This window comes from Undibacterium sp. Di26W, from assembly GCF_049340265.1.
In the GTDB taxonomy this organism is placed as follows: Bacteria; Pseudomonadota; Gammaproteobacteria; order Burkholderiales; family Burkholderiaceae_D; genus Undibacterium.
Map to the genome: position 1 here is coordinate 230687 of NZ_JBMPOR010000003.1, position 57671 is coordinate 288357.

At 52.8% G+C, this 57671-nt stretch carries 49 protein-coding genes, 1 pseudogene and 1 riboswitch (1 of these 51 cut by a window edge); of the genes and pseudogenes, 27 read left to right on the top strand and 23 right to left on the bottom strand.

Going from position 1 to position 57671, the window contains the following annotated elements; all coding sequences use genetic code 11:
* Positions 1–319 precede the first annotated feature (319 nt).
* On the bottom strand, positions 320–775 hold the full coding sequence (locus tag ACO0LM_RS05390) for an OsmC family protein (RefSeq protein WP_423034998.1): 456 nt from the start codon (positions 773–775) through the stop codon (positions 320–322).
* 407 nt (positions 776–1182) lie between these two features.
* On the opposite strand from ACO0LM_RS05390, the gene rplM reads away from it, so the two are divergent.
* The 10 genes from rplM (at position 1183) to ACO0LM_RS05440 (ending at position 9479) form a co-directional block, all read left to right on the top strand.
* The gene (rplM, locus tag ACO0LM_RS05395) at positions 1183–1611 is read left to right on the top strand and encodes a 50S ribosomal protein L13 (RefSeq protein ID WP_110255178.1); all 429 of its coding nucleotides are present in this window, start codon (positions 1183–1185) and stop codon (positions 1609–1611) included.
* A gap of 9 nt (positions 1612–1620) precedes the next feature.
* A complete protein-coding gene (gene rpsI / locus ACO0LM_RS05400) occupies positions 1621–2013 on the top strand; it encodes a 30S ribosomal protein S9 (RefSeq protein WP_422983071.1) in 393 nt (130 codons plus the stop codon).
* 154 nt (positions 2014–2167) lie between these two features.
* Positions 2168–3205 (top strand): N-acetyl-gamma-glutamyl-phosphate reductase, encoded by a 1038-nt coding sequence (gene argC / locus ACO0LM_RS05405; RefSeq protein WP_422983073.1) that lies wholly within the window; start codon positions 2168–2170, stop codon positions 3203–3205.
* 20 nt (positions 3206–3225) lie between these two features.
* Entirely contained in the window at positions 3226–3951 is a 726-nt protein-coding gene (locus ACO0LM_RS05410; protein ID WP_423035000.1) for a DUF6776 family protein, read from the top strand.
* A gap of 87 nt (positions 3952–4038) precedes the next feature.
* The gene (locus ACO0LM_RS05415; RefSeq protein WP_422983077.1) at positions 4039–4428 is read left to right on the top strand and encodes a bactofilin family protein; all 390 of its coding nucleotides are present in this window, start codon (positions 4039–4041) and stop codon (positions 4426–4428) included.
* 49 nt (positions 4429–4477) lie between these two features.
* Positions 4478–4828, top strand: coding sequence for an iron-sulfur cluster insertion protein ErpA (erpA, locus tag ACO0LM_RS05420; protein ID WP_110255173.1), 351 nt, complete (start codon positions 4478–4480; stop codon positions 4826–4828).
* A 229-nt stretch (positions 4829–5057) separates the two neighbouring features.
* A complete protein-coding gene (locus ACO0LM_RS05425) occupies positions 5058–6539 on the top strand; it encodes an FAD-linked oxidase C-terminal domain-containing protein (protein ID WP_423035002.1) in 1482 nt (493 codons plus the stop codon).
* Positions 6540–6578: 39 nt separating this feature from the next.
* Entirely contained in the window at positions 6579–7643 is a 1065-nt protein-coding gene (gene glcE / locus ACO0LM_RS05430) for a glycolate oxidase subunit GlcE (protein WP_423035004.1), read from the top strand.
* A gap of 6 nt (positions 7644–7649) precedes the next feature.
* Complete coding sequence (glcF, locus tag ACO0LM_RS05435; protein WP_423035006.1) at positions 7650–8939, top strand: glycolate oxidase subunit GlcF; 1290 nt, start codon at positions 7650–7652, stop codon at positions 8937–8939.
* A gap of 3 nt (positions 8940–8942) precedes the next feature.
* Positions 8943–9479 (top strand): DUF2867 domain-containing protein, encoded by a 537-nt coding sequence (locus ACO0LM_RS05440; protein WP_423035008.1) that lies wholly within the window; start codon positions 8943–8945, stop codon positions 9477–9479.
* A gap of 29 nt (positions 9480–9508) precedes the next feature.
* Here the strand turns inward: ACO0LM_RS05440 and ACO0LM_RS05445 are convergent, their stop codons facing one another.
* Genes ACO0LM_RS05445 through ACO0LM_RS05455 form a run of 3 tightly spaced genes read right to left on the bottom strand, consistent with a single transcriptional unit; the run spans position 9509 to position 12190 of the window.
* Entirely contained in the window at positions 9509–9991 is a 483-nt protein-coding gene (locus ACO0LM_RS05445; RefSeq protein ID WP_423035010.1) for a glutathione peroxidase, read from the bottom strand.
* Positions 9988–11124 (bottom strand): PilT/PilU family type 4a pilus ATPase, encoded by a 1137-nt coding sequence (locus ACO0LM_RS05450; RefSeq protein WP_423035012.1) that lies wholly within the window; start codon positions 11122–11124, stop codon positions 9988–9990. Before ACO0LM_RS05450 ends, ACO0LM_RS05445 begins: the two co-directional genes overlap by 4 nt.
* A gap of 22 nt (positions 11125–11146) precedes the next feature.
* Positions 11147–12190 (bottom strand): type IV pilus twitching motility protein PilT, encoded by a 1044-nt coding sequence (locus ACO0LM_RS05455; RefSeq protein WP_423035014.1) that lies wholly within the window; start codon positions 12188–12190, stop codon positions 11147–11149.
* Between the two features lie 160 nt (positions 12191–12350).
* Here ACO0LM_RS05455 and ACO0LM_RS05460 point away from each other — a divergent pair, with 160 nt between their 5' ends.
* The 3 genes from ACO0LM_RS05460 to ACO0LM_RS05470 all read left to right on the top strand — a co-directional run bounded on the left by ACO0LM_RS05460 (position 12351) and on the right by ACO0LM_RS05470 (position 15216).
* Complete coding sequence (locus tag ACO0LM_RS05460) at positions 12351–13055, top strand: YggS family pyridoxal phosphate-dependent enzyme (protein WP_423035016.1); 705 nt, start codon at positions 12351–12353, stop codon at positions 13053–13055.
* Positions 13045–13872, top strand: a complete 828-nt coding sequence (gene proC, locus ACO0LM_RS05465; RefSeq protein WP_423035018.1) for a pyrroline-5-carboxylate reductase — start codon at positions 13045–13047, stop codon at positions 13870–13872. Before ACO0LM_RS05460 ends, proC begins: the two co-directional genes overlap by 11 nt.
* Positions 13873–13974: 102 nt before the next feature.
* Positions 13975–15216 carry a DUF3592 domain-containing protein gene (locus tag ACO0LM_RS05470; RefSeq protein WP_423035020.1) on the top strand — a complete coding sequence of 414 codons (1242 nt, stop codon included), beginning with the start codon at positions 13975–13977 and terminating at the stop codon, positions 15214–15216.
* A 96-nt stretch (positions 15217–15312) separates the two neighbouring features.
* Here the strand turns inward: ACO0LM_RS05470 and ACO0LM_RS05475 are convergent, their stop codons facing one another.
* Together ACO0LM_RS05475 and ACO0LM_RS05480 are read right to left on the bottom strand one after the other, a co-directional pair.
* Positions 15313–15870: an exonuclease gene (locus tag ACO0LM_RS05475; protein ID WP_423035022.1), complete on the bottom strand. Its 558-nt coding sequence runs from the start codon at positions 15868–15870 to the stop codon at positions 15313–15315.
* Positions 15871–16008: 138 nt separating this feature from the next.
* Positions 16009–16332: a hypothetical protein gene (locus ACO0LM_RS05480; RefSeq protein WP_423035024.1), complete on the bottom strand. Its 324-nt coding sequence runs from the start codon at positions 16330–16332 to the stop codon at positions 16009–16011.
* Positions 16333–16815: 483 nt separating this feature from the next.
* Between ACO0LM_RS05480 and ACO0LM_RS05485 the strand changes: the two genes are divergently transcribed.
* From ACO0LM_RS05485 to ACO0LM_RS05495, 3 genes are all read left to right on the top strand, one after another.
* Positions 16816–17781 (top strand): hypothetical protein, encoded by a 966-nt coding sequence (locus ACO0LM_RS05485; protein ID WP_423035026.1) that lies wholly within the window; start codon positions 16816–16818, stop codon positions 17779–17781.
* Positions 17762–18805: a hypothetical protein gene (locus tag ACO0LM_RS05490; RefSeq protein WP_423035028.1), complete on the top strand. Its 1044-nt coding sequence runs from the start codon at positions 17762–17764 to the stop codon at positions 18803–18805. Before ACO0LM_RS05485 ends, ACO0LM_RS05490 begins: the two co-directional genes overlap by 20 nt.
* Positions 18806–19142: 337 nt before the next feature.
* The gene (locus ACO0LM_RS05495; RefSeq protein WP_423035030.1) at positions 19143–21875 is read left to right on the top strand and encodes a diguanylate cyclase domain-containing protein; all 2733 of its coding nucleotides are present in this window, start codon (positions 19143–19145) and stop codon (positions 21873–21875) included.
* A gap of 99 nt (positions 21876–21974) precedes the next feature.
* Here ACO0LM_RS05495 and mmsB read toward each other — a convergent pair whose 3' ends face one another.
* The 5 genes from mmsB to ACO0LM_RS05520 form a co-directional block, all read right to left on the bottom strand.
* Positions 21975–22874 carry a 3-hydroxyisobutyrate dehydrogenase gene (gene mmsB, locus ACO0LM_RS05500; protein ID WP_423035032.1) on the bottom strand — a complete coding sequence of 300 codons (900 nt, stop codon included), beginning with the start codon at positions 22872–22874 and terminating at the stop codon, positions 21975–21977.
* 220 nt (positions 22875–23094) lie between these two features.
* Positions 23095–24279: an enoyl-CoA hydratase/isomerase family protein gene (locus ACO0LM_RS05505; protein ID WP_423035034.1), complete on the bottom strand. Its 1185-nt coding sequence runs from the start codon at positions 24277–24279 to the stop codon at positions 23095–23097.
* Positions 24276–25067, bottom strand: coding sequence for an enoyl-CoA hydratase (locus ACO0LM_RS05510; RefSeq protein WP_423035036.1), 792 nt, complete (start codon positions 25065–25067; stop codon positions 24276–24278). Before ACO0LM_RS05510 ends, ACO0LM_RS05505 begins: the two co-directional genes overlap by 4 nt.
* Positions 25064–26224, bottom strand: a complete 1161-nt coding sequence (locus ACO0LM_RS05515) for an acyl-CoA dehydrogenase family protein (protein WP_423035038.1) — start codon at positions 26222–26224, stop codon at positions 25064–25066. Before ACO0LM_RS05515 ends, ACO0LM_RS05510 begins: the two co-directional genes overlap by 4 nt.
* A gap of 10 nt (positions 26225–26234) precedes the next feature.
* Complete coding sequence (locus ACO0LM_RS05520; RefSeq protein WP_423035040.1) at positions 26235–27746, bottom strand: CoA-acylating methylmalonate-semialdehyde dehydrogenase; 1512 nt, start codon at positions 27744–27746, stop codon at positions 26235–26237.
* A 285-nt stretch (positions 27747–28031) separates the two neighbouring features.
* Positions 28032–28252, bottom strand: a riboswitch (cobalamin riboswitch).
* A 251-nt stretch (positions 28253–28503) separates the two neighbouring features.
* Here ACO0LM_RS05520 and fumC point away from each other — a divergent pair.
* The gene (gene fumC, locus ACO0LM_RS05525; protein ID WP_423035042.1) at positions 28504–29910 is read left to right on the top strand and encodes a class II fumarate hydratase; all 1407 of its coding nucleotides are present in this window, start codon (positions 28504–28506) and stop codon (positions 29908–29910) included.
* 19 nt (positions 29911–29929) lie between these two features.
* On the opposite strand, the gene ACO0LM_RS05530 is transcribed toward fumC, so the two are convergent.
* From ACO0LM_RS05530 to metE, 5 genes are all read right to left on the bottom strand, one after another.
* Positions 29930–30577 carry a PqiC family protein gene (locus ACO0LM_RS05530; RefSeq protein WP_423035044.1) on the bottom strand — a complete coding sequence of 216 codons (648 nt, stop codon included), beginning with the start codon at positions 30575–30577 and terminating at the stop codon, positions 29930–29932.
* Positions 30574–32292 carry an intermembrane transport protein PqiB gene (locus ACO0LM_RS05535; protein WP_423035046.1) on the bottom strand — a complete coding sequence of 573 codons (1719 nt, stop codon included), beginning with the start codon at positions 32290–32292 and terminating at the stop codon, positions 30574–30576. Before ACO0LM_RS05535 ends, ACO0LM_RS05530 begins: the two co-directional genes overlap by 4 nt.
* The gene (locus tag ACO0LM_RS05540; RefSeq protein WP_422983125.1) at positions 32285–32941 is read right to left on the bottom strand and encodes a paraquat-inducible protein A; all 657 of its coding nucleotides are present in this window, start codon (positions 32939–32941) and stop codon (positions 32285–32287) included. The genes ACO0LM_RS05535 and ACO0LM_RS05540 overlap by 8 nt, the downstream gene beginning before the upstream one ends.
* Positions 32934–33527, bottom strand: a complete 594-nt coding sequence (locus ACO0LM_RS05545) for a paraquat-inducible protein A (protein WP_423035048.1) — start codon at positions 33525–33527, stop codon at positions 32934–32936. The genes ACO0LM_RS05540 and ACO0LM_RS05545 overlap by 8 nt, the downstream gene beginning before the upstream one ends.
* A 290-nt stretch (positions 33528–33817) precedes the next feature.
* Positions 33818–36118, bottom strand: coding sequence for a 5-methyltetrahydropteroyltriglutamate--homocysteine S-methyltransferase (gene metE, locus ACO0LM_RS05550; RefSeq protein WP_423035049.1), 2301 nt, complete (start codon positions 36116–36118; stop codon positions 33818–33820).
* A gap of 90 nt (positions 36119–36208) precedes the next feature.
* Here metE and ACO0LM_RS05555 point away from each other — a divergent pair, with 90 nt between their 5' ends.
* From ACO0LM_RS05555 to trmB, 3 genes are all read left to right on the top strand, one after another.
* Positions 36209–37132: a LysR substrate-binding domain-containing protein gene (locus tag ACO0LM_RS05555; protein WP_423035262.1), complete on the top strand. Its 924-nt coding sequence runs from the start codon at positions 36209–36211 to the stop codon at positions 37130–37132.
* 197 nt (positions 37133–37329) lie between these two features.
* A complete protein-coding gene (locus ACO0LM_RS05560) occupies positions 37330–39600 on the top strand; it encodes a catecholate siderophore receptor Fiu (protein WP_423035051.1) in 2271 nt (756 codons plus the stop codon).
* 856 nt (positions 39601–40456) lie between these two features.
* On the top strand, positions 40457–41173 hold the full coding sequence (gene trmB / locus ACO0LM_RS05565; RefSeq protein ID WP_423035053.1) for a tRNA (guanosine(46)-N7)-methyltransferase TrmB: 717 nt from the start codon (positions 40457–40459) through the stop codon (positions 41171–41173).
* Positions 41174–41187: 14 nt separating this feature from the next.
* Here the strand turns inward: trmB and ACO0LM_RS05570 are convergent, their stop codons facing one another.
* The 4 genes from ACO0LM_RS05570 to ACO0LM_RS05585 form a co-directional block, all read right to left on the bottom strand.
* Positions 41188–45042: a PAS domain S-box protein gene (locus ACO0LM_RS05570; RefSeq protein ID WP_423035055.1), complete on the bottom strand. Its 3855-nt coding sequence runs from the start codon at positions 45040–45042 to the stop codon at positions 41188–41190.
* A gap of 344 nt (positions 45043–45386) precedes the next feature.
* The gene (locus ACO0LM_RS05575; RefSeq protein ID WP_423035057.1) at positions 45387–47915 is read right to left on the bottom strand and encodes a DEAD/DEAH box helicase; all 2529 of its coding nucleotides are present in this window, start codon (positions 47913–47915) and stop codon (positions 45387–45389) included.
* A complete protein-coding gene (locus ACO0LM_RS05580; RefSeq protein ID WP_423035059.1) occupies positions 47902–48684 on the bottom strand; it encodes a fumarylacetoacetate hydrolase family protein in 783 nt (260 codons plus the stop codon). The genes ACO0LM_RS05575 and ACO0LM_RS05580 overlap by 14 nt, the downstream gene beginning before the upstream one ends.
* Before the next feature lie 33 nt (positions 48685–48717).
* Positions 48718–49758 carry a MerR family transcriptional regulator gene (locus ACO0LM_RS05585; protein WP_423035061.1) on the bottom strand — a complete coding sequence of 347 codons (1041 nt, stop codon included), beginning with the start codon at positions 49756–49758 and terminating at the stop codon, positions 48718–48720.
* 439 nt (positions 49759–50197) lie between these two features.
* On the opposite strand from ACO0LM_RS05585, the gene ACO0LM_RS05590 reads away from it, so the two are divergent.
* The 4 genes and pseudogenes from ACO0LM_RS05590 (at position 50198) to ACO0LM_RS05605 (ending at position 53237) form a co-directional block, all read left to right on the top strand.
* Entirely contained in the window at positions 50198–50611 is a 414-nt protein-coding gene (locus tag ACO0LM_RS05590) for a GntR family transcriptional regulator (protein ID WP_423035063.1), read from the top strand.
* 2 nt (positions 50612–50613) lie between these two features.
* Positions 50614–51507: pseudogene (locus ACO0LM_RS05595) on the top strand (ABC transporter ATP-binding protein).
* A gap of 143 nt (positions 51508–51650) precedes the next feature.
* A complete protein-coding gene (locus tag ACO0LM_RS05600) occupies positions 51651–53006 on the top strand; it encodes a hypothetical protein (protein ID WP_423035065.1) in 1356 nt (451 codons plus the stop codon).
* Between the two features lie 21 nt (positions 53007–53027).
* Positions 53028–53237, top strand: coding sequence for a hypothetical protein (locus ACO0LM_RS05605; RefSeq protein ID WP_423035067.1), 210 nt, complete (start codon positions 53028–53030; stop codon positions 53235–53237).
* Between the two features lie 38 nt (positions 53238–53275).
* On the opposite strand, the gene ACO0LM_RS05610 is transcribed toward ACO0LM_RS05605, so the two are convergent.
* Positions 53276–54088 carry a phosphate/phosphite/phosphonate ABC transporter substrate-binding protein gene (locus ACO0LM_RS05610; RefSeq protein WP_423035069.1) on the bottom strand — a complete coding sequence of 271 codons (813 nt, stop codon included), beginning with the start codon at positions 54086–54088 and terminating at the stop codon, positions 53276–53278.
* 188 nt (positions 54089–54276) lie between these two features.
* On the opposite strand from ACO0LM_RS05610, the gene ACO0LM_RS05615 reads away from it, so the two are divergent.
* Entirely contained in the window at positions 54277–54729 is a 453-nt protein-coding gene (locus ACO0LM_RS05615) for a DsrE family protein (RefSeq protein ID WP_423035071.1), read from the top strand.
* A 147-nt stretch (positions 54730–54876) separates the two neighbouring features.
* Positions 54877–55341 carry a hypothetical protein gene (locus ACO0LM_RS05620; protein WP_423035073.1) on the top strand — a complete coding sequence of 155 codons (465 nt, stop codon included), beginning with the start codon at positions 54877–54879 and terminating at the stop codon, positions 55339–55341.
* A 31-nt stretch (positions 55342–55372) separates the two neighbouring features.
* Here ACO0LM_RS05620 and ACO0LM_RS05625 read toward each other — a convergent pair whose 3' ends face one another.
* Complete coding sequence (locus ACO0LM_RS05625) at positions 55373–56224, bottom strand: hypothetical protein (RefSeq protein WP_422983155.1); 852 nt, start codon at positions 56222–56224, stop codon at positions 55373–55375.
* A 351-nt stretch (positions 56225–56575) separates the two neighbouring features.
* Complete coding sequence (locus ACO0LM_RS05630) at positions 56576–57175, bottom strand: short chain dehydrogenase (protein ID WP_423035075.1); 600 nt, start codon at positions 57173–57175, stop codon at positions 56576–56578.
* Positions 57176–57339: 164 nt separating this feature from the next.
* On the opposite strand from ACO0LM_RS05630, the gene ACO0LM_RS05635 reads away from it, so the two are divergent.
* Positions 57340–57671, top strand: partial view of a LysR family transcriptional regulator gene (locus ACO0LM_RS05635; protein WP_423035077.1) — the start only. The gene runs 553 nt beyond the window's last position; the window shows 332 of its 885 coding nt (coding positions 1–332); the start codon lies at positions 57340–57342; its stop codon lies off the right edge, out of view.

The following is a 57671-nucleotide window of genomic DNA, read 5'->3' on the forward strand; positions in this document are numbered from 1 at the left end:
TCTAGTGTACTCATTAGAACTTCTTGATACGCTGGAGTTTCATAATCGGCGCGAAATCGTGTCCCGCGACTGTGTTCCAACGCAAAACTGATCGACCTTATTAGCATCTGTGCAGGCACTCCATCCCATGCAGGGAGAAAGCCACCTCGATCCAGAATAACGTCTCTTTAACCTCAGTTTCTTCACGAATAACAGGCAACTGAAGTGGATAGTCGAGCCTCTTTAAGATATCACAAATTTTCACATTTTCAGTATGTGAAACAAAAAAACTGGCTTCATTCCATTTTTCATGTGTAAAGCGCATTCCAGCCTGTTCAAATCAGTCTGCTGACTGATGCTCCGAAGGCAGATCGAGGTCTTCAATAATCTCGAAGCTGTGCGTCATTTGTGCCGTTTTTTCCAGCATGATGGATGCCGAACAGTATTTCTCATGCGACAGCTTGATGGCACGCTCCACCAGATTCGGTTTCAATTGGCGGCCCCGCACAATGAAGTGAAAATTGATCTTGGTGAAGACCTTGGGTTCTGTGTCGGCACGATCTGCTGTCAGTTTGACCTCGCAGCCACGGATGTCCTGCTTGCTTTTGCGTAATATCAGTACGACGTCATAGGCGCTGCAGCCGCCTGTACCCAATAACACCATTTCCATCGGCCGTGGTGCCAGGTTACGACCACCGCCATCCGGTGCGCCATCCATCAACACGGCATGACCCGAGCCGGTCTCTGCCAGAAAAGACATGCCGGACAAACCTGTCCAGCGTACAGTTGCTTCCATTTTTCCTCCTTGAAATTACATTTGTTACAGATTGTAGCCTAACGAGCAAAATTCTGACTTTGTGCACCAAAACGGTAAATTACCTTGCACCGCACAATTTCTTGTCCTATTATTGACTCATCGGTTAGTTAATGCTTCTTGCCCTTAACTGCCAAGCAATTGTCTCCTCCACCTACTCCTTTGGTGGATTCAACCCGAAGCTAGTCTTCGGGTTTTTTTTGCCTTTTTATAAAGGCATCTGCACAAAAATTAAACAATCCTTGCACTAAGTCTTTGAAAATACTATAATTTCCGACTCCCTGATCGCCCCAGGGAGAAGTGATAAGGACGAGTCTGCTGAAATTAGTGGCAGAACCACCAAAAACACAGAATATTCAGGGCGTTTTTAACTTTTATTAGGATTCAACATGAAAACCTTTTCCGCTAAGGGCCATGAGGTTCAGCGCGACTGGTTCGTGATTGACGCGACAGATAAAGTACTCGGACGTGTTGCCAGCGAAGTGGCACTCCGTTTACGCGGCAAGCATAAACCAGAATTTACACCACACGTAGACACAGGCGATTTTATCGTTGTTGTTAACGCAGGCAAACTGCGCGTGACAGGTACTAAAGCTCTGAACAAAACATACTACCGTCACACTGGTTATCCAGGCGGTATCTATGAAACAAATTTCCAGAAAATGCAAGAGCGTTTTCCAGGTCGTGCACTCGAGAAAGCTGTTAAAGGCATGCTGCCTAAAGGCCCACTCGGCTATGCAATGATCAAGAAGCTGAAAGTCTATGCAGATGCAACACATCCGCACGCAGCTCAGCAACCACAAGTACTCGACATCTAAGGATTAGCCATGATCGGTAATTACAACTACGGAACTGGCCGTCGCAAGAGCGCAGTTGCTCGCGTATTCCTGAAATCCGGCAGCGGCAAAATCGTTGTCAACGGCAAACCAGCTAATGAGTATTTCTCTCGTGAAACTGGTCTGATGGTCATTCGTCAACCTCTGGAACTGACTAATAATCTCGAAACATTCGACATTATGGTTAACGTTCACGGCGGCGGCGAATCCGGCCAATCCGGTGCTGTTCGTCACGGTATCACTCGTGCCCTGATCGACTACGATGCAACTTTGAAACCTGAATTGTCCAAAGCTGGCTTCGTTACTCGTGATGCTCGCGAAGTTGAACGTAAAAAAGTTGGTCTGCGCAAAGCACGTCGCGCAAAGCAATTCTCCAAGCGTTAATTTTTTCCCGCTGGAACGAAAAAGCCGCCTGGATGGGCGGCTTTTTTGCTTTGGGCGTGGCTTATGTCATACATGTAACGAGTTTTATACTGAATATCAGGTTCAAGTCTTCTGCTGTTAGAATAGCGTCAAAATTGCTTGCAAGGAAAAGATCATGATCAAAATAGGCATTGTCGGAGGTACAGGTTATACCGGTGTGGAGTTGCTGCGGATACTCGCATCGCATCCGCAGGCACAGATTACTGCCATTACCTCGCGTAAGGAAGATGGCTTGCTGGTGTCCGAGATGTACCCATCCTTGCGTGGCCGCGTGGACATCGCTTTTACTTCACCGGACAAAGCTAACCTGAAACAATGCGATGTCGTGTTTTTTGCGACCCCGCATGGCGTCGCCATGGCACAGGCACCAGAATTGCTGGCGGCAGGCGTAAAGGTGATTGACCTGGCGGCAGACTTCCGTATGAAGAATGTGGCAGAATTTGAAAAATGGTATGGCATCCCGCATACCTGCACCAATGTGCTGGAAGAAGCGGTGTATGGTTTGCCGGAATTGAATCGCGCAGCCATCAAGTCGGCGCGAGTGATAGGCAACCCTGGTTGCTACCCGACCACCATGCAACTGGGCTTTTATCCGCTGCTGAAGGCGGGCATTATTGATGCAGGCAATCTGATTGCTGATTGTAAATCTGGCGTGTCGGGTGCTGGCAGAAAAGCTGAGCTGGGCCTGCTGTTTTCTGAAACCAGCGATAGCTTTAAAGCCTATGGCGTATCTGGCCATCGCCATACACCAGAGACCGTGGAACAATTGCAAGCCATGAGCAAAGACGCGATTGGCCTGCTGTTCACACCGCATCTGGTGCCGATGATACGTGGCATGCATTCAACCCTGTATGCGCGCTTGAATAGCGAAACCAGCAACGAGCAATTGCAATCCCTGTTTGAAGATGCCTACAAGGATGAGCCATTTGTGGATGTGATGCCATTTGGCGCGCACCCTGAAACCCGTTCCACCCGCGCATCGAATATGCTGCGCTTAGCACTGCACAGGCCAAACAATGGCAATACCGTGATTGTGCTGGTGGTGCAGGATAATCTGGTGAAGGGCGCCTCAGGCCAGGCGGTCCAGTGTATGAACCTGATGTTTGGGCTGGAAGAAACTACCGGGCTGATGCATGTGCCCGTCATGCCTTAATCCCTGACCATCCCAGGACCATGACTAAATCACGTTACGCTCAGCGGCGCTATCTGGCACCGAAAATGACCATTACCAATGAAAAACCCTGGACCACCAAGTTGGCCATGGCCGGGGTGGTGATAGGCGTTGCTGCCGTAGTGGCATGGTGGACGTATGACTTGGGTAAAAACTTTGCTTTCGGTAGCAAGATCAGCGCAGGGCAAGTCGAACAGTTGAATAAGAAGGTAGAGGAACTGACTGCCGAGCGTGACAAGCTGTCGCTGTCAGCCAATACTATAGACAGCAAGGTCAACATCGACAAGTCCACGCAAAAGGAATTGACCGACCAGGTCAAGGCCCTGACTACAGAAAACCTGAAACTCAAGGATGACCTGGCTTTTTTTGAAAGTCTGACCCCGTCTGCAGTAAGTGCAGAAGGCATTTCCCTGCAAAATTTCAAAGTTGAAATACTAAGCCCCGGACAGCTGCGCTATCGCGCTCTGGTCATGCAAGGGGGTAAAACCGGGCGGGATTTCGCCGGGGAAATGCAATTCAGCCTGAACTTGGTACAAGCTGGTAAACCTGCTACGATGCTGTTTCCCGATCCTAAGTCGGGTGATGCCGGGAAGTTAAAATTATCATTCCGGCATTATCAGCGACTGGAGGGAACAATTTCCCTGCCAGAGGGAGCATCGGTCAAAGGTGTGCAGGCCAAGGTATTGGCAAATGGCCAGATCCGGGCTCAGCAAACGGTCAATTTATAAACCACGCAAAGAAACTGCTGCAATTGCTAAAAATAGCACTTCTCATACGCCGCGGGTTCTGGCTTAATTCCTCAAGAGGAAGCAAGAATGTTTAATCGAAAAAGCAAAAGCACCATAGACAGCCTGATTGGCGCCACGACCGTTATTGAAGGTGACCTGATGTTCAAAGGCGGCCTGCGTATTGACGGACATATACGTGGCAATGTTTCTTCTGACCTGGAATCGTCCAGCATGCTGGTTATTTCTGAACAGGCAACGATAGACGGTGAAGTCCGTGCTGCACATATTGTTGTCAATGGTGTCATCAATGGACCAGTTTTCTCGTCAGAATTACTGGAATTGCAACCAAAAGCGCAAATTTCTGGTGATGTTCACTATAAAACCCTGGAAATGCTGAGCGGTGCAGTGGTTTCCGGCAAGCTATCGCATGACCTGGCGCAAGAACCCGTCCTGAAACTTGCAGCGAGCAATGCATAGTTTTGCTTGCGGGTCTATAATGACGGTAACTAGTTTGAAGGAGTAATGTATGAACGCTGTTGCCGAAATGCCCGCACCCATTGTTTTTACTGAAAGCGCCGCTGCCAAGGTAGCCCAGTTGATCGAAGAAGAGGGTAACCCTGACCTGAAACTGCGCGTGTTTGTGCAAGGCGGTGGTTGCTCAGGTTTTCAGTATGGTTTCACTTTTGATGAAATCACCAATGAAGATGATACGACCATGACCAAGAACGGAGTCCATCTGTTAATCGATTCCATGAGCTACCAGTATCTGGTTGGTGCAGAAATCGATTACAAAGACGACCTTGAAGGTGCGCAATTTGTGATCAAAAACCCGAATGCAACCACCACTTGTGGCTGCGGTTCTTCGTTCTCTGCCTGATGTAGTTTGATATGGCCTGAATATTGGCATGTATGAAAAAGGACGCTGCGGCGTCCTTTTTTGTTTTTGCAATCACATCCTGTTTTCACTGTCTCTGCAAAGCACAATGAAAAGTATTTGCGGCAATTTCACTGAACAATTCATCACAAGACCGGCAAAGCTGATTACACTCATCTGTAGCTCACAGCATTCCTATTGATGCAGTGAGTCTTCACAAACAGGAGTTAGTATGGAGGCAGCCACACTTGCCATATCTTCACGCCAGCATGCGCTGGTGCAGGCTTTGCGCCGGCAGCTGCCCGCGCATTGTATTTTGCATGATGAAGAAGATACCCGACCCTATGAATGTGATGGCCTGGCTGCCTATCGTCAGTTGCCCATGGTGGTGACCCTGCCAGAGAATGAAAGCCAGGTCATCAGCATCATCAACATCTGCCGGGAAATGCAGATCGCCATCGTGCCGCGTGGCGCAGGCACGGGTCTGTCTGGCGGTGCCATGCCGATTGCCGATGGCCTGGTATTGTCCACGGCCAGGCTGAACCGCATTCTCAAGGTGGATGCCTATGCACGGACTGCCGTAGTACAACCGGGCGTGCGTAACCTGGCCATTTCCGAAGCGGTTACCAAACATGGTTTGTATTATGCGCCCGACCCTTCGTCACAGATCGCCTGCACCATAGGCGGCAACGTGGCAGAAAATTCCGGTGGTGTGCATTGCCTGAAATACGGCCTGACGGTACACAATGTGATGGCAGTGCGTGCCGTGACTATGGAAGGGGACATCATTGAACTCGGCGGTGGCGCGCTGGATGCACCGGGGCTGGATTTGCTGGCGGTGTTCATCGGTTCCGAAGGCATGCTGGGCATTGTTACCGAAGTGACGGTCAGGCTGATTCCCAAGCCGCAGACGGCGCGCGTCATCATGGCTTCGTTTGACGATGTCGTCAAAGGCGGCAATGCGGTTGCCAGCGTGATCGCTGCCGGCATCATTCCCGCCGGACTGGAGATGATGGACAAGACCTCATCACGCATGGTCGAGCCCTTTGTGAATGCCGGTTACGACACCGAAGCCGAAGCTATCCTGCTATGTGAATCGGACGGCACCATAGAAGAGGTGGAAGAAGAAATAGGACGTATGAGCGCCGTGCTGGAACGGGCTGGTGCCACCGCACTGGCGGTGTCCACCAGCGAAGCCGAGCGCCTGCGTTTCTGGTCTGGTCGCAAGAATGCCTTCCCCGCAGCGGGTCGGATATCGCCTGACTATTACTGCATGGACGGTACGATTCCGCGCAAGCATCTGGCGCGGGTATTGATTGGTATCGGCGAGATGGAAAAGAAATACGGCTTGCGCTGCGCGAATGTGTTTCATGCCGGTGACGGCAACCTGCATCCCCTGATTTTATTTGACGCCAACAAGGAAGGCGAATTCCACCAGGCTGAACTGTTTGGTGCCGAGATACTTGAACTCTGCGTGACGGTAGGCGGTACCATCACCGGTGAACACGGGGTAGGCATAGAGAAAATCAATTCCATGTGCGTGCAGTTTTCCAGTGAAGAAATCACCGCCTTCCTGGCATTGAAGCGGGCTTTTGATCCTGCAGTTTTACTGAATCCGGATAAGGCGATTCCTACCCTGCACCGGTGTGCAGAATATGGTCGCATGCATGTAAAAAAAGGGGCAGTGAAGTTCCCGGATTTGCCACGCTTTTAGAGCTTGTTTCAAGGTCAAAAATTTATTTCGGAATATGGCATGCAAAGCATCGTAGAAAATTTTCGTGAGCGCGTACTTGCTGCAAGCAATCAGCAGACGGCACTGCAAATCCAGGGCAGCGGCAGCAAGCGCTGGTACGGGCAGGAGTTGCATGGCGAACTATTGGACACCACCGCCTATCAGGGCATCCTGGCATATGATCCGACCGAACTGGTACTGACGGCACGCAGCGGTACCCGTTTGCAAGACATTGAAGCTGCGCTGGCAGAACACAACCAAATGCTGGCATTTGAACCGCCGCATTGGGGTACTGCGGCCACCCTGGGTGGTGTGATCGCTGCAGGCTTGTCTGGTCCCAGGCGGCCTGCCGCAGGCGCTGTACGCGATTTTGTGCTGGGTGCCAGCCTGATGGATGGCAGGGGAGACGTGCTGGAGTTTGGTGGACAGGTCATGAAGAATGTCGCTGGCTATGATGTCTCGCGTTTGCTGACTGGTTCCATGGGCTGCCTGGGTTTGCTGCTGGACATATCGGTCAAGGTATTGCCGCGCCCGTTTGCTGAAACCACCTTGGTGTTTGCCTTGTCGGAAGCGGATGCGATTACGCGCCTGAATCAATGGGCGGGCCAGGCCTTGCCGATTTCAGGCAGTTGCTGGCAGGTCGGACGCCTGATGTTGCGCCTGTCCGGGGCCGAGGCTGCGGTACGCGCTGCCAAAGTCCGGCTGGGTGGAGAAGAGATGCAGGACGCGGCCGAATTCTGGATCAGCCTGCGCGAACAGACGCATGATTTTTTCTCGCAGGATGAAGAGCAAGGCTTGTGGCGGCTGTCTTTGCCTTCCACCGCCACGCCTGTCCGTCTGAGCGGTAAATCCATGATCGAATGGGGGGGAGCGCAGCGCTGGTTATACAGTAATGAAAAGCCGGAGCTGATACGCCTGAATGCACTGGCTGCGGGTGGGCATGCCTGCCTGTTCCGTGGCGGTGACAAAAGCCTGGGTGTATTTGCCCCTTTGTCCGCAACTCTGGAAAAAATTCATCAGCGCTTGAAGCAGGTATTTGATCCCGCCGGGATATTTAATCCCGGTCGCATGTACAAAGGATTTTGAACAATTATGCAAACCAATCTCGCTGATTTCATCAAAGATACCCGCGAAGGCAAGGAAGCCGAAGACATTTTGCGTAAATGCGTGCATTGCGGATTTTGCACCGCGACCTGTCCCACCTATCAACTGCTGGGTGATGAACTGGATGGGCCGCGTGGTCGCATTTACCTGATCAAGCAGGTACTGGAAGGCAAGCCTGCAACACAGAAGACGCAGCAGCATCTGGACCGTTGCCTGACTTGCCGCAATTGCGAAACTACCTGTCCATCCGGGGTGCAGTATGGTCGCCTGGTGGATATTGGTCGTCAGGTGGTCGAACAGCAAGTCAGCCGCCCTTTGCTGCAGCGTATCAGCCGTTCTGCCTTGAAGCAGTTATTGCCGCGTAAATGGTTGTTTGCACCCGCCATGAAAATGGGACAAAGCCTGCGCCCCATGTTGCCACGCGTCTTGCAAAACAAGATACCGGTAGCGCAAGAAGCTGGGGTATGGCCGCAGGCAGAACATGCACGCAAGATGCTGCTGCTGGATGGTTGCGTGCAACCATCCATGTCGCCAAACATCAATGCTGCCACTGCCCGTGTGCTGGATGCGCTGGGGGTGCAACTGCAGGTAGCGTCGAAGGCTGGCTGCTGTGGTGCCATACGTTATCACCTGAATGCGCAGGAAGATGGGCTGGATGACATGCGCCGCAATATCGATGCCTGGTGGCCATATGTAGAAGCGGGTGCCGAAGCTATTGTCATGACCGCATCCGGCTGTGGCGTGACTGTCAAGGAATACGGTCATTTGCTGGCCCATGATGCCGTCTATGCCGACAAGGCGAAAAAAATATCCACATTGACGCTGGACTTGAGCGAGATATTACCTACATTCCAGGACGAGCTGGTGCGTCGCCTGCAAGGCAAAATCAGTAAGCGCATTGCCTGGCATCCGCCCTGTACCTTGCAACACGGGCAGCAGATACGTGGCAAGGTAGAAGGCTTGCTGACGGCGCTGGGTATTGATGTACAGCTTTGTGCTGACAGCCACTTGTGCTGTGGTTCTGCCGGTACTTATTCTGTCTTGCAACCCAAGCTTTCCTATCAATTGCGGGATAACAAATTACGCAGTCTGGAAGCAACGGATGCAGAGATGATTTTGTCGGCGAATATAGGTTGCCTGACACATTTGCAATCGGGGACAGACACGCCTGTCAGGCATTGGGTGGAGCTGATTGATCTGGCATTGCACGCCGCCGAGATAAGTAAGGGTTTGCCTGAAGTGGACAGTGTGGCAAATGCTGTTAATAAAGCTGAGTGACATATGTCCAGCCAGCGTGAACTCCTTAGCGAATGCGGACATCCACAGCAAAGTGTGTTGATGCCTGATGTAGTTCATGCTGCCTATTATCGCGACTCCTATAGAACTGAGCTTTGTCGTTGCGAGTTGTCAGTTATCGATGCATTTCACGGGATTTTCATGCACAGGCCAACATGGATGAAGTTAGTCATCCTGAGCCGTAATTACCTGGCATCCATGTTTGGAGTCGCAGTGGCAGACAGGGCAGAAATTATGCACCCGAGTATGAGATCAGATTACAAAGTGGGCGAAAAAATAGGCGCTTGGCCTATTTTTTTTCTGAGTTCAGATGAATTGGTTGCAGGCCGAGACAACAGCCATCTGGATTTCCGGCTTTCCATAGTGCGTGTAGAAGAGGAACAGACCGTCGCTATCGTAGTGTCCACGGTCTGCCTGACTCACAATTGGTTTGGGCGAGTCTATATACAACTGATACGCCCCTTTCATCGCTGGGGGCTAAAGTACCTGATAAGGCAAGCAATACTGGCGGGGCGCTTGTGATTTGAGATGTTATCCAGAGACTTTTCTCATCACTCCACCAGCAACTTTTCTATGTCGTCCAGCAAGTCCTTTGGCGCAGTTTGTGGTGCATAGCGTTTGAACACGCTACCATCTTTCTTAACCAGGAACTTGGTGAAGTTCCATTTGATGGATTGGCTGCCCAGCAAGCCTGGTGCCTGGGCTTTCAAATGCTGGAACAACGGGTGCGCCTTATCGCCATTCACATCAATCTTGTCAAACAGGGGGAAAGTGACACCGTAATTTTTTTCACAGAAAGCCCCAATCTCGTCGGCAGAGCCGGGCTCCTGATGGCCGAACTGGTTGCAGGGAAAGCCCAGCACTTCCACACCCTTGTCCTTGAATTGCTGGTAGATGGCTTCCAGTCCCTTGTATTGCGGGGTAAAACCGCAATTGCTGGCTGTATTGACGATCAGTACGACTTTGCCTGCATACTGTTTTAGATCAACCGGCTGACCTTGCAGGTTATTGGCATTGAATTCCAGCGCGCTCATACTATCCCCAGATGTTTGGTGCCTGCATTCAGGTCACGGTCTTTGGCATCCTTGCCTTGTAACATGATGGCCAGGCGCAGTTCATTGACAGAGTCAGCATTGCGCAAGGCATCTTCATACGTGATCTGGTCAGCTTCATGCAAGTCAAACAGCGACTGATCGAAGGTCTGCATACCCAGCTCACGGGATTTTTTCATGATTTCCTTGAGTTCATGCACCTGGCCTTTAAAGATCAGGTCAGACACCAGCGGTGTATTGAGCATGATTTCAACCGCCGCAGCACGACCCTTGCGTCCCTTCAGGGGAATCAGGCGCTGGGAAATGACTGCCTTCAGATTCAGCGACAAATCCATCAGCAACTGGGCGCGACGTTCTTCCGGGAAGAAGTTGATGATACGGTCCAGCGCCTGGTTGGAACTGTTGGCATGCAGGGTAGCCAGGCAAAGATGGCCGGTTTCTGCAAAGGCAACTGCAAAATCCATGGTTTCGCGGTCACGTATCTCACCGATCTGGATTACATCCGGGGCCTGGCGCAGGGAATTTTTCAATGCAGCACCCCAGTCCTGGGTATCAATCCCGACTTCACGCTGGGTGATGATGCAGTTCATATGTGGATGCACATATTCTATCGGGTCTTCGATAGTGATGATGTGGCCATAGCTATTCGCATTCCGGTATCCCAGCATGGCGGCCAGCGAAGTTGATTTACCGGAACCGGTCGCACCTACCATGATCACCAGACCGCGTTTGGTCATGGCGATTTCTTTGAGATTGCCTGGCAAACCCAGGTCTTCCAGCTTGGGAATGGCGGTCGTAATCGTCCGCAATACCAGGCCAACACGACCCTGCTGCATGAAGGCCGAGACGCGGAAACGCCCCATGCCCGCCGGGCTGATCGCGAAATTACATTCCTTGCTCGCCTCAAACTCTGCGGACTGTTTGTCGTTCATGATGGCGCGCGCCAGATCGACAGTATGTGCCGGTGACAAAGGCTGGTTGGACACCGGGGTGACACGGCCATCTATCTTGAAAGCCGGAGGGAAGTCTGCAGTAATAAACAAGTCAGAGCCGTTTTTGCTCAGCATCAGCCTGAGCAAATCGTGCATGAATTTGGTAGCCTGGTCGCGTTCCATGTGAATGCCGTCCTGTAAGCAGTTAACCGGGGAAATTTTCCGGGAGTTTAGCTGCAAAGCGTGCAGCACCGATAGAGATCACATTTCTGCGCACCAGATCTATCAGGTTTTGGTCCAGCGTCTGCATGCCGACATTGCTACCGGTCTGGATGGCCGAATACATCTGCGCCACTTTGGCTTCACGTATCAGGTTACGGATCGCCGGTGTACCTATCATGATTTCATGTGCCGCCACACGACCGGAGCCATCCTTGGTCTTCAGCAGGGTTTGTGAAATGACGGCCTGCAGAGATTCAGACAACATCGAACGCACCATTTCTTTTTCTTCACCCGGGAAAACGTCGACAATACGATCAATGGTTTTTGCAGCGGAAGAGGTATGCAGTGTACCGAACACCAAGTGACCGGTTTCGGCGGCAGTTAATGCCAGGCGTATGGTTTCCAGATCACGCAACTCACCCACCAGAATGGCGTCAGGATCTTCACGCAATGCCGAACGCAACGCATTGTTGAAAGACATGGTGTGCGGACCGACTTCACGCTGGTTGATCAGGCATTTCTTGGATTCATGCACAAATTCGATCGGGTCCTCGACCGTCAGGATATGCCCATACTCATTTTCATTGAGATGGTTGACCATGGCCGCCAGGGTTGTTGATTTACCGGAACCGGTTGGTCCTGTCACCAGCACCAGACCGCGCGGCTTCAACGCCAGATCCGCAAAAATGCGTGGCGTATTTAATTGTTCCAGCGACAGAATCTTGGATGGAATGGTACGCATAACCGCTGCCGGGCCACGTTCCTGGTTAAAGGCATTCACACGGAAGCGTGCCAGACCCGGGATAGAGAAGGAAAAATCGCACTCCAGCGTTTCTTCATAAGCTTTGCGCTGCGAATCGTTCATGATGTCATAAATCAATTCATGGACATCTTTATGTTCCAGCGGTGGCAGATTGATGCGCCTGACGTCGCCATGTACCCGTATCATAGGCGGCAAACCGGAAGATAAGTGTAAATCGGAGGCATTGTTCTTGACAGAGAACGCCAGCAGTTCTGAAATGTCCATTTATAATTCCGCTAGTGGTTATCGTTGTTGACTGCGTTGTTGACTGATTCTAAAGCTTTAAAAACAGGTTTTAAGGGCGATAGTGGTAAGGTTATCGCCATAGTAAGCTGTTTATGGCAGAAATCCGCAACGAATTTGATTGATTATTGCTTCCCCGATTATGTCCTCAATTTCTGACAACTTGCAAGCCGTACTTGCGCATATCCATGCTTATGCGCTGGAGAGTGGGCGTGACCCCAGCCAGGTAGAATTACTGGCAGTTTCCAAAACTTTTGGTGCCGAAGCCGTGCTGCAGGCTGCCGCAGCAGGGCAACGCCGCTTTGGCGAGAATTATCTGCAGGAAGCCCTGGACAAGATACAGGCAGTGCAGGCCATGGCACCACAATGGCCGCTGGAATGGCATTTTATCGGCCCTATACAAAGCAACAAGACCCGACCCATTGCCGAACACTTTGCCTGGGTGCATTCGGTAGACAGGGAAAAAATCGCCCGGCGTCTTTCCGAACAAAGGCCAGATCATTTGCCAGCCTTGAATATTTGTCTGCAAGTCAATATTAGTGGCGAAGAAAGCAAGAGCGGCGTGTTACCAGCGGAGGCGCTAGACCTTGCGCAACAGATTGCCTGTTTGCCACGCCTGAGCTTGCGCGGTTTGATGGCCGTACCAGAAGCCAGTGACGATCAGCAACAGCAAAGACTGGCATTTCGTCAGTTGAAAGAATTAAGCCAGTCCATACAGGCCGCCGGGATAGCACTCGACACCCTGTCCATGGGCATGAGCAGCGATCTGCACGCGGCAATTGCAGAAGGCAGTACCATGGTGCGGGTAGGCACGGCAATCTTTGGAAGCAGGAATTATGCAAGATAAACTCAAAATCGCCTTTATTGGTGGCGGCAATATGGCAAACGCACTGATCGGTGGCCTGATCAGCGAATTAACCAGCGCTGAACATATCCATGTGGTGGATGTAAACCAACAATCCCTGACCCGCATGGAGACTGAATTTGGTGTCAGCACGGCGATGGCGATAGATGACAGGCTGCAGGGTGTCGACGCGATTATTCTGGCGGTCAAACCGCAAAATCTGCGTGATGTCGTGGCAGAACTGACACCTTACCTGAAAAATCAGTTACTGATTTCGATTGCGGCAGGCATCCGTGCGGCTGACATGTCGCGCTGGCTGAATGGCTATGCCAAGATCGTACGCACCATGCCGAATACCCCAGCCCTGATCAGTAAAGGTATCACGGGCTTGTATGCCTTGCCAGGCGTAAGTGCAGCCGAAAAACTGACAGCCGAACAGATCATGCAAGCCGTGGGCCTGACCACCTGGCTGGAGGATGAAAGCCTGCTGGATGCCGTCACTGCCGTGTCTGGCAGTGGCCCTGCCTACGTGTTCTATTTTATTGAAGCCATGCAGCAGGCAGCCCAGGAACTGGGCCTGAGTCCCGAGCAGGGCGTGCAACTGGCGATTGCCACATTTAATGGCGCATCCCAACTGGCATTGCATTCCATCGAGCCGGTTGCCGTATTGCGTGACAGGGTGACATCAAAAGGCGGTACCACCTATGCCGCCCTGACCAGTATGGAAGCGGCTGGCGTCAAACCTGCCATCGTGGCTGCCATCAAGGCGGCTGCCGCACGCGGCAAGGAATTGGGAGACGAATTCGGGCAGCAGGCTTAGTTCTGTATCTTTGTGGGTAGTTTTTTTCCATGGTGTTGTACGCCGACATCATGGAAATCCAGTAATGTTGCGCTGCACAATGTGTTTTGCTACATTGCGAGCATGACAAAAATAAAAACAATAAGTTCTAAATTGGGATTAAGTGCCTTCGCCCTGGTTTTTGCTCTGGTCTTTGGTTTTGGTGGCGTTGAAGTCGGTGTCTTGCCGATGACAAGAATGCTGATGGGCTGGTGGCGAGCAGCATCTCTGGTTGCCGTGCCTGCCAGGATAGAAAAGCTGGCATTAAAACGACACGATGGTGAAAGCACGACCTGGCAAGTGTTGGGCGAATTTGTCTACCAGTATCAGGGCAAGGAATTTCGCAGTCACCGTATCAATATCGGTGGCGACAGCAGCGACAATATCGGCTCTTACCAGCAAGACTGGTATGCAGAATTGCAACGTGCACAGGCTACTAACCAGAACATCAATGTGTGGGTGGACCCGCAACAACCAGAATTTGCCGTGGTGGATCGCCAGATTCGCCTGAAACGTTTACTGTTTCTGATTCCTTTTGCCTTCCTGTTTCCAGCCGTTGCTCTGGGGGCCTGCTGGGCCCTGTGGGTGATCTGGCGCAAGCCCGTCTTTGATGAAAACCCCGCTGATAAGCAGCTAAGGGATCAGGTGGTGAATCCCTCGCTACAGCGCGGGTTGCTCAAACCCGAACCCAGCGGTGCTCTGGCCGCCGGACTGTTCGCTTTGGTGTGGAATATGTTGACCTTACCTTTGGTGTTGCTGGCGCTATCAGGTGGGGGTTTCGGTGTGCGTTGGCTATTGCTGGTGTTTCCACTTGCCGGTGTGTTGATCGCCTATTATGCGGTGCGTCAGGCTTACCTGCGTTGGCGTGTAGGCAAGACAGCGCTGAGCATGTCGCAGTTGCCTGCGATTGGGAACACTGACTGCAGAATACGTTTGCATTTTTTCACCCCGCTGGGGCAGCGCATGCACACCCCATCCATGTCATACGATGCGCATACCAGTATTGAATGCCTGTATGAAGACAGCAGGGGAGAGGATACCGATACCAAAATATTGTGGTCTGAAACCTTGACGACGCGACCGATCATGCATGCGGCATCTTGCCTGGATGCCAGTTTGAATCTGCCGGATCACCTTCAGGCAAGCGCTTTCTGGGATAAAGGCAAACAGAAAATCATCTGGAAACTGCGGATAAAGATATTGAACCACGAACTAGGATTTATCTTGCCTGTAACACGTGGCATAGGGCCAGAGGTCGGCTCGGCGGAGATTGCGGATATGGTGAGTCATCTCTCACGTTTTGGCGTCAAGTCCCATGAGGTATAACAACGCAATAACACAGTCGTTGCGAAATCTGCCTATCATCTTGGCTGATCGTTGTTGTATCTTGATAGTCTGCGCTCATTCAGCTTACTCTACAAGTCAGAGGGTGTTGCGATTCTGTTTCAGCATATTGCAGAATAAGGCACCTTGTTCAATTGCATCATCCAGTGCGACATGGGTATGTGGCAAGGGATCAAACCAGTGCTTGGGCATATTGCGTTTGGTGCTGTCGCGATAATCGGTTTTCATCAGCGCCATGGCAAAGCTTTTCATGTCCAGCGCCAAGTGACTGAATGGGCTTTCACCGGCAAAGCGTATCAAATACCAGTACACAAACAGAAAATCGAAACCGGCTGGATAAGCGACGAACACTGGTTTTCCCGGCAAGGTTTTAATCCAGCTGACATAACGCGGCATGGCCGTGGCCGGGTCTTCGATATCCTGGCGGCAGGCTGCCCATGCTTCCGGCTGGGTTTTCCACCAGGCGGCTGTTTTGGGATCGGCAGTTGCACCCGGCAAACAGGCGAGGTTGACGCTGAAGGTGGAAATCATCTGCTTGTCTGCGGTGTAGGCAGCCGACCCCAGGCTGAGCATGGAATGTGGTCCGGGAATGGGGCCGTCAGTTTCCACATCGGTGCTGATGTAAATTTCTGTCATGGTCAGTCGTGTCGTATGGGCGATAGCAGGCTTCTGGGCAATCGGCTTGCGGTGTCAATTTTTTTCATATTCTTCCAGATATTGATAGAACCGCGTGATGTTTGGTGTGACCTGATATCTGCTTCGGGCTGCCCACATTCAGCGATTTACCTGCGTGCCCAATTGACTTTTTTCAAAGCGGGCATTTCCCAGATACTTGAGATAACGGGCGTTACCGCTGACGTCGCTCATCTGATAATACGTGCCTACGTGCAAGGTGGGTAATTCGTCGTTCAGCGCCAGCATTTTTTCGGGTGTGACGTAGTGGACCGTACCACTTTGCGCATCCAGGCGAAACACCTTGCCATCGGTTGCCGTGATCAGTTGATAGCGCGGTCTGGACCAGGCACCATCACACGCAGACAGTGTGATTATTAGTGTGATTAACAGCGAGAAGACCAACAACATACGGATATGCATCATGTGTGCTCCTGATGGAAGTCGGGCGCGGACCTGCCTGTGAATGGAAAGCGTGAATTGCTATTTTGAAAATATAAACTAATATTATTCATTTGGCAATTTATTTTGCGAATGATATCGCCTATCTACATATTGCCTGTCGCAATCAGCAAAAAAGTATCGCAGCGGCATGCATTCAGAGGCGGTACCGCGCCAATCCCTCAAGCACGACAATGATCACCAATTTTTTATCAAAACGTCTTGCACTGCACACTAGATCAGGCAGGTTTGATGATTGGAACAATTAGGTCAATACGCCCAGGTTACGCGCAGTAAAAACACTGTTGCGGGTGCCCTGGCCAGTTTCTGCGAAAGTACAGGAAACCAGGCGCAGGTCACATGCTTATGTGAGGTCCACACCTTGACCTGAGAAAAATAGCTTATCCGCGCATCGTCTTTTGAAATCTTGTTATTATCCTGCAATGCTTATGATCAGGTTAACGCACCATGTCTGAACTCGTCGTTCTTACCACTTACTTCAATCCCTGTCGCTATCTATCGCGCAGACAAAACTATGATGCGTTCATGCAGGGCATGCGTGCTGCGGGCGTGACTTGTATTACGGTGGAATGTGCGTTTGGTGATGCGTCGTTTGAATTGCCGGCTGCACTGGATGTCTTGCAGGTGCGTTCTTCGACCTTGCTGTGGCAGAAAGAGCGTCTGCTGAATCTGGCTGCTTCGTGGTTGCCTGCCAGTTGCCGTTATGTGGCATGGCTGGATTGCGATATTTTGTTTGACAATAAAAACTGGGCCAGGGAACTGGTCGCTGTTTTGCGACAATATCCGGTCGCGCAAGTGTGGGAAACCTGTCTAAGGCAGCCACAGGATGGTACCGACCATGGTGCCGCCGATGAGCAGCCAGACCGTGTTACCTCGTTCGCTGCCGTCATGCAGGAACAACCCACCTCCTTGCAGGCTGGACGTTATGATAGCCATGGACATACCGGCTATGGCTGGGCCATGCGACGCAGCCTGTTTGACAGTACAGGCCTGTATGAAGCAGCGATTTCCGGCAGCGCAGATCATTTCATGGCGCATGCGATATATGGCGACTATAACTTTTGCATACAGAATGCGCTGAAGCATGATCATGCCCAGATTACGCATCTGCAAGTCTGGGGCCAGCGTTTTTATCAACAGGTGCAAGGTCAACTGGGTGTGGTAAGGGGAGAGATTCGCCATCTGTGGCATGGGGATGCCCGCCACCGCCGTTATTTTTTACGCATGCATGACATTACTGACCTGGGTTTCAATCCCTGGACTGATTTGAGCATGCGTGCCGGTCGCCCGCTGGAATGGCATGCAGAAATGCACAAGCCGGCCCTGCGCCAGTACTTCGTCAATTATTTCCAATCGCGCCGTGAAGATGGCGACAACCAAGAGAAAGCAAGTCATGCTGAAACCCAATGTTGATCCGGTCAGGGATGCTGATTTTAAAACCTATCACCGGGACATGGCCTATATGGATGTGGTCTACATGGCGCTGGACAATGCCATGCTGGCGATGCAGCAGCAGATAGAGGATCTGTACCAAGAACATGAAAACAAGCAGGCGCAAAGGCAGCGCCTCATCAAGCGCACGGTGGAAGATTTGTTGCCGGGATTTTATGCCAGTACCCTGAGTCAATTGCAGTCAGTCTGCCCAGGCTTTGTCGATGCCGTGGTATTGATCGCATTTGAAGAATACCGGCCATGGCTGGGCATATTGCCGCGACCTGGTAGCGCCAAAGCTCTGGCCACCTTGCAAACCAGGCTGGCATTTTATTTTGATACCCGGGTTGACCTGGACAAGGTGGAAAATCTGGACCAGGACCTGGCTGCCATCAGTGAACAAATCAATGCCTTGCAAAAAAAGCGTCAGGAAACCGTAGATATCATCAGCGTCCTGAAAAAAGCGCAGACTACCAACCTCGCTTTACCAGCAGAAGTCACCAGTTATATCGACCAGCTTTTCAAGCGCGCAGTCGCCATGCCAGGCAGTGGCAGTACCATGGCATCCGTCAAGCGCAAAGACCTTGAAACGGAATGGCGTCAGCGTCGGCAATATTATGCGCATTCCACTTATCATGACAATTATGCCTGGTACAGCATGGCGCATGATTTTCCTGCCCATTCGATGATGCAAAACAATGTACAGAGCAATCTGGCCAGGCAGCGACAGGCAGATACGCTGGCTGGTGCCATGCTGGCGGATTCGTATCTGTACAATTCCAACACCGCGGCAGCGAACCCTGTCCAGTATGAACCTGGCTCTTTTTCTGATACCCGCAACGACGCCGACATCCTGCTCAATACGCATACCGCAACTGCCTACGCAGATAGCACAGACAGCACGCAAAATCCTCCTTCCGCCCAAGCCGATCTTTACGATTGCAATAGCACAGTCATGCTGAGTGATGACATAAGGACCGACGACAGTCTGGGTGCGTATTCCTGAGAACCTGCTTACGATCTTAAGCGCGTGCGCAATCGGAGTCCACGCGGGCTCATGTGCTGCTCAAAATGCGCATGGTCTAGAGACCATTTCGTTTTTTGCGCTGCGCTTTTTGTCCTGAATGTTGCCCTGACCCCGCTGAGGCACGCACACTCGCTCGCTACAGATCGTAACCAGGTTCTGAGGAAGGCAGATTGTGTTAAAAGCACCAAATACAAAGCAATGAGGATGGATTTACCACGCCGTAAAGGGGGCGGCCAGCTTAAATTGAAATTTTGATTGTCATTAATATGACGGATGCTAATATTGGCATTCAGACCAATCCTCATTTCAGAATGATATGTCGTCTAACCGGTACATTCGTTTCCGCGACATCAGTTTGAAAACCCGCCTGACGGTGGCGGCGGCCCTGTTTTTTGTGCTTTCCCTGGTCTTGCTCTCGTGGCTGGCCACCTCGGTTTCCGAACGAACACTGGAAAAACTCATCATAGCGCGCCAGACCGGCCTGATTGCTGCCATGGCTAATGAAATAGACCAGAAGGTGGAACTCAGGAAAAATGCGCTGATCCTGTTGGCCACGGATCTTGGCACGGATGATGAAGATCAGGGAAAACTGCAAGACTTGCTGCTACACCAGAAAAGTCTGGGTAGCCTGTTTGATAATCTTGCCGTACTCAATTTGCAAGGCGAGTTTCTGGCACTTCTGCATGGCGCTGAAGAGCGCGGTAAGCTCAACTTGTCTGGCCGGGATTATTTCCAGGAAGTGATCAGGCAAAAGAAACTGCTGGTTTCTCTGCCCCAGAAAGGTAGCGCCACCAGTCGTCCTCTGGTGGTGATGTGCGTTCCGGTATTTGATGGCAAAGGCACTATGCGCTATGTGTTGGCGGGTATTATCGAGCTGGCACAGGAAAGCTTTCTGGCGGATCTGGCAACCACCAAGATAGGTGGCAACGGCTATTTTTATATCACGACACGGCAAGGTGTATTTGTTGCCCATCCCGACAGTAGCCGCGTGCTTGCCAGCAGCCGCGAGCGGCCCGATACCCATCAATTGCCGGAGACTGCATTTTCAGTGCTGGAAGGCAGTCTGATTTCACATGAGCATAAAAATGATGAGGCAATTTTGTCTTACCGGCGCCTGAAGTCGGTAGACTGGATCATCACCTCTGTCTATCCAACCAGTGAAGCTTTCATCGTCATTACCGAAGTGCGGAAGGACATCATACTGGCCGGTACCGCCTTGCTCGTCATGTTGCTGCTGCTGGGCTGGTGGTTCATGTACTGGCAACTCAAACCCTTGCAGCATTTACGCCAGAAAGTTAATCATGCTGCGCCAGACTGGATAGATACACTGACACCAAAAGTGTATCCGAAAGATGAGATCGGGGATCTGGCCAAGGCATTTGACGATGCCATGTTGAACCGTCGTGCCGCCGAAGCCGCCCTGAGCGCCAGTGAAAACAAGTTGCGCCTGATTGCAGACAATATGTCGGCCTTTATTGGTTATATCGACCGTCATGAAAAGTATACTTTCGCCAATAAGCGCATTGCGCATCTATCGCGTATGGAGCCGGCCGTTGTCATCGGAAAAACCATGCGCGAAGTGGCTACTCCTGATGTCTATGACAAGATAGTCAAGCCTCATGTGGTCCGGGTGCTCAATGGCGAATGGACACGTTATGAGCGTCGTATACAGCGCTACGGTCACTGGGAATGGGACAGGGTCACTTATGCACCGGATTTCAGCAAGTCAGGCCAGGTCGAAGGTTTTTTTGTTCTGGTAGAAGACATCACCGAATTCAAGCGGGTACAAGATGATTTGATACGCAGTGAGCAGAGGGTGCGTACCATTACCGACAATGTACCCGCCATGATTGCCTATATTGATGCGAATGAACGCTATCAATTCTGTAACCGCAATTACAGCCAGATTCCCGGACTGGAACCCGGAAATATCCTGGGCAAGTCCATCCTTGAAGTGTTTGGCGAACAATCCTATCTGGAGCGCAAGGAAAAAATACAGCAGGCATTGCATGGTGAAAAAGTGTCTTTCGAACGCTATGCCTACGAGCACGATATCAAAAGGTATTTGCAATACGAGTATGTGCCAGACATCAATGCTGATGGCGTGACTACAGGCTATTATTCCCTGGTCATTGATGTGACGGCGCGCAAGCAGGCGGAATTGAAACTGGCCGCCAGTGAAGGCTTGTTGCGCACCATCGCTGACAATATTCCCGCCTTTGTCAGCCTCGTCGATGCAGAAAACCGCTATCAGTTCGTGAACCGGCCTTATGAAGCCTGGTTCAATCTGCCGTTGACGGCGATACGCTGCCAGCCTGTGCCATCGCTGCTGAGCGGCACCATGCTGCAACAACATCTGACTCATTACCAGCGGGCCATGGCTGGCGAAAAAACAGAATTTGAAACCGAGATCAGCATAGGTGGCAAGGCTGGACATTATCATGCCACCTATGTGCCCCAGTATGATGATAGCGGCCAGGTTGTCGGTGTGAATATCCTGATCAACGATGTCAGCGACGCCAAGGCAGTGGAAAGGCAATTGCTGGCACTGGCCAGATTTGACACCCTGACTGGTTTGCCCAACCGCAATCAGATCAATGAAAGAATGGAACAGGCCAGTGCCCGTTCACAGCGCAGCGGTCGTTTGATGGCAGTGATGTTTCTCGATGTTGACAAGTTCAAGAGCATCAACGATAGCCTGGGTCATCATGCGGGTGATGCAGTTTTGCAGGAATTTGCCAACCGCCTTAAGTATTGCATACGCCAGACCGACCTGGCGGGCCGCCTTGCCGGCGATGAATTTGTCATCGTGCTGGAAGGCTTGAACATGCATAGTGAAGCTGATATGGTGGCCAGTAAAATTGTGCAAGCCATGACTACGCCTTTTGATATCGAAGGAAAATCCTTGATGGTGACGACCAGCATTGGCGTGGCGATATCTTCAGCGCAGAACTTTGGTGCTGCTGAGTTGCTGAAGAAAGCGGATGAAGCTTTATATCTGGCAAAAAAGGCAGGGCGGAATAATTTTAAAGTTTTGCAGTTGGGGTGAGGGGATATTCTCAAAGCATGCTTTGCGAAACCCCGGGAACATCCCTTGAAGGGAAATGCCGAATACGCATTCGGTATATTTTCAACATCTTCGGCCTGCTTAATCCCTGTTCCTCAATAACTCAAGTATGCTGGAAAAATCCTTGCCACCGGCACCTGCTTTGCTATGGATGCCATACAGGTTGCGTACAGCTTCACCCAGCGGGATGCTGGCATTCGTGCCCAATGCGGCTTCCGTGGCCAGCCCCAGGTCTTTGAGCATCAGGTCAACCCCAAAGCCACCTGTGTAGCCGCGTGAAGCGGGTGCATTTTCCATCACGCCGGGATAAGGGTTGTACAGTTCCAGTGCCCAGTTGCTGCCTGAGCTTTTGCTCATGATGTCGGACAGGACTTTGGGATCTAAGCCATTTGCCACACCCAGTGTCAGTGCTTCTGCCGTGCCTGCCATCAGTATGCCCAGCAGCATGTTGTTGCAGATTTTTGCGGTTTGCCCGGCACCGTGTTCACCGGCGTGGAAAATATTCTTGCCCATGACATTCAGGAGAGGGCGTGCGCGTTCCAGATCGCTTGTGCTGCCACCGACGATGAAGGTCAGCGTGCCTGCGGCTGCACCGGCTGTGCCGCCAGAGACCGGGGCATCGATCATCGCCAACCCGCGTGCAACTGCAGCTTGTGCGACTTTCCTGGCGGATTGCGGGGCAATCGTGCTGCAGTCTATGATCAGTGCGCCATTGGCGATGTGGGCGAGTATGCCTGCATCGCCCAGGTACAGGCTTTCAACATGGCGGCTGGCGGGTAGCATGCTGATGACGATGTCCGCGCCTTCAATAGTCTGCCTGGCATTGCTGGCAGCCAGCGCACCGGCATCTACCAGTGTTTTCAGGGCATCAGGGGACAGATCGAAGACGGTCAGTGGGTAGCCTGCCTTGAGCAGGTTAAGGGCCATGGGCGCGCCCATGTTGCCGAGGCCGATGAAGGCGATTTTTGGATTGTTTGACATGGGGGTTTATCTCCGTGGTTTTTCCTTCCCTTTCAACAGGAAGGCTTACATATTGGGGTCAATCTTCCCTCCCCTTCAAGGGGAGGGCCAGGGTGGGGATGGGTTTCTTCCGCAAATTGAATATATTTTTTCATCAACCGAACCCCATCCCCATCCCGACCTTCCCCTTGAAGGGGAAGGAGTTGCAATCAGCTCTCCGGTTACGAGATACGGATTGCTTTCAAGCCGCCCGCTTCCGCACATCCTCATGCAAACCCAAATCCCGCAATGGATGCTGCTCTGCCGTCCAAAGATGTGTGAAATATTGCTCGCCATCCTGCGGCTGCATCTCATGCAAACTACCTGGCAACCATTGCGGCTTTTGATCCTTGTCCACAATCAAGGCCCGTATTCCTTCCGCAAAATCATGGCCTTGCGCGCAGGCGAGTGCGGCGACTAACTCCATGCGGAAGATTTCTGCCAGCGACAAATGTTTGCCACGTTCTTGCAAGGCATGTGCCAGCCAGACAGAAGTCGGGCTGCCTTTTTGTAGGTTGCTGACGGCTTTTTGCAACCATGGAAGTTCTTCCTGTTGTACCGCATCGACTGCAAGTATTTGTGCGACGATGGCAGGCAGATCAGCAGCACTGCACAGGCGATTGATGAGATCGAAGTTGGCACGCAATGGGCCTGCGGTGTCGCTGGATAGCGCTGAGAATTGCTGCAAGACTAGATTGACGCGCTGATGATTCTGGCGGGCTTGACTGCTCCACGCAGCAGCCTGTAATGCTGCCAGTACATCTGCCTTGCTGGCATGCGGCAAGGCTACGTCTGCCAGTTTCACAAACAGTGCATCGCTGGCATTGATACTGGCACCCGTCAATGCCAAAAACAGCCCTAGCTTGCCTGGCATGCGGTTCAGGAACCAGGTGCCGCCGACATCGGGGAACAGGCCGATGGCAATCTCCGGCATCGCAAGACGGGACTTTTCGGTGACGACGCGGTGGCTGGCACCGGCCATCAAACCTATGCCGCCACCCATGACGATGCCATGGCCCCAGCACAAGATGGGTTTGCGGTAAGTGTGGATCTGGTAGTCGAGACGGTATTCCTGCTCAAAAAAATCCAGGGCATAGACATTACCAAGAAGATTGTCTTTATTGCTGGATGCATGATGTTCGCGCATGCTGGCATACAGGTTTTGCAAGTCGCCGCCTGCGCAAAATGCTTTGTCACCGGCGGCTTGCAACACCACCATGGCGATGCTGCTGTCTTCATCCCAGGCATGCAATTGCGTGCCCAGCATTTGCACCATTTTCTTGGACAGGGCGTTCAGGGTTTTTTCCGCATTCAGGGTGGCGATGCCTATCTGCATGCCGTTGGTTGCAGGTAGGGTGTGGAACAGGACAGGGGCGGTATCGTTCATGCATTCCTCCACACTGGGGGGCGTTTTTCCAGGAAGGCAGTGACACCTTCTTTTTGATCAGCGGTATCAAACAGGGCCAGGAAGGCTTCGCGTTCTTGTGGCAGCACGGTGTTCATGGGTTGCTGGCGTGCGCCCTGTATTAGTTGCTTGCAGGCCTTGACGCTGCTGGGGCTTTGCTTGCCCACTTGCTTGGCCAGCGCCAGTGCATGTTCGAGTGCAGCGCCGGTAGCGACCACTTCTTCCACCAGGCCTATGCGCAGGGCGGTGGCGGCGTCGACACGTTCACCGCACAAGATCAGGCGCTTTGCCCAGCCTTCACCGACCAGCCAGGCAAGATGTTGTGTGCCGCCAGCGCAGGGCAGCAAGCCGACGCCAGCTTCTGGCAAGGCCATTTGTGCCTGGGTTTCGGCGATGCGCAAATCGCAAGCCAGCGCGCATTCCAGTCCGCCACCCATGGCATAGCCATTGATGGCCGCGATGGAAACACCACGGAAGCGGCTCAGGGTTTCAAATGCTTCACCAAAGCGGCGTGCCATGTCCAGCGCCACGGTCTTATCACCATCGGCAAACAATTTCAGGTCTGCCCCGGCAGAAAAGAATTTTTGCCCAGAACCGGTGATGACGAGGCTATAGATAGTTGCGTCAGCATTGAGGTCGTTGACCAGTTGCGTCAAAGCCTGCAAACCCGCCGCCGTCCAGGTATTGGCGGGTGGGTTGGCCAGGGTTATCAGGGCAGTGTGACCGATGATTTCGCATTGCAGATTGGTGTAGTTGCTGTACTTGCTCATAAAAATTCCTCGCTTGCGGCTTGGTTTAACATGTGGCGGGCGACGATGACACGCATGATTTCATTCGTACCTTCAAGTATCTGGTGCACTCTGACATCGCGCAGGAAACGCTCCAGTGGGTATTCGCGTATATAGCCGTAGCCGCCGTGGATTTGCAGGGCTTCATTGCAGACGGCAAAGCCGGTATCGGTCGCCAGGCGCTTGGCCATGGCACAATACACTGAGGCATTGTCGGCCTTGCTGTCGAGTTTGCTGGCAGCCAGCCTGACCATCTGGCGGGCGGCGACAAGTTCGGTTTGCATGTCGGCCAGTTTGAATTGCAGTACCTGGAAGTCAGACAGTTTTTTCTGGAACTGCATGCGCTCGTTCATATAGGCTTGTGCACTATTGAGTGCTGATTGCGCAGCGCCGATAGAACAGGTGGCGATGTTGATGCGGCCACCATCAAGGCCACGCATGGCAATCCGAAAGCCCTCGCCTTCTTCACCCAGCAAGTGGCTGCGCGGTATGCGTACCTGGTCAAAATTCACGGTGCGGGTGGGCTGGCTGTTCCAGCCCATCTTGTCCTCTTTCTTGCCATAACTGATGCCGGGCAAATCTGCCGGTACGGCAAAGGCAGAAATACCGCCCGCACCTTCGCCACCGGTGCGTGCCATGACCACCAGCATATTGGTCGCACCCGCGCCCGAGATAAAGGCCTTGCTGCCACTCAGGATATAGCTGTCGTCATCCAGGCGGGCGCTGGTGCGCAGTGATGCCGCGTCCGAGCCAGCGCCGGCCTCAGTCAGGCAATACGACGCCAGTTTCTTGCCTGCGGCCAGTTTGGGCACCCATTCTTGCTGCACTTCTGGCCCGCCCCAATGCGCAATCATCCAGCTCGCCATATTGTGGATGGTGATATACGCCGTGGTGGAAGGGCAGGCGCGCGCCAGCTCTTCAAACACGATGGCGGCATCCAGCCGCGTCAGGCTCAGCCCACCTAACTCTTCCGGCACATACAGTCCGCAAAATCCCAGTTCCCCGGCATGGGCGATGACGTCCAGCGGGAAGTGGGACGTGGCATCCCAATGCGCGGCTTGCGCCGTCATTTCATGGGCGGCGAAGTTGCGGGCAGATTGCTGGTAGGCGCGCTGGTCTTCATTCAATTCGAAGTCCATGGCCATCTCCTTATTTTAAAGAGATGGTGGTATTCACCTTGCCCGCACTGACGCTGTCATCAAACCAGCGTGCCGTGATGGTTTTGGTCTGGGTATAAAACTGTATGACTTGCTTGCCATATGGCCCCAGGTCACCGAGCTTGGATGCACGCGAACCGGTGAAAGAAAACAGTGGCACTGGCACAGGAATAGGCACATTGATACCGATCTGGCCGACATCAATATCTTCTTCAAAAGTGCGTGCCGCTGCACCAGACTGGGTGAACAGTGCCGTGCCATTGCCGTTAGGGTTGGCATTGATGATGGCGATGGCATCAGCCAGCGTATCTGCCTGCATGATGCATAGCACAGGGCCAAAGATTTCTTCTTCATACACACGCATGCCGGGCTTGACGCCGGTGAAGACGGTAGGGCCAACGAAGTTGCCATGTTCATAGCCTGGCACTTGCGGTGCACGGCCATCCAGCACCAGATTGGCACCTTCGGCAATACCTTGTGCGATCAGGTTTTCTACCCTTTCTTTGGCGGTGCAGGAAATGACTGGACCGATGTCGGTATTGGCTTCTGCACCGGCATTTATTTTGAGGCTGCGTGCACGATCCAGCAAGTCTGGCACCCACTGGTTTGCTTCACCCACCAGGATGACCACGGACAGCGCCATGCACCGCTGGCCAGCCGCACCAAAGGCCGCACCGGCGAGGTTGTTCAGGGTTTGTTCTTTATTTGCATCCGGCAAGACGATGGCGTGGTTCTTGGCACCCATCATGCATTGCGCACGCTTGCCCGCCAGGGTGGCGCGCTGATACACATGCGTGCCTACGCGGGTAGAGCCGACAAAGGACACCGCCTTGATATCCGGATGATCGCAAATCGCATTGACGATATCTTCGCCACCGTGCACGACATTTAATACGCCAGGTGGCATACCTGCCTGCATGGCCAGCTCAGCCAGGCGCATGGTGACCATGGGGTCTTGCTCGGATGGTTTCAGGATGAAGGTATTGCCACAGGCAATCGCCATCGGGAACATCCACAGCGGTATCATGGCTGGGAAGTTGAATGGGGTGATGCCAGCGCAAACGCCTAGCGGCTGGTTCAGGGTATAGGTATCGACGCCGCTGGCGACGTTGTTGGCGATTTCGCCCATTTGCAGGTTGCCGATATTGGCGGCATGCTCGACCACTTCCAAACCACGGAAGATGTCACCTTCGGCATCGGCCAGGGTCTTGCCCTGTTCGGCCGTCAGCAGTGCAGCCAGTTCGGCCATGTTTTCGCGTATCAGTTGCTGGTATTTCAGGAAGATGCGGGCGCGGGTGCCTATTGCGGTCTTGCGCCAGGTCTTGAAAGCAGCCTTGGCAGCATCGACTGCGGCCTGCATTTCATCCGGCGTGGTGAAGGGAACATGGGCCAGCACCTGTTGCGTGGCCGGGTTGATCACATTGCGCCACTGCGTGGTTTTGGATTCAAGCAGTTCGCCATTGATCAGCAGTTTGACCTTGGGAACCTGGGTAAGAGTAGTCATGATGCTTTCCTGAACCTTCCTGATTATGCACGGACAGACGGCGGGCTTTGCCCGCAACAACAGCCGCACTGATGCCTGAAAACAGGGTAGCCACTGTGTGCAGAAACCTGCCGCAGCAACTGTCCTGGCCATGGGCGCACGTAGTGAAAACGCACACCCGCCACGCACCTTCCGTACGTGACCAGACCTTGGGAAAAAACAGTAAAGAGCAATGTTGAATACACGCACCTGCCCGCCATGATGACGGGCCCATGCAGCGTTTCAAACACAGCCTTCCGCAGTGTTTTTCTCAGCGATCAACAGGCCGGTATCCGGGCTTGCAAGTCTTGTTACATCGCCTTCCCAGTCATGCATGACCAGTGGCGTGGTTGATGTAACCGCACTCGCTTACCGTTGCGGAGGCAGCAGGGGCTTTGGCACTGGCTTCGAATAGACCAGCGACGACCACTTTCCCGTTTAACACGGCCCAAGAGCTTGGGCTGTGCACCTGTTATTTTTAGAATAGCATAAGACTTGACGTTTACGTAAACGTTAATCGATATGAATGGATGAAAAAAATTCAGCACACTTGGATTTGGGCAATTTGTATAAAGTTGCCAATGAGTAAAAAGCAAACTTGGTCCAGATTGCGTATCATGATAGCCATTGGTGCTTGCCAACATCTGGTAAGCACAGTCTGTCCAGCGCACTATACCGATATCTGATCAGTGAAAGATGCGAGGTATGACATGGCGTGCCATCAACCAGGAAAACAGCAATGACCAGCAAACCTAGCCAAGACAATACCGACAACAGGATGGAACGCGATACCTTTGGTGAAATCGCCGTACCTGCAAAAGCATTATGGGGTGCACAAACCCAGCGTTCACTGCATCACTTTGCCATCTCTACAGAAAAGATGCCGGATGCGCTGGTGCTGGCACTGGCACGTGTGAAGCGCAGTTGTGCCATCGTGAACCGTGACCTTGGTTTGCTGGATGCCAGATTCGCCGATGCCATCGTCAGCGCTGCTGACGAGGTGCTGGCTGGCGCGCATCCGCATGCCTTCCCGCTGTCGGTGTGGCAGACCGGTTCCGGCACACAAAGCAATATGAACATGAATGAAGTGCTGGCCAATCGCGCTTCTGAATTATTGGGTGGTAGCCGTGGCATGAGTCGCCTGGTGCATCCGAATGATCAGGTGAATATGGGGCAATCATCGAATGACGTCTTTCCCACCGCCATGTATGTGGCAGCCTGCCTGACGGTAACGCAGTCACTGTTGCCAGCGCTGCAGCAACTGCGCACTTCGCTGACCGCCAAGGTGGCAGAATTTGCCGACATCGTTAAAATTGGCCGCACCCATTTACAGGATGCGACACCGTTGACACTGGGGCAGGAAGTCTCTGGCTGGGTGGCACAACTGGCCCATGCAGAACAGGCCATCAGCCTTACTTTGCCGGCTTTGCAGGAACTGGCCATCGGCGGCACGGCCGTTGGTACCGGCCTGAATACCCATGCAGAATTTGGTCAGCGCGTTGCCGCCAGCCTGGCGCAAGACACAGGCATAAGCTTTGTCGCCGCCCCCAATCGTTTTGCCGCACTGGCTGCCCACGATGCCATGGTCAGTTCGCACGGTGCATTGAAGACGCTGGCGGTGGCCTTGATGAAAATCGCCAATGACATACGCTGGCTGGCTTCTGGCCCCCGTTCTGGCCTGGGTGAATTGCAGATACCGGAAAACGAACCCGGCAGTTCCATCATGCCGGGCAAGGTCAATCCTACCCAGTGCGAAGCGGTGACCATGGTGTGTTGCCAGGTCATGGGCAATGATGTGGCCCTTAGCATAGGTGGTGCTGCAGGTAATTTTGAATTGAATGTATTCAAGCCGCTTATCGTGCACAATTTCTTGCAGAGTACCCGTCTGCTGACGGATGCCATGTCCAGCCTGGATCAGCATTGCGTGCAGGGCATGCAAGCGAATCGCCAGCGCATCACTGAGCTATTGAATAATTCACTGATGCTGGTGACGGCGCTCAACCCACATATAGGCTATGACAAATCGGCGGCAATCGCCAAATACGCGCATCATCACCAGACCACCTTGCGTGAAGCGGCATTGACGCTGGGTCACGTCACGGCGGAAGAGTTTGATGCCTGGGTCAGGCCGCAAGACATGGTGTGACGAGCGACACAGCTTGGTATTAATAAGCGCCAGTCAGGGGCTTGCGTACACCTTGCACACTCGCTCCCACTTGCTCCGCCAGTTGCTGTGCCGCCTCGGACATTGCCGGTGCTACGGCTTCATACGCCGGACTATTCAAACGAACAGTGAAGACCTTGTGTTCACGCTTGAGCAGTTTGCGGCTGTTGTCCAGCACGACCCAGCTTGCTTCGAGGGTGAGCTGGTTGCCGCTGTAGATGAGTAGCTGGTCGATTTGAACCTTGACAAGATAACGGGGCAGGGTGCTGGATGGGTTTGCCGATATGCCTGTATTTATGCCAGCGCTGATGCCGGTGTCGGACGACAGCCAGGCGTCTGGCAGGCGGGTGCGCAGATGAGCGATGAGGGACACGGTGAGTTGTTCGTCGAGCGGGGCTATCCACCGTTGTTCGTCAGAGATGAGGGATTCTGTGGCCGACTTTTGGATGACCAGTTGCGGGCGATGGACGGCTTCTGGCAATTTGACGGTGGCGATGAGAACTTCATACTGCGGCTCGGTCTGGCTGCTGGCTGTTTGTGGGTAGTCGAGGTGATAGAGATGCTCGACGGGTGGGGTGGCACAGGCTGCAAGTAAAAGGCTGAGCAAGGTAAGTGGGGCCAGCGGCACAAATTTTATGGTTCGCATCATGGTTTTACCTTTTGTTTGCCAAACACCAGGGCGTCGGGGTGGCGTTCCAGCATGTCGGCCAGGTTGGCGACAGCGCGGGCGGACTTGGCGACTTGCTTCAATGATTCGCGCATGTCTTGCTGCAGGGGCGCGTCCTCAGCCAGCAGGGTATTGGCACTGTTGAGCGTGCCGCGCGCTTCCTTGAGGGTAGAAGTCAGTTCAGGCGTGACTTCAACATCAAGGCGGCGCACCAGTTTTTCTGTGCTGGCAAGGGTGGTGTTGAGCTTGCTTAAGGCTTGCACCAGTTCGGCAGATATTTTGTCGAAAGGCAGTTTGTCTATCTTTCTGGCGATGCGGCCCACGGTGTCCTGAATTTCGCCCAGGCCGCCGCCGACGGTGGGCAATACCGGGTAGTCGGTGCGCCAGTCCATTTTTGCCTGGGGAGCATCGGGGAAGAAGTCGAGGGCGATATACAATTGCCCGGTCAGCAGGTTGCCACTGCGTAGCTGGCCGCGCAAGCCGCGTGAGATCAGGTGTTCCAGCAGCGATCTCTCTTTGGCTTCGGTCGCATCGTCAGGCAGGCGGGCACCTGAGCGGACCCGGGATTTGAGGCGGTCCGGGTAGAGGCTGACTTCAACCGGGAAGCGTGGCAGGCGGCCATTCTCGGCAAATTCCACACCCAGGGATTTGACTTCGCCAATGACGATGCCGCGCAAGTCGACGGGTGCGCCTTTTGACAGGCCGCGCAGGCTTTCAGGGAAATACATGAGGAAGTTGCGTACCTTGGTATCTGGCGCACGCATGGCATGTTCGCGGTCTTCAAACAGGGAAAAGACGCTGCCTTCAAAGGCGGATTTGCCGCCGGGCAGGGCGTCGTCATGTTCCTGGAAGGCCAGGCCGCCGTCGATCAGGGAGGTCAGCGATTCTGTGGTGACGCGCAGGCCGTTGGCGTCTAGCTGCATGTCGATGCCGCTGGCATGCCAGAAGCGGGTATCGGCTGTCACATACTGGTCATACGGTGCATCGATGAAGACGCGGATGGTGACGCCCTTGCCATCGCGGTCCAGCTGGAACTTGGTGACATGGCCGGCATTGATATGGCGGAAGAAAATGGGTGAGCCATAATTGACCGAACCGGTCTGCGCACCATGCAAGACAAATTCGCGGCCAGGCGTATCGCGGTTGACCAGGGGTGGTTCTTCCAGACCGGTAAATTCGTTGGTGGTCTCGGTGGCTGTGCCGACATCGACACTGATGTAATTGCCGGACAAGAGTGTGGAAAGGCCAGAGACCGAGCCGCCAGAGATGCGTGGTTTGACGATGAAAAAGCGGGTGTCGGTGGCCAGGATATCGGAAGCACTCTTGATCAACTGGGCCGTTACCAGCACCCGCTGGCGGTCGGGCGACAGGGCAATGGCCTTGACATGGCCCACATCGACGTCTTTGTAGCGCAGCTTGGTCTTGCCCGCTTCCATCCCTTCTGCCGATTTAAAGGTGATGGTGATGACCGGCCCCTGGCTGGTAACGCTTTGCACCACCAGCCAGATACCGATGAGGGCCGCAATGACAGGTACGGCCCAGACGAAGGAGGGCATGCGCCGCCGTGGCTTAACCTTGACTACCGGCACTACGGCGTCGACCGCAGCGACCGTATCAAGGGTTTCAACAGTCCCGGCGGTTTCCCTGGCTTTGTCCACAGCAGGCGTGCCGGGATTTTCTGAAGTCGGATCACTCATGCGTCTTTGTTATCCAGATTAAACGTGAATCAAAGCTTTGTGCCGACAGCATCGTCAACACCACTACAGCACCAAAAGCCAGCACACCACCGCCTGGGTGTATCGCCGCCAGCGACTGAAACTGCACCAGCGCCACCAGTACCGTCACCACATACACATCCAGCATCGACCAGCGACCGACGGCTTCTATCATGCGAAACAACTGAGTACGCTGCAAAGGGTTCCAGCTGGATTTTTTCCAGCAGGTGAACAGCAGCAGGCTGATGGAAAACAGCTTGAGCAAGGGTACGACGATGCTGGCAAAGAACACCAGCAGCGCCAGGGGCCACGAACCTGTGTTCAATAACACCAGCACGCCACTCATGATGGTGTCATCCTGCGCACCAAAGATGGTGTTGGTATGCATGACGGGCAAGAGATTGGCTGGTATATACAATATCATCGCGGCGACCAGGTAGGCCAGCGATTTGGTCAGGCTGTCTTTATGACGCAAATGCAGAGATGCACCACAATTGGGACAGTGGGTGGCTGCCTGATCATGGGTGCAGCACAGGGTTTCGCAAATATCGCAACTGATGAGCCCGGTGGCTGCACCTGTCTGGCCCGCCAGGCCAGCAGCGGGGATGTGGCGGTATTCATGCTCAGACATGCTTCACCCTGGCGTTTGCCCTTGAACGTCTGGTCGCACGCGCCCAGAGCCACAGATTGCGCGGGGTGAGTACCGATGTCAGCGCCGCCGTGATGAAAATCAGACCGGCGCAAGACCACAGGGCAGGGCCGATGACGATATCGGCCATGTGTTGCAACTTGACCAGGGACACCAGCAGGCCCAGCATGAAGATTTCGACCATGCTCCAGGGCCGCAGGCTTTGCAGGGCACGCAAGGGCGCACCCAGCGCTTGGCTGGCGTCACCAAACCTGAGTATGCACAAGAGGTAGATGGCAAGCGATATCTGCAATGCCGGTGCCAGCACGGTAGTAATGATGACCAGCAAGGACAGCAGATGCATGCCGTCATTCCACATGGCCAGGGCAGCATGCAGCAAGGTGGTGTCGCGCGTTACTTGCTGGACCTTGAGGGCAAGCAGGGGAAAGCAGTTAAGCAACAGCAACAAGATCACCGAGGTAACGGCCAGCGCCAGCGCCATATCCAGGCTGGCGCTGCCATTTCTGTACAGCGTAGCACGGCAACGCGGGCAGCTTGCTGCCTCACCTCTTGCCAGCGCTGCATCCATGCAGATCAGGTCGCACTCATGGCAAACAATAAATTTGTTGGCAGCACTAATGGGAAATCACTTTCAGGGGAAAATGGCGCAGAAATACCCAGTTTATCCAAATTTTTCCATTAATCATAGAAAATTGGATAAATGCTGCCATACCCTGATAGCTTGCGTTTTTTTCTGTTGCGGACTTATAAATCCTAAACACCATTTAGTCTTATTCTGGAGCACAAGGCAGAAGGCCCATCTTCACTGTGAAATGAAGATGGGCCCGCGTTTCAATTCAAATCAATTGTAAAAAGCGATCAGCAGCAATCCTGATGTTCTTCATCATCTGCTGCCACCGTGGCGCGCAGCAGTTTGGCTGCCTGCACCATGTGTTCCAGGGCGGCGATGGTTTCTGGCCAGTCGCGGGTTTTCAGGCCGCAATCCGGATTGACCCACAGGCGGGCATCGGGGATCACCCCACGGGCTTTTTGCAACAGCCTTTGCATTTCGCTGACCTTGGGCACACGGGGTGAATGGATGTCATATACACCTGGGCCGATATCATTCGGGTAAGCAAATTCACCGAAACCATCCAGTAATTCCATGTCTGAACGTGAGGTTTCTATGGTGATGACGTCGGCATCCATGGCGGCAATCCACGGCAGGATGTCATTGAATTCCGAATAACACATATGGGTATGGATCTGCGTGTCGTCATTTACACCCGCAGAGCTCAGCTTGAAGGCACGCACGGCCCAATCCAGATAGGCGGCCCAGTCTTGCTGCTTCAAAGGCAGGCCTTCGCGGAAGGCAGGTTCATCAATCTGTATCATGCCTATGCCGGCTTTTTCCAGGTCGCGGACTTCATCACGCAAGGCCAGGGCGATTTGCAGTGCAGTCGTTTCCCGTGGCTGGTCATCACGTACGAAAGACCATTGCAGCATGGTGACGGGGCCGGTCAGCATACCCTTCATCGGTTTTTTGGTCAGGCTTTGGGCGTATTCGCTCCAGGTGACGGTCATGGCTTCGGGCCGGTACACATCACCGTAGATGAAGGGTGGCTTGACGCAGCGTGAACCATAGCTTTGTACCCAGCCATTCAAAGTAAAGCCATAGCCCCACAATTGTTCACCAAAGTATTCCACCATGTCATTGCGTTCCGGTTCGCCATGCACCAGTACGTCGATATCGAGCTTTTCTTGCTGCTCGACGACATGGCGTATTTCTGCGCGCATGGCTTCCAGGTAGTCGAGATGTGTCAGCTCGCCACGCTTGTAGGCTGCACGTGCCTGACGTATGGTTTTGGTTTGTGGGAAGGACCCTATGCTGGTCGTCGGAAACTGTGGCAGGGCAAAGCGTTGCTGCTGCGCGCGTATGCGTTCGTCAAACGGGCTGTGACGTTCTGCATCCTGGGCGGTGACATCTGCCAGGCGTTTTTGCACAATGGGATTATGGATGCGTACCGACTGGCGACGGCTTGCTATAGCCTGGTCTGCCAGCGAAAATTCTTGCGCAACATCCGCCGCATGGCCATTCAGGGCTTGTTTCAGCGCCGCTACTTCATGCAGTTTTTGGGTGGCAAAAGCCAACCAACTGCGGGTTTCTTCATCCAGTGCTGTCTCTGCTGCCAGGTCGACCGGTACATGCAGCAAGGAGCAACTGGGGGCCAGCCACAACTGTTCCCCCAGCTTTTCCTGTGCCGCATGTAAACTCACTGCCAGCGCAGACAGATCTGCGCGCCAGATATTGCGCCCGTCTATCACGCCAGCCGACAGGACACGACCCTGTGGCCAATTCTGCAGCAGGCTGTCCAGCTGTTGCGGTGCGCGCACCAGGTCCAGATGGACCCCAGCTACCGGCAGCGATTGCAGCAAGGCAGCGCGGTCCTGCACTGTTTCAAAATAGCTTGCCAACAGGATTTTTGGAGATTGCTGGACCAGTGCATGGTAAGCAAAGACAAAAGCATCCAGCCATGCCGCATCCAGATCGAGTGTCAGTATCGGTTCGTCAATTTGTACCCAGTCCAGCCCCTGTTCTTGCAAGCGTGCCAGCAAGCGTTGATACGCCGGGATGATTTTTGGCAGCAGATCCAGTTTGTGCGTCAGGCCGCTTTTGATCTTGCCAAGGTAGAGCAAAGTCAAGGGTCCGACCAGGGTGACTTTGCCGGTATGGCCTTGTGCCTGTGCTTCTGCCAGTTCTTCAAACAGCCAGTCCACGCCACCATTGAAGCTGGTGTCTGCGGTCCATTCCGGCACCAGATAATGGTAATTGGTGTCAAACCACTTCGTCATTTCCATCGCAAAATGCTGGGGATTACCGCGTGCGGCGACATAGTAGTCGGCCAGGGACAGTGCTTTGGCATCGAAACCAAAGCGGCCTGGCAGGGCACCCAGCAAGGCCAGTGTATTCAAGACCTGGTCATACCAGGCAAAGTCACCGACGCTGACAAAATCCAGGCCTGCCTGTTTTTGCAAGGCCCAGTGGCGCGCGCGCAATTCGCTGCCGGTTTCACGCAGGGTGGCTTCGGTAATATCGCCGCGCCAGAAGGCTTCCTGGGCGAACTTCAATTCTCTTTGGGCGCCGATACGGGGGAAGCCCAGGGCGTGTGCTTTAGTCATTTTCATTCTCCTATCATGTTCAATCTATGATGAGTTAGAATTGATTATGATTCAAACGACATATTTTAAGAATTAACTTGAATTTCATTCATAATGCAATCCATACTAGAACTGCGTCATCTGAAAACCCTGCTTGCCTTGCGTGAATCCGGCAATTTGCTGCGGGCTGCTGTCTTGCTGAATGTCACCCAGTCGGCACTATCGCATCAGATCAAATTGCTGGAAGAGCATCATGGCATGCCGCTGTTTGAACGCAAGACTACGCCGATACGCTTTACCCCGGCAGGTGAGCGCTTGCTACAGTTGGCCGATAGTGTTCTGCCGCAAGTCGCGAATTGTGAGCGCGACCTGGCCCGTCTGGCTCAGGGCGTGGCCGGGCAGTTGCGCATCGCGGTCGAATGCCATACCTGTTTTGACTGGCTGATGCCGGCCATGGATGTATTCCGCCAGCGTTGGCCCGAGGTGGAGCTGGACATCGTCTCCGGCTTTCAGGCTGACCCTGTCGGCTTGTTGTACAGCCATAAGGCTGACGTGGCCATTGTGTCCGAAATGGATAGCGATGAAAGCGTGGCTTTTCATCCCTTATTTCGTTTCGAGATTGTGGCGCTGGTCGCCAAAGACCATGCGCTGGCCAAGCGTGATTATCTGGTGGCGCAGGATTTTGCGACCGATACCCTGATCACCTATCCGGTGCCGGATGACATGCTGGACGTGGTGCGCCAGGTCTTGAAGCCTGCCGGCGTCGATACCGCACGCCGCACTACGGAACTGACCGTCGCCATGCTGCAACTGGTAGCCAGCAAGCGCGGTATTGCCACCTTGCCGGTATGGGCAGCACAAAACTATGTGAACCGCGATTATGTACTGCCCAAACGCATTACTGCCGATGGCCTGACTGGCAGACTGTATGCAGCTTGTTTGCCGGATTTGTCAGACAAGGCTTACCTCAGCGACTTTGTGACGACCATACGCGAAAGCAGTTACCTGAATTTGCAAAGTATAGAGCTCATCTGACAGCTTGCGACGTCTGCACAGACGCTGCACTAGTGCAGGTATTCCATAAAATATGAAATGATAATAAGAACGATTCTCGTTTACATATTGTTTCTGACTTGTTACAATCCTGCATCGATCTTTTCACTATCTCACCTCAGCCATTCCTCAAAGAAAAGCCAGCGGTTTTATTTTTTAATTTTTCCTGAGGAAATGTCATGGCCTATATCAAGAGCCGCAAGCATCATCACGCGCGTTTTAATCATACGGTGACGGCCGCTGCCGCTGCTTTCTTGTTGCCGATCGCTGCCCAGGCGGCTGACCCCGCCCTGCCTGACGTCAAAGTGACGGCAAAGACAGAAAATGATTTCAAGGCGGATAAAGCTTCTTCTCCCAAATATACGCAGCCTCTGGTGGATACGACGCAGACTATTACCGTCATCAAGCGCGAGCTGATTGATCAGCAGGGCGCCTTGACACTGACGGATGCCTTGCGCAACACGCCAGGCGTGGGCGCGTTTTTCCTGGGTGAAAACGGCAGCACCAGCACTGGTGATGCAATCTACATGCGTGGTTTTGACACATCCAGCAGCATTTACGTAGATGGCGTGCGTGACCTGGGTTCCATTTCCCGCGATCTGTTCAACATCGAACAGATCGACGTGCTGAAAGGCCCGGCCGGTACGGATAGTGGCCGTGGTGCGCCTACAGGTTCAGTCAACCTGATCAGCAAGCAAGCCACCATGGAAGATGCAATCTTTGGTTCGGCCACGGTAGGCAGCGGTAGCCAGAAGCGTGTCACTGCCGACCTGAACCGGGTCATCAGTGCTGATCAGGGTTCGGCGTTCCGCCTGAATCTGGTGGATCAGGATAGTGGCGTGCCTGGACGTAATGAAGTCCACAATAAGCGCTGGGGCATCGCACCATCGTTTGCATTTGGCTTGAATTCACCAAACCGATTTTACCTGAATTACCTGCACGTACAGCAAGACAATGTACCGGATGGTGGCGTACCTACCATCGGCCTGCCAGGCTACAGCAGCCCGGACCCGAAACGTCCTTTCCTGTCTACGGCACCGAAAGTCGATCCAAAGAATTTTTATGGCTCGGTCAATGACTTCGACAAAGTCACCGCAGACATGCTGACCTTGCGTGTCGAACACGATTTCAGCGACAAGGTAAAACTGATCAATACAGCCCGCTTTGGCAAAACCACGCAACATTATCTGTTGACTTCATTCATGGGGTCGGCCGCGAATCTGCTGACACCATCGACCACGGATCTGTCTACGTGGACGCTGGCACGCGGCACGCGTACCCTGAAAGATCAGGAAAATGAAATCCTGACCAACCAGACCAACCTGGTGGCCGACGTGGAACTGGGCGGCCTCAAACACAGCCTGCTGGGTGGTGTGGAACTGACGAATGAAAAACAGAATACCTGGGGCAATGATGGCCTGGGTACGTTGCCGGCAGCGAATTTTTACAAGCCTGATCCTAACGACAAGGTAACAGGTTTGAATCCGGTGCGTAACAGCGTGTTCACACGTGGCGCAACCAGCACTGTCAGTGCCTATGTATTTGACACCATCAAGTTCAGCCCGGAATGGCAGGCCAATGCCGGTGTGCGCGTTGATCATTACAGCACAGACTATTCTGCCGCCAGCCTGTCCACCGCCACCAGTAATCCGACGCTGCCGGTAGGTACGCTGGTGCCGACCAACCTGAATATGGCCGGCAACCTGGTCAACATCAAACTGGGCGCCTTGTACAAGCCTACCAAAGACAGCAGTATCTATGCTTCTTATTCGACATCCAAGCAACCGCCAGGGGGTTCCAACTTTGCATTGAGCGCATCGGCCAGCAGTGCGGCCAATCCGAAGTTTGATCCGCAAGAAACAAAAAATGCCGAAATCGGCACCAAGTGGGATTTGCTGGAACAGAAACTGTCATTCACAGCCGCGATCTATCGTACCGAAGTATCAAATGAAGTCGTACAAAATCTGACTGACCTGCTGTATTACCAGACTGGTAAAAAACGCGTGCAGGGTATTGAACTGGGTGTAACAGGTGCCATCAACCGTAACTGGCTGGTCAGCGCTGGCTATGCCAGAATGAATACCAGTGTTGAAAGCGGCCCGCTGGTGACAGCCAGTGGTATCAACAATCTGTCGTACACACCAAAACAAAGCTTCACGGCATGGACTTCGTATCAGTTGCCTATGGGCCTGAAACTGGGCGGCGGCGCACGTTTTGTGGATGCCTTGTTGCGTGGTACGGATGGTGCAGTCGGTACACCTGCTTCGACTGAAGCCTATTGGGTATTCGATGCCATGGCCAGCTATGCCGTCAGCAAAAACCTGGACCTGCAATTGAACGTCAATAATATCGCCGACAAAGCCTATGTGGCAGCCATCAACAAGAGTGGGTATCGTTACACACCAGGTACACCACGCGCCGTCAGCCTGACAGCGAATGTGAAGTTCTGATGAGACCAAGTCGGTAGCGCAGGGTATTGACTGCTAGTGGGCTGTAATAGTTGAAACAGAAGTGAAAGACGCTTGCCCGGCGATCAGGGCAAGGCAAGGTTAACACTTATGCACAGCGATAGTGAACTATCGCGAGCATTTGCAACGCAGCCATGGTCGTCGCGCAAGCGGAAGGCACTCTGCTTTCAACTGTTACAGTCCACTAGTTACCTGAACCCCTCTTGATGGCGGAGGGGTTTTTTATGGTCCTCAGCGTCAAGAAAAAAAATGAAAAGGGACTGTGACTTAAACAAGTGATAGTCTCTTTTGTCATGAATGCAGACAGGTCATCGCCTAACTGGCTTTGCCTGTTAGAGCGAGACGGAGCCTGCTCAAAGAAAGGAAAACGAGCCGGTTCAAAAGAGCATTGCATGTTATTTGGCATTGTCTATATCATTTGGTTTGTGTGGCGAAGTATAGGTTTCGAATATTGAGTGGACCGATAGGTTGACAGGCTAATAACTATAAATGAGACTCATTAAAATTTGTAGTAACATCGGTTTTTTCTTTTATTCGTCGCTGGAAAGCAAGCTGGTTGTGTCTGTTGATCTTTCCTTGTGCCATGAATTCCATGTGTTTTCTCATGGGGTTCACCTCTTCTTTCGTTGACGCTTGTATCCATGGCAGGCAAAGTCAGGATGCTGTGATGGGGCATCATCTGTTAAAATACGCGCCTTGCTTAACAGGTTTAACAGGTAAAGGCTGCGCCAGACAACGAAAGTCTGGTATCACGCGTGGGTGTTGCTGCCGTACTTGTCTTGCACCGGGACTATCCCTCAAATACCTGTACCACCTTCCATTCTTATTGAAGTCCTGTATGTCTGATTCCAAGCCTGCTTACGGCACCAAACCGATGTTTTATGATCCTACCGAGCGCCGCATCCGTAGCTTTGTGACCCGTGCCGGACGTTTGTCCGATGCCCAGGCCAGGGCCTTGGAAACCCTGGCACCGCGTTTTTGTATCCCTTATCAAAAAGCGCAACTGGATGTGGATGCTGCATTTGGTCGCCAGGCACCGACTGTGTTTGAAATCGGTTTTGGCATGGGCGAAACCAGCGCAAAGATTTCTGCCGGCATGCCGGAAAAAAACTTTATCGGGGTCGAGGTACATACGCCGGGTGTTGGCAGTTTATTGAAGCTGACAGATGAAATGGGTTTGCACAACCAGCGCATCATCCAGCATGATGCATTTGAAGTGTTGACACACATGATTGCCCCGGCTTCGCTGCATGGCATACACGTGTTTTTTCCCGATCCATGGCACAAGGCGCGCCACAATAAGCGTCGCCTGATACAGGGGCCGCTGGTGGCCTTGCTGGCTTCGCGCCTGGCCTCTGGCGGCTATCTGCATTGTGCGACGGACTGGGAAGAATATGCGGTGCAGATGCTGGAAGTATTAGGTGCCGAACCGGCATTGGAAAATACCGCCGATGGCTATGCGCCACGCCCGGATTACCGTCCTGTCACCAAGTTTGAGAATCGCGGCCTGCGACTTGGTCATGGTGTCTGGGACCTGGTGTTCCGCAAAAAATAATCCCGCTGCAGAATTCAATGCAAGGCTTGCAGACTGAGTCTGGGCCGCAGGTCGCGCCAGCGGCCTTCCGCCTTCCAGGCTGCTGACCAGTCGATGAACTGATCAGCAGGCATAGGAAGGGCAATACCATAACCCTGTGCCAGCCGGCAGCCCAGTTCCAGCAGTTTGGCACCATGTTCCATGGTTTCCACACCTTCGGCGATAACCTGGCGGTCAAACGCACCTGCCAGGCGTATGACGCCTTCGACGATATCCAGGTCTTCGACATCATTGAGCATGTCGCGTACAAAGCTCTGATCAATTTTCAAGGTATGGACTGGCAACTTGCGCAGATAGGTCAGGGAAGAATAGCCGGTACCGAAATCATCCAGTGCAAATTGGATACCCATCTGCCGACAACGATTCAGGATGGCGACTGCTTGTTCCATGTCGGCGATGGCGGCCGATTCCAATACTTCCAGTTCAAAATTGGCAGCATGAAAATACGGGTGCTGCCTGAGTGCCGATTGTAAATAATCACAGAAACCTTGTTCCAACAGGTGATGGGCACTGATATTGGCACTGACGCAAATCGACATTCCGCGCAACTGCCAGTTATTGGCTTGTTGCAAGGCTGCCTTGATAACCCATTCCCCCACCAGTTTTTCCAGTTTACTGCCATAAATGTGGGGCAGAAATTCCATTGGTTGCAGGAGGCCGCGTTCCGGGTGCTGCCAGCGTATCAATGCTTCGGCACCTATCACTTCACCGGTAATCAGGTCCACCTTGGGCTGGTAGTAGAGAACGAATTCTTCCTGGTTCAGGGCAATTTGCAGACGCTCCAGAATTTGCCGGCGTTGCTGCGCCTTGCGGTCATTTTCGGGGTCGAACAGGTGGTAGCGATTCTTGCCTGCTTCTTTTGCCAGATACATGGCATGGTCGGCATGCCGTAACAGGGTATCGGCATCGACATTGTCATCCGGATACAGGCTGACGCCTATGCTGGCAGAAATGCTGACCACCACTTCATTCAGTTTTATGGGCTGGCTGACGCTGGTGAGGATACGATCAAGTATGGTGACGCTTTCTTCTGCCGATGAAATGTCTGACAACAGCAGGGCAAATTCATCGCCACCCAAGCGTGCCAGGGTATCGTCTGCACGCAGCACGTGCTTGAGGTTTTCGGTCACACTGATCAACAGCCTGTCTCCGGCGGCGTGGCCGTAGTGATCATTGATGCTTTTGAAACCGTCCAGATCAAGATAGCAGATCGCCACGGTCTTGCCGGTGCGTTTGGCACGATTTACTGCCTGGTCCAGGCGGTCTGCCAACAGACGTCGGTTCGGTGCACCTGTCAGCGTATCATAATTGGCGATGCGTTCCAGTTCTGCTTCATGGGTTTTCAACTCGCTGATGTCGGTGAAGATGCCTATGTAATACTGAATCTCGCCCCTGGCGTCGCGCACTGAGGAAATGGATAACAACTCCGGATAGATTTCACCATTCTTGCGTTTGTTCCATATTTCACCACGCCAGAAATCGTTGTTGTTGACGGCACTCCACATCTCGGCGTAAAAACTGCTGTTATGGCGTCCTGAAGACAGCAGATTGGTGGATTTGCCACAAATGTCTTTTTCGGTGTAGCCAGTAATGCGTGTGAATGCCGGATTGATCTTGGTGATGCATCCCTCGGGATTGACAACCATGATGCCTTCATAACTGTTGCTGAATACGGTTGCCGCTTCACGCTGCGTCAGTTCCATTATTTTTTTATCGGTGATGTCGGTATGGGTACCGGACATGATCAGGGGCGTACCATCCGCGGCCCTGGAAACAATCGCACCCCGTGTCAGTATCCAGCGCCATTCGCCCGTTTTGGTACGCAGGCGCAATTCCAGTTCATGTGCTGCTGTGACACCGTGCCGGTGTCGGTCCAGGGACCGTTTTGCCAGGACCAGGTCTTCAGGATGCACATGATCGCCCCAGTGTTCGGGACTGACATTCATTTCCCCAGGGTCGTAACCCAGCATGGTTTCCCAGCGAGCGCTGACCTGGAAGGTATTGCTCAACAGGTCCCAGTCCCAGTATCCCTGATCCGAGCCGCGCATGACGCGCTCCAGCCTTTGCTCTCTTTCCAGTAATTCGGCAGCATTGCGCTTTTTATCGTCGATGTCCGATAGTGTGCCAACCACCCTGAGTGGATTGCCGTTGGTATCGCGCCTGACAACACGGCCTTTGGAACGCATCCATTTGATAGCACCGGATTTGGTGATCATGCGGTATTCAAAATCGATATCCGGTGTGCGGCCTTGTTTGTGCGCCTCGATTTGTTGCAAGGTATTCGGCAGATCATCCGGATGTACCAGCCGCTTGAAGAAATCAAAGTCACGGTTATCAGCACTTTCTTGATAGCCAGTCATGTCGTAATAATGGCGTGACCGGTACACTTTGCCGCTGGTGACATCCCAGTCCCACAAACCTTCGCTGGTCGCTTCAATCGCCATCTGCAGGCGTTCTTCGCTGGCCTGTAATTGCATGGCGGCGTTTTTGCGCTCGGTAATATCTTGCACGCTGCCATGCAACTTGATCAGTTTCCCATGTGTGTCCAGCAAGGCTTCGCCACGGGCAATAACCCAGCGATGCTTGCCGTCTGGCCTGACTACTTCGGCATCGCAGGTGTAGGGAGCATGGGTTTGCAGTGTCTGTTCGACTGCGCTGGCCAGCTTGGCCCAGCTGTCGGGGGTAAAGTATTTCTGGACTTCGGGGTAAACGGCAGCAGGTAGCGCAGGATCGCGGCCATAAATTTGATAGACTTCTTCCGACCAGGTGTGAACATCGGTGCGTACATTCCATTCCCAACTGCCGACTGCGGCCAGACGCTGTGCCACACGCATGGCGGCTTCACTTTCCTTGAGTGCCGCCTCTGCCTCCTTGCGTTCGGTCACGTCGCGGGCAATCCCGAACAGGCCAGTGATTTTCCCCTTCTTGTCACGCATGGGGCCTTTGGTAATCATGAATACCAGGTTACGGCCATCATGGGTATCGATAGATTCATCATAGGTCTGGGTATCACCATTACTCAAAATGGCCTGGTCTTTTAGATGAATGCTGTCTGCTGACATGTTGGGAAACAGATGACGATCATTCTTGCCGAGGATTTCTGCTGTGGTTTTTCCTACAAACTGTGCTCCGGCTTCATTGATGAGAATATAACGGCCTTCCATATCCTTGACGAATACGGCATCCGAGGTGCCATACACGATGGCGTCGAGCAGATTGCGATTACTCTGTGCTTTGAGCAGGGACTTGCGCAAGGCCTCACTCATAAAACTGACGGCGACGCCGCTGATGACCAGGAAGCTCAGTTGCAATATATCCAGCCCGGGTTTGATTTCAAAACTGTGTATTGGGGGAATAACGAAATAAATCAGGCCTATCGTTGCGATCAGTGTGGTCAGCAAACCAGGTCCCAGGCCACCTGCCAGCGCACTTAGCACGATAGGTAGTACAAATATGATGAGCATGGGCCGGTTGTCAAAACTGGGGGCTATCGCTTCCCGCAGTACCAGTACGGACAGGGGAAGAATGACAGCCAACAGGTAAATCATGACGCGTGACGGTGTCTGCTCTTGATAATCTTCCAGCACGACAGGACCTAACCATGTCTGATGCTGTCCTTTCCTTGCAGGGACGGCATGCAGGGCCAGGAACAGCAGGGCGCTGGTCGTGACCACAAAAAATATGCCTTTGGCCGTGGATAACCACGTCATCTTATCGACATCAGTAATGCTGGACAGTAAACTGTCAGACAAGAATATCCATGCCAGTGCCAACAGTAAATACAGCACTGTCACAATACCAATGTAGCGATTCCGTCGCGTAGTCGTCATGGGTAACCTGTCTTTGCAACATCAGTCATGGACATCAAGTCTGGTCGCCCCTTGTGCCGTATGCAGTGGTACCTGATCATTTTGTTCTGCAATTGCCACGATACAGTTTTGCCAGTGCCCATACCTGTTGTCGCCAGCAGACGCGGACAGGGTCACGTAGGCTTAAATGAAAATTTCATTTAAGCATCTATTCGAGATTAACATACCTCAATACACTTATTTACTAAGATGTGGCAACTATGTTTTTTTGTCAACTGCAGAAAAGATAAAATTTGCAAATTAAACAAAGTTTTAACTTTGGGCTGTTGGCAGGCATCCATCCACCCAGCCATCCTATTGTTGCCTCAGGTGTTGCTGGTTAGCATTGCGCTCAGAGGGGCTAGCAGGGCCTGAAGATCTTCTGCACTGAATTTTTGTGAAAAGGCGGTATCGCTACCCAGTACCCCTTCCGCCAATGCTGCCTTGCGTGCCTGCAGACCAAGTATGCGCTCTTCTATACTGCCTTCGATAAGTAATTTGTAGATAAATACCGTTTGTTGTTGGCCAATGCGATGGGCGCGGGCATTGGCCTGTTCTTCGACGGCCGGGTTCCACCACGGGTCCATGTGGATGATGGTGTCAGCGGCGGTCAGGTTCAGGCCCACACCGCCGGCTTTAAGGCTGATCAACATGATTGGCACCTGCTTGTCCTGAAACTGGGCGACCACCGCGCCACGGCTGGCGGTCGCAGTTTTGCCGGTCAACATCAGGCAGGCAAGTTCGAGTTCGGCCAGCATCACGGCAATCAGCTCCAGCATTTCCGTGAATTGCGAAAACACCAGGATGCGACGGCCTTCTGCCACCAGCGCCGGCAGCATGTCTGCCAGCATGTCGAGCTTGGCTCTTTCCATGTCTGGCGGCAGGTTCTGGCCTTTCAACAAAGCCGGGTCGCAGCACACCTGGCGCAGCTTTAACAGTGCATCGAGGATAGTGATCTGTGCACCATCAAAACCCTTGCGTTGCAGTATCCGCCTTACCTGTTCGTCGGCAGCGACACGTACGCTTTCATACAGTTCACGCTGTTTGCCTTGCAGACGCAGGCGCTTGATGACTTCGGTGCGGGGTGGTAATTCTGTTGCCACTTCATCCTTGCGTCGCCGCAGTATGAAAGGGCGCACCCGTTGCGCCAGCAATTGGGCGCGCAAGGTTTCGCCATTGACTTCGATGGGCTTGCGCCACAGACGCGAAAAGCTGCGTATGTCACCGAGGAAGCCGGGCATCAGAAAATCAAACTGGGTCCACAATTCACCGAGGTTGTTTTCCAGTGGCGTGCCCGTCATGCACAGCCTGTGCCTGGCCTGGATACGGCGCACGGCGTCAGCGCTGCGGCTGGCGGCATTCTTTACAGTTTGTGCTTCATCGAGTATCAGCAAATGAAATTCTTGTGCTGCCAGCGCATCCAGATCACGCCATAGCAAAGGATAGGTGGTCAGTACCACATCGGCCTGGCGGATGTCGGCAAACAGGTCGCTGCGTTCCGGCCCTTGCAAGGTCAGTACCCGCAGGGCCGGAGCCATGCGGCTGGCTTCAGCCTGCCAGTTGAAGATCAGTGAAGTTGGCAAGACGATCAGCGCAGGAATATCCAGTCTGCCTTGCTGTTTTTCTATCAGCAGATGGGCCAGTACCTGGGCGGTCTTGCCCAGGCCCATGTCGTCTGCCAGTATGCCTGCCAGATGTTGCTCGCGCAGATATTGCAACCAGGCCACGCCATGCAGTTGATAAGGGCGCAAAGTCACACCCAGGCCAGTGGGTGCCGCCACGGCACGCAGACTGCCGTTTTTTTTAAGACGCTGCGCCAGATTGCGCAAGCCGACCTCGCCCTGCAACTGCCAGCCACCGTGCGGGCCAGCACGCGCAGGCTGGCTGTCGAGCAGGCTGACGCGCAGGGCTTCCAGCCGGTAATTGTCCCAGGCGGATAATTGTACCGGGCCTTCCATTTGCGGCCTGTCGGTCAGCAAATCCAGCATGTGGATGACGATGGCTTTCAATGGTGCAGCCATGGCGTCGATGCGCTTACCGCCTGGCGCGCGCAATTGTATGATGGCCATGTCGTCTATCTGGCGTATCTGCCTGGCATTCAGCCAGCGTGCATCACGTTGCAGCAGATGCGCCAGCATGGGAACCAGATCCAGTACTTCACCTTCGATTTCTATGCCCAGGCTCAGCATCCATGAACCCTCACGTGCTGGCAAGCCCAGCGGGGTGATGATTTCGGTGCGATTGCGCATACGCGATGCCACCTGCTTGCCAATGATGGAGCCGGTATTTTCATCGATGATCAAATGCCAGGCATCGACCGGCACACTTTCATGCGCAAAGCCGGGGCGTACCACGACTTGCCAGCCCAGCGCCTGCATCTCAGGTAATCGGTCGGCCCAGAAATCAGCAAAAAAACCTTCCTGCACCAGACTCCATAGTGGGCCAAATTTCTCGGCTACCGCCTGGTTGCGCCATTGCAGGCTGGTGGCAGGCAGAGGCTGCAGACCGATATCCCAGACCTTGTCCAGGGCATCAGCTTCTGCCCCCAGATCACGCAGCAGGCAGATGGCTTTGCTTTCTGCATCATGCAATAACTGGGTGGAATGCGGACGGCGGTTCAGCAAGGCGGTTGGGGCTGCAGTTTCCCAGCGCAGGCCGGTATCAGTGTGATACAGCCAGTCGATTTCGACGACGGTGACACTGCCACCGCGTGGACCAAAATCGCCACTGGGTTTCATGCCCAGCAAGCCATCGCCCCGGTGCAGGGTTTGCAAGCTGATGCGTGGGCGAAATTGACCTGCGACTTCAGGTAAGCCGCGCGGTAAGCCACGTGGTGCTGGTTTATCTTCCTTCAAAACGCACCTGCATCAGACCCAGATCACCAAACTGCACGCTGATATCGGTATCCACCGGCACTTGCGGGCTGCCGGCGTAGGAACCGGTGATGACGGCTTGCCCGGCTCGCAGGCCCATGCCCTGACTACGCAGGAATTCTGCCAGCCAGTACAAGGGCAAACGTGGCTGACCAGCTGGATGTTGCCCATCCACAGTCACGACCGCCTGGTTGGCGAGCATCAAATTGATACGCATGCTGTGTGTTTGCTGTGCCAGTTGATGATCGATAGCTGGCCCCAGTACCAGACCCTGATTGAACAGGCAATCCGCCAGGTGATCGTAGAAAGTCAACTGATCTGCGTTGGCGTAACGTGTATGGATCAATTCCAGCGCCAGCCGTGTTTCGCCTATGGCGGCATCAACCTCAACTGCTGCGTATGGTGTGGACCTTGCAGGTAAATCCCGTGCCAGGATGAAGGCCAGTTCTGGTTCAATTTTGACCTGTTGTTGGTGACACCAGACCCTATGCGGCTGTGTAGATGCTTCATGGACATCATTGGCATAGATAGGTGCCAGCACCCATTTTTCGTCACCCGGCATGCCACACTTCCAGCCGGCAATGTCCTGCTTGTGCAAGTCGCTGACCGCGCACTGTATATTAAATGCAGCTTGCAGCGTCGTTGGGCGACATGCAGCCGGCAGCGCCGGGCCTTGCTCACCAAGCAGACGTCGCCCCAGCAACATTCTGGCGGCATGGACAGGGCCGGTTTGCTGCTTGAGTTCATTCATGATGACGGCCTGTGAAAAACTAAAGCATGCATTTTATCGCGTCACTGCCAAACTGGTCTGGCTGGCACTCAGATTGCGCAAGGCCGACTGTATATAGGCAAACAGGCGATTGTCTATTCCCATGCGTAATTCTGCTTGTTCAGCAAATGCCTGTTGGATTTTCTTTTGCAGGCTGACCCTGGCACCGGCTTTTTTCAATGACAGGCTCTGCCAGGCTGTAGCCAGCTTTTGTACTTTGGGGTTGTTGACCCTGGTCCCAGCAACACATTCCAGGTGCAAAGCAGCAATCAGCGGTGGCCAGGCTGCGGAATCCGTCAGACAATGCTGACGCAATATCTCCATTTCATCGGGCTTACAATAGGCTGCATACACCGGCAGACTGGCGCAGGCCAGGGCGCGTACCATGTAGTCAAGCGTAGCCTGATCCAGTCCTGAGAATAGCTGCAAGGCTGTTTCTTCGCTTTGCATCTGATAAAATTTGATGAGTATCGCGGCATCGCCGCCACTTTCATCTTGCATACACTGCAGCCAGCGCTGACTCAGGGATTGCGCCATCGCATCTTGCGGTGATACCTGTTTTTCCATCAAGTCATGCAAGGCCAGGATAAGGGCAGATTTATCTGTAGCGTCTACCTTTTTGGGCTGGCGACGCAAGGCTTGCAACTCTGCGGAGGTGAAATATTTTTCGCTATTGACGGTCATTTCCAGCGCAGTCAGCCAGTCGTCAACGACGGGTAATTGCTGGCCGGCGAGACGACCAGATAGATGCAGCAAGTGATCGCGCAAAGTCAATGCATTATGTGCCTGCTTTTCCATCAGGCTGATCTGCTGCCGGATGAGGTCGCTCATGCTGACATTCTGGTCATCAAGTATGGTCCGGATTTCATCCAGCGAGAGTTGCAGGCGGCGCAGAGCCTGGATACGGTACAGGCGCAGCACATCGTCCTGATCATACAGACGGTAAGTATTGTCGGCCCGTACTGTAGGGGACAGCAAGCCTATCTTGTCATAGTGGTGCAGGGCACGTACGGTCAGGCCTGCACGTTTTGCCAATTCACCTATTTTCAGTTTCATTTGACTGTTCCTGCATGGTTTGTCTTTTCAGGCTATTTGCCATGGGGGGAGTAAGAACCTGTTTGCGATCTTACTGCGCGTGCGTGATCGGGGTTCATGCGCTGCTCAAAATGCTCATGTACTTAAGTACATTCCGCTTTTTGCGCTGCTCTTCACCCCGCTGACGCTCGCTACAGATCGTAAACACGTTCTAAGGCCGTTCTTCAGCTTTTACTCGTGAGAAAAGATGATAAACCCTGACCCTGCGTCATACACAACATATACAAGAAAATTCATCTTGAAATTGTCAATGTAGTGTATTACTATATTAATACACTTAGAGATTGCCGATAATCAGGTTTGTTGTATTCAAGCGGTCGTCATCACGGCTTTGTTCTTCGGGAGAGGCGCAGGCATGAGGTTTATAAATAATGAAAGGCCAGGCCATGGGGCATGAAACATGATGGCGCCAGACAAACCGCGTCAATTAAGCGCAGAGGTATTTCGGGTGACGACCGGAACCAGTGAGCCTATTTACCGGCAACTGATAGAACAACTGCGACGTTTACTGGCAGGAGGGCAGGTGGCTGCAGGTGATGCCATGCCATCAGTACGCGAAGTTGCCAGTGCATTAGGCGTCAACCCTATGACCGTATCCAAGGCGTACAGCATGCTGGAGGCAGAGGGTTTGCTGATGCGCCGCCGTGGCCTGGGTATGGAGGTGGCGTCCCAGAAGGGGGGCAGCCAGGACCTGGGTACGCGGCTGGAAATATTGCGCCCCGGCCTGGAGCGTATCGCAATCGAAGCCAGTCAGCTGGAATTGGAACCAAAGGCAGTCATCGCACTGCTGACCAGTATTCTTAAAGGAAAATAAGCATGCATGCGCAGCCAACACAACTTACATCGCACCCCATACAAATTCGCGGTTTGAACAAATCCTTTAGCGGGCAGTCTGTCTTGAAAGAACTCGACTGGCTCATCGAGCCAGGCAGTATCGTAGGCCTGCTGGGGCGCAATGGTGCCGGTAAATCCACCCTGATCGAGTGCCTGCTGGGCCTGCGTGATGTGGATGGCGGTAGCTCACAGTTATTTGGTGACAATGCAGGGCAACTCAGCCAGGCAACCAGAGCCAGGATAGGTTATGTGCCGCAGCGCAGTGATCTGTTTGAATGGCTGAACGCCAGGCAAATGCTGGATTACTTCCGTTAGTTATATCCGCACTGGAATGAAGACAAGGTGAATAGCCTGATGCAGGCCTGGGAACTGCCATTTGACAAGGTCATCAACAAACTGTCGGTCGGACAGAAGCAGCGGCTGTCGATTATCCGTGCCCTGGCGCATGAGCCGGAATTACTGATACTGGATGAACCCGTATCCAGCCTGGATCCGGCAGGCCGTCGCGATTTCTTGCGTGAACTGATAGACAGCGTGATAGCGAAACAGACCACGATCGTATTTTCCACCCATATCCTGTCTGACCTGGAAAGGGTAGCCATGGATGTAGCCTTTCTTAACCACGGTCGCATCGTGCATCAGCAGGCACTGGATGACATGATGGATAGCACCGTGCGCGTCAGTGGGGCGACCCAAGTGCTGGCGCAACTCACACCCAAGCGCACCTTGAGCGCGTGCCGTAATACAGGCATGCAGGGTGAAGACAGCGTACTGGCACAGTTTGAACCTCAGCAACTGGAACAGCTGCAGAGTCGCCATGATGTACGCCTGGAAAAATTGGGCCTGGAAGATTTGTTCATAGAAATGACGCGATAAAGATGAACCAATTGGCCATGCGAAAAAAAGCAACTCCAGACGCCAGTCTTAAAAGGTACCCCATGAAGACAATCATTTCCATTTGGATGCAACCATACTATGCCCGCATCAATACCGGGAGTTTGAAAATAATATGGTTTTTAATGAGCCTGATCGTATTGCTGCCGATGGTAGTCGTCTTCTTTGTCGGGAAGAAAGATGAGGGCTGGATGCCGATTTTACTGGCATTTTTCCTCGGTCTGTCAATGGCGCTTGGTTTGTTGCTTTCGTCCTGGATGCTGTTGCTGGTACCCAGTGTGGTGATGCAATACACACCTGCCAATGCACGTCTTGTGCCTCAGCTCAAACGGAATATGCAGTACGCACTGGCTATTCCTACTCTGTTGTTGCCTGCATTGTTGGCTGTGGCGCTGAATTTTAAGTCTGAGGGTAATTTTTTTCAAAGCTGGATGCTGGGTGTGTTTGCCTTGCTGGTGTACGTTGCCAGGATACGCAGTGAATGGCCGACAATTTTACTGGTTCTCATGACGCAATTACCGATGTGGATAGGCGCAAAAATAAGCTTGCCTGATACTGGCATATGGAATCAGCCTGTACTGATGTTGCTGGCGGTTTTAGGATTGACTGCCGCTGTGCTGCATTGGGTCTTTTCCATACACGGTGACCAACATTTCAAAAGAGGACAGAGTTTTTCCGTGTTGCAAAAGGCCATGAGTGGTGAAGAAACACCGATGAATCAGTATTCGATGAATTTCACTAACCCCTATAATTTTCTGTTGCGTCGTTGCATGCGAAAGGTAAGCCGTTTGCCAGAAACAGTGAGTCAGCTAATACCATTTTCCATGGGGTCGCAGGTATTTTGGTTGACCAGTTTTTTGCCAATGCTGGCAATAAGTGCCGGGATGAGTATTTACTGCATTTTCTTCATTCGGCATTCCGCCAGATTCGGTGACAAGTATATCTGGCTGGCTTATTTTGCGGCGATCACATTGTTTGTCATGCTGCCGTCTATCTATACATCTGTGGTGCGTACTACTGTCTATCAGCGCAGGGCTGAGCAAGGCTTACTTTGCCTGGCCGTCAGATTGCCTGATGTGAGGCAGCAGACTGGTGTACTGGCAGGTTTTCTGTTACGCCAGGCATTGGGGTTGTGGCTGGTGGCGGTGGTGATCGTTGGGTTGACGGTGTATTTTTCACCTGCCAGTCCATTGTTGCGAGGATCGGTCTGGATAGGATGCTTTTGCCTGCTGCCCCTGAGTGTCATGAGTCTTAAGAACTATGCCCTCATGAAATCACGTTACGAATCGGCTTTATTGCTGGCCTTTGCGATGCCCTCGCTGCTGGGGTTGGTACTGATTACCCTGTATGTGAAATTTCCACAGTACCCCGCATGGTTCATCTGCGCTGGTGTGGCAGTCGGCACCGGCATCGTATTGCGCTGGCGTTGGAATCAGCTCATGCAGGTAAAGGCGGTTTTTCCTGCCGGCCGGGCAGTTTAGCAACAGCTTAAGGATAACATCATGCGTGCCTTGATCTGGGGTTGCAGTTTTTTGATCGCAGCCAGCCTGCTGATGCCTTCCGGACCTTTGGTATCGGCGGCATCAGCACGGCAGATTTGTGAGCGTGTCACTTATGAGCAATCCCTGTTGACCGGTCTGCATCTGACACTGAAGCAGGAAATCCTGGGCCGCTTGCTTTTGTATGTGAATACGACGCTTGTAAAGTCCTGATTTGGGTCAGCGCTGGGTCAGCACTGGGCCAGGTTTTATTACCCCAGCCATTTCAGCAAATCGTGCAGACTTTGTTCATTGCTTTTGATGTCAAATTCCTTGATGCCTAGCTGTTTCAGGATGACTTTGCCGGGTTCGGTTTCGTCCATTTGTCCCAGTTCTTTCTTCAAAGCCTGAATTTGCGCAGCGCTGAATCTGGCATGTGCAATCAAGGGTTGGTAAGGCTGTTTCTGGCTGGTATGGATGACGCGATGCCCGGTTTTTTCCAGATTCTTGGCTACCGCAGAATAAGAGGCAACACCGCCCACATCCGCCAACTGGTTGTCCAGATAAAAAATAACGGCCCCTTGTTCTTTTGCATACTGGATTTTTTCTGCTTCGAGATCGAAACCATTATGTACCAGTTCGGCCGAGCAGAATTTCGACATGTATGAAATCTTCTCTGGCAGTGTGATGCGTTTGCCCTTGATGTCACTGATGTTTTTCAAAGGCGACGCCTTTGGTACGATCAACAGGCAATGCCCATCGGGCTTGGAGGTTGATACCAACTGGTATTTGTAATCACGCACACCGCGTGCTGGATAATCACTGGAGCGGGCCATCACAAAATCCATCTTGCCGGATTTCATACCTTCTTCCAGTTGGGCAAATTCCCGCGTCACGATAACCACGACTTTTTTGCCCAGGGCCTTGCTCATCACCTCTGCCAGGCCGGTATATTTTTCTATTACCTGCGCCGAATCCTGGCCGCCGGATGTCCCTTCACTAACGTTCAGGGTATACGTATTTTGCGCAAATGCGCTGATGCTGAATACCAGTGTGCAGGCTGCAATCGAGAAAAGTTTTTTCATATACATGCCCAGATAGTTTGCGTATGGAAAGGCCAACTTTAATCCAGTCATGCATGGACATGCAATGATTTTTAACATTCTTTGCAGGAATGAATGTTTTTCCAACGAAATGTTAACATTTAAATATCATTATCAGCGACCGCGTAAATCTGGTATCGTTATCTGATTATTTGAAAACAGGAGTAAGCATGAGACTGATTTCCTACTATGGGCGTTTGCTGGCAGCGGCACTGGTATTGAACGGCATGGTGCATGGCAGCGTGCTGGCGCAGCAAGATGCCGGCACGCATGCGGTAAAGAAATCCAAAGTTGTTTTCCAGGTCAGTGATGGCGACAGCAAGAAATGGGATTTGACACTGAATAATGTCAAAAATGTCATCAAGGATATGGGCAGGGACAATATCGAGGTGGAAATCGTCGCCTACGGTCCAGGCATTGATATGTTCAAATTTGAATCCCCGGCAGCCAGTCGTATCGATGAAGTGCTTAAGTTGGGGGCCCAGGTCATGATCTGTGAAAACACCATGCGCGCCCAAAAAATCACCAAGGCAGATATGCTGGATAAGCTGGGTTATGTTGAGGCTGGCGTGTCACAACTGATCAAGCGCCAGCAGCAGGGTTATGCCTATATCCGTCCCTGATATGACGGCGATGCTGCAATTCTGGCGGGACTTCTCGCGGATTGAAATGATGGCACTTCGGTTTCAAGCTGGGTGACAACTATGCATAATCTCAGCCTGGTCAGAAAAATTGCTTCGCTATTGTTGTTGATTTGTTTTGTCCTGCCCTTGTCCAAATGCGAATCTGCGAAAGAGCCTGTAACAGAACGCACAGAAAGCACAGAAAGCACAGAAAAGCCGATAACAGCGAAAGCACCCGTTAAAGAAACAAACAAGGATAGCGTCTATGTAGACGGCTATTTGTATCCATACAAACTTGCACAGCAGGGTTGGAACCGCATCCAGGAAGGAACGGTAGGTTTTGGTGTTCTGGATTTGCTCGAAATTGTGATCGTCTTCTTTTTACCCTTTGCACTGTTGTTCGTCCGAGAAAAACCTCAGACCATCATTACTGCTATTGCCAGTGTGCTCGCGAGTTTTCCTCTGTTTTTCTGGGTGTTTTTTTGGGGAAATCCGGAATGGGGCGGCATCATTGCGGTGACTTGCTGGTTTGTTTTGCTGGCCATCAGTCTGATCACCCTATTTCAGTGGTGGTGGCAACGCAGGCAAAAACGGCAACAGGGTCTTGCCTAGCGCGCTGACCCTATGGGCTGCGCTCGACTAGCTATTTGATCGCCCTGATTCCTGCATGCCCATGCCTGGTCGGATGCATTTCTTCATGGTAATTGGGGGCGCGGGTTTGCATGGTGTTGTTGTTACCCAGTATCGTGGTGGTGGTTAATGCGGGTTGGCCGTCGCGCCAGCAAGCCAGGGCAGAATTGCGGTTGCCATGCAGGTCGATGATGATGCGTCGTTTTTCTGCTTCCGGGAGATGGTCGTCCGGTTGGGCTGGCCGCGTTTTGGGTGGCAGGACGATGGCGTCACCCGGCTGTATCCATAAATCAGCCAGGAAAATTTCCTGCACATACGGCCGCCAGCGTGCCACGCTGATGACCAGGGGGCGCTCATCCTGGGAGAAAAATACATGTGGAAAATCATGAAATTCCAGGTCAGTCGGATTGTAAGTCAGCAGTTCACGGCGACGTGTGCCACCCAGGTAAGGTGACTGGTAGCCTGCCCATTTTCCATAGGTGTACTGGGCCATGATCAGGCCCTCGTATTCAAAACGCAGACATTCACCACTTTTTAGCAGCGTCATGCCAAAGGCTTGCACGCTGTCTTTGGTCGCAAGTATCGTTTCGTATTCGACTTCTGCCGTGTTGAAATTGAATTCGGTGATCTCGTAAGGATGACCATCATTGGGTATGGTCTTGGCATGGTGGCTGATGCCCTGATATTTGGTACCCAGATACAGGTCAGGATTGTCTGGTGCCAGGCTGATCTCGTGACCGAAAGCTAGCCGCAATGGCCTGCCATGACCGCGCTCATTGTAGAGAAATGGATGCTCTTTGGGATCTAAGTCTATATACGGGCCATCTTCGATGAAGATGGGGGCATCAAAGTATGAGTCGCTCACAGTGGCACTCCTGATTGGGGATGGCAGGAAAAAGGCTGTACCCGGAATAATTCTTTCCGGGTAGCGCCGCATTATCATGCTAACTTGTTATGCCTTCATTGTGCCAGTTTCTTTATTCGGACTTACGTAAAACCGCCCCAGCTGCGTTGCAGCTCCCGCATTTAGCAAGATTCGGTACTATTCATACTGTCTTCGTCGCTACGGTGCAGTCGGGGTTTCAGGCAACATGTTGCCTGCCGAAGTAACGAACCTCCCCTGCAAGGGAGGTTTCCTGGAAGCGATAGCCTTGCTGGGACAATTTTGCGTAAGTCCTATTTATGAAACGAGTTACAGTTCGCTAATATGGATACCTCAGCGCACGGTATACACTTGTCCGGTCTGCGCGCCTTCCACACTCCGGGCATAGGCAAGGCCGACGCGCTTCGCTGATACTGCTTCAAACCCATAGAAAAAACTACCCAGTGCCGCAACGGATTCTTCCAGCAAGCCGGGGCTGACAATGTTGATGCGCAAGCTGCGTGGCAATTCTATGGCTGCCCCACGGACAAAACCTTCCAGTGCGCCATTCACCATGGCGGCACTGGCTCCATGGCGTATCGGTGCTTCGCCAACGACGCCACTGGTCAGGGTGATGGAGCCACCGTCATGCAGATAGGGCTGGCCGATTTGTGCGACATTCACCTGACCCATGAGCTTGCTATTCAGACCGATATGAAAATGCTGTTCTTCGATATTGTTCAATGCAGCAAAATGCACGCTGCCGGCAGCCACCACTACACCGTCGACCTTGCCGGTGCGGGCAAATAATGCACGTATTTGTGCGCTGTCGCTGATATCCAACTGGATATCGCCACTGGTTTTGCCGACGCAAATGATGTCGTGACGGCTCCCCAGTTCATTGTTGATGGCGCTGCCTACCGTGCCGTTGGCACCGATAATGATGAGTTTCATACTGACTCCCTTTCGATTTAACGCCCATTCATGTGGGCGAGGCTGAATTGTTTACGTAGGCTTGTGCCATGAAATTAAGTATCTTCTGATTTTTAATGTAGATAAATACCCAAAAAATGCATATATTGATAAGCATTGGTTAGCAATGGAGGCATATCAGGATTATGGATAAACTGCGCAGCATGGAAGTTTTCGTTGCCGTCGTTGACGCAGGCAGTTTTACGGCCGCCGCAGCACAATGCGATATATCGCCTGTCATGGTGGGTAAGCACATCCAGTTTTTGGAAGGCCTGCTTGCCGCACGCTTGCTGGCCCGCACCACACGTCGCCAAAGTCTGACAGAACTCGGCGCGCAATATGCGGATCAGTGCAAGGCCATATTGGCACAGATACGGGAAGCAGAATCCGGTGCTGCCAGATTGCGTGGCGGTGCACGCGGCTTATTAAAAATCACATCACCAGTCAGCTTTGGCGGTGAAATGCTGGCCCCGGCTGT

What these genes read in the sequence shown, in the direction of transcription:
- ACO0LM_RS05515 (WP_423035038.1), bottom strand. Translation starts at nt 26,224, where the DNA reads ATGGACTTCGAATTGAATGAAGACCAGCGCGCCTACCAGCAATCTGCC.
- ACO0LM_RS05490 (WP_423035028.1), top strand. Translation starts at nt 17,762, where the DNA reads ATGCTGAAACCCAATGTTGATCCGGTCAGGGATGCTGATTTTAAAACC.
- ACO0LM_RS05510 (WP_423035036.1), bottom strand. Translation starts at nt 25,067, where the DNA reads ATGAGCAAGTACAGCAACTACACCAATCTGCAATGCGAAATCATCGGT.
- rplM (WP_110255178.1), top strand. Translation starts at nt 1,183, where the DNA reads ATGAAAACCTTTTCCGCTAAGGGCCATGAGGTTCAGCGCGACTGGTTC.
- proC (WP_423035018.1), top strand. Translation starts at nt 13,045, where the DNA reads ATGCAAGATAAACTCAAAATCGCCTTTATTGGTGGCGGCAATATGGCA.
- ACO0LM_RS05570 (WP_423035055.1), bottom strand. Translation starts at nt 45,042, where the DNA reads ATGACGACTACGCGACGGAATCGCTACATTGGTATTGTGACAGTGCTG.
- ACO0LM_RS05520 (WP_423035040.1), bottom strand. Translation starts at nt 27,746, where the DNA reads ATGACTACTCTTACCCAGGTTCCCAAGGTCAAACTGCTGATCAATGGC.
- mmsB (WP_423035032.1), bottom strand. Translation starts at nt 22,874, where the DNA reads ATGTCAAACAATCCAAAAATCGCCTTCATCGGCCTCGGCAACATGGGC.
- argC (WP_422983073.1), top strand. Translation starts at nt 2,168, where the DNA reads ATGATCAAAATAGGCATTGTCGGAGGTACAGGTTATACCGGTGTGGAG.
- ACO0LM_RS05580 (WP_423035059.1), bottom strand. Translation starts at nt 48,684, where the DNA reads ATGAATGAACTCAAGCAGCAAACCGGCCCTGTCCATGCCGCCAGAATG.
- ACO0LM_RS05450 (WP_423035012.1), bottom strand. Translation starts at nt 11,124, where the DNA reads ATGGAACGCGACCAGGCTACCAAATTCATGCACGATTTGCTCAGGCTG.
- ACO0LM_RS05440 (WP_423035008.1), top strand. Translation starts at nt 8,943, where the DNA reads ATGTCCAGCCAGCGTGAACTCCTTAGCGAATGCGGACATCCACAGCAA.
- glcF (WP_423035006.1), top strand. Translation starts at nt 7,650, where the DNA reads ATGCAAACCAATCTCGCTGATTTCATCAAAGATACCCGCGAAGGCAAG.
- ACO0LM_RS05415 (WP_422983077.1), top strand. Translation starts at nt 4,039, where the DNA reads ATGTTTAATCGAAAAAGCAAAAGCACCATAGACAGCCTGATTGGCGCC.
- ACO0LM_RS05390 (WP_423034998.1), bottom strand. Translation starts at nt 775, where the DNA reads ATGGAAGCAACTGTACGCTGGACAGGTTTGTCCGGCATGTCTTTTCTG.
- ACO0LM_RS05590 (WP_423035063.1), top strand. Translation starts at nt 50,198, where the DNA reads ATGATGGCGCCAGACAAACCGCGTCAATTAAGCGCAGAGGTATTTCGG.
- ACO0LM_RS05610 (WP_423035069.1), bottom strand. Translation starts at nt 54,088, where the DNA reads ATGAAAAAACTTTTCTCGATTGCAGCCTGCACACTGGTATTCAGCATC.
- ACO0LM_RS05480 (WP_423035024.1), bottom strand. Translation starts at nt 16,332, where the DNA reads ATGATGCATATCCGTATGTTGTTGGTCTTCTCGCTGTTAATCACACTA.
- ACO0LM_RS05600 (WP_423035065.1), top strand. Translation starts at nt 51,651, where the DNA reads ATGAGCCTGATCGTATTGCTGCCGATGGTAGTCGTCTTCTTTGTCGGG.
- ACO0LM_RS05445 (WP_423035010.1), bottom strand. Translation starts at nt 9,991, where the DNA reads ATGAGCGCGCTGGAATTCAATGCCAATAACCTGCAAGGTCAGCCGGTT.
- ACO0LM_RS05540 (WP_422983125.1), bottom strand. Translation starts at nt 32,941, where the DNA reads ATGTCTGAGCATGAATACCGCCACATCCCCGCTGCTGGCCTGGCGGGC.
- ACO0LM_RS05505 (WP_423035034.1), bottom strand. Translation starts at nt 24,279, where the DNA reads ATGAACGATACCGCCCCTGTCCTGTTCCACACCCTACCTGCAACCAAC.
- ACO0LM_RS05425 (WP_423035002.1), top strand. Translation starts at nt 5,058, where the DNA reads ATGGAGGCAGCCACACTTGCCATATCTTCACGCCAGCATGCGCTGGTG.
- ACO0LM_RS05530 (WP_423035044.1), bottom strand. Translation starts at nt 30,577, where the DNA reads ATGATGCGAACCATAAAATTTGTGCCGCTGGCCCCACTTACCTTGCTC.
- ACO0LM_RS05410 (WP_423035000.1), top strand. Translation starts at nt 3,226, where the DNA reads ATGACTAAATCACGTTACGCTCAGCGGCGCTATCTGGCACCGAAAATG.
- ACO0LM_RS05535 (WP_423035046.1), bottom strand. Translation starts at nt 32,292, where the DNA reads ATGAGTGATCCGACTTCAGAAAATCCCGGCACGCCTGCTGTGGACAAA.
- ACO0LM_RS05560 (WP_423035051.1), top strand. Translation starts at nt 37,330, where the DNA reads ATGGCCTATATCAAGAGCCGCAAGCATCATCACGCGCGTTTTAATCAT.
- ACO0LM_RS05475 (WP_423035022.1), bottom strand. Translation starts at nt 15,870, where the DNA reads ATGACAGAAATTTACATCAGCACCGATGTGGAAACTGACGGCCCCATT.
- ACO0LM_RS05605 (WP_423035067.1), top strand. Translation starts at nt 53,028, where the DNA reads ATGCGTGCCTTGATCTGGGGTTGCAGTTTTTTGATCGCAGCCAGCCTG.
- glcE (WP_423035004.1), top strand. Translation starts at nt 6,579, where the DNA reads ATGCAAAGCATCGTAGAAAATTTTCGTGAGCGCGTACTTGCTGCAAGC.
- metE (WP_423035049.1), bottom strand. Translation starts at nt 36,118, where the DNA reads ATGACTAAAGCACACGCCCTGGGCTTCCCCCGTATCGGCGCCCAAAGA.
- ACO0LM_RS05470 (WP_423035020.1), top strand. Translation starts at nt 13,975, where the DNA reads ATGACAAAAATAAAAACAATAAGTTCTAAATTGGGATTAAGTGCCTTC.
- ACO0LM_RS05615 (WP_423035071.1), top strand. Translation starts at nt 54,277, where the DNA reads ATGAGACTGATTTCCTACTATGGGCGTTTGCTGGCAGCGGCACTGGTA.
- ACO0LM_RS05585 (WP_423035061.1), bottom strand. Translation starts at nt 49,758, where the DNA reads ATGAAACTGAAAATAGGTGAATTGGCAAAACGTGCAGGCCTGACCGTA.
- erpA (WP_110255173.1), top strand. Translation starts at nt 4,478, where the DNA reads ATGAACGCTGTTGCCGAAATGCCCGCACCCATTGTTTTTACTGAAAGC.
- ACO0LM_RS05545 (WP_423035048.1), bottom strand. Translation starts at nt 33,527, where the DNA reads ATGGATGCAGCGCTGGCAAGAGGTGAGGCAGCAAGCTGCCCGCGTTGC.
- ACO0LM_RS05455 (WP_423035014.1), bottom strand. Translation starts at nt 12,190, where the DNA reads ATGGACATTTCAGAACTGCTGGCGTTCTCTGTCAAGAACAATGCCTCC.
- ACO0LM_RS05495 (WP_423035030.1), top strand. Translation starts at nt 19,143, where the DNA reads ATGTCGTCTAACCGGTACATTCGTTTCCGCGACATCAGTTTGAAAACC.
- ACO0LM_RS05485 (WP_423035026.1), top strand. Translation starts at nt 16,816, where the DNA reads ATGTCTGAACTCGTCGTTCTTACCACTTACTTCAATCCCTGTCGCTAT.
- ACO0LM_RS05630 (WP_423035075.1), bottom strand. Translation starts at nt 57,175, where the DNA reads ATGAAACTCATCATTATCGGTGCCAACGGCACGGTAGGCAGCGCCATC.
- ACO0LM_RS05460 (WP_423035016.1), top strand. Translation starts at nt 12,351, where the DNA reads ATGTCCTCAATTTCTGACAACTTGCAAGCCGTACTTGCGCATATCCAT.
- trmB (WP_423035053.1), top strand. Translation starts at nt 40,457, where the DNA reads ATGTCTGATTCCAAGCCTGCTTACGGCACCAAACCGATGTTTTATGAT.
- fumC (WP_423035042.1), top strand. Translation starts at nt 28,504, where the DNA reads ATGACCAGCAAACCTAGCCAAGACAATACCGACAACAGGATGGAACGC.
- rpsI (WP_422983071.1), top strand. Translation starts at nt 1,621, where the DNA reads ATGATCGGTAATTACAACTACGGAACTGGCCGTCGCAAGAGCGCAGTT.